The organism is Anaerostipes sp. MSJ-23 (assembly GCF_018918155.1).
Taxonomy (GTDB): Bacteria; Bacillota; Clostridia; order Lachnospirales; family Lachnospiraceae; genus Anaerostipes.
Genome location: NZ_JAHLPY010000022.1, coordinates 1 through 40,928 on the forward strand (window position 1 = coordinate 1; position 40,928 = coordinate 40,928).

At 35.5% G+C, this 40,928-nt stretch carries 40 protein-coding genes and 2 pseudogenes; 4 read left to right on the forward strand and 38 right to left on the reverse strand.

Annotated elements, in window-relative coordinates:
• The first annotated feature begins 635 nt into the window (after positions 1-635).
• Positions 636-1,484, forward strand: a complete 849-nt coding sequence (locus KQI71_RS11320; protein WP_253288069.1) for an Ig-like domain-containing protein — start codon at positions 636-638, stop codon at positions 1,482-1,484.
• A gap of 46 nt (positions 1,485-1,530) precedes the next feature.
• On the opposite strand, the gene KQI71_RS11325 is transcribed toward KQI71_RS11320, so the two are convergent.
• The 13 genes and pseudogenes from KQI71_RS11325 to KQI71_RS11380 form a co-directional block, all read right to left on the reverse strand.
• A complete protein-coding gene (locus tag KQI71_RS11325) occupies positions 1,531-2,709 on the reverse strand; it encodes a YkvI family membrane protein (RefSeq protein WP_216436242.1) in 1,179 nt (392 codons plus the stop codon).
• Positions 2,710-2,727: 18 nt separating this feature from the next.
• The gene (locus KQI71_RS11330; RefSeq protein ID WP_216436243.1) at positions 2,728-4,149 is read right to left on the reverse strand and encodes an FAD-binding oxidoreductase; all 1,422 of its coding nucleotides are present in this window, start codon (positions 4,147-4,149) and stop codon (positions 2,728-2,730) included.
• Entirely contained in the window at positions 4,133-5,341 is a 1,209-nt protein-coding gene (locus tag KQI71_RS11335) for an electron transfer flavoprotein subunit alpha (protein ID WP_216436244.1), read from the reverse strand. The genes KQI71_RS11330 and KQI71_RS11335 overlap by 17 nt, the downstream gene beginning before the upstream one ends.
• A gap of 9 nt (positions 5,342-5,350) precedes the next feature.
• On the reverse strand, positions 5,351-6,139 hold the full coding sequence (locus tag KQI71_RS11340; RefSeq protein WP_216436245.1) for an electron transfer flavoprotein subunit beta/FixA family protein: 789 nt from the start codon (positions 6,137-6,139) through the stop codon (positions 5,351-5,353).
• A 188-nt stretch (positions 6,140-6,327) separates the two neighbouring features.
• On the reverse strand, positions 6,328-8,976 hold the full coding sequence (locus KQI71_RS12915; protein WP_216436246.1) for a bifunctional amino acid transporter/iron-containing alcohol dehydrogenase: 2,649 nt from the start codon (positions 8,974-8,976) through the stop codon (positions 6,328-6,330).
• Between the two features lie 146 nt (positions 8,977-9,122).
• Positions 9,123-9,719 carry a cytidylate kinase-like family protein gene (locus KQI71_RS11350; RefSeq protein ID WP_216436247.1) on the reverse strand — a complete coding sequence of 199 codons (597 nt, stop codon included), beginning with the start codon at positions 9,717-9,719 and terminating at the stop codon, positions 9,123-9,125.
• Between the two features lie 22 nt (positions 9,720-9,741).
• The gene (locus KQI71_RS11355) at positions 9,742-10,953 is read right to left on the reverse strand and encodes an aspartate aminotransferase family protein (RefSeq protein WP_216436248.1); all 1,212 of its coding nucleotides are present in this window, start codon (positions 10,951-10,953) and stop codon (positions 9,742-9,744) included.
• Positions 10,954-11,719: 766 nt separating this feature from the next.
• On the reverse strand, positions 11,720-12,376 hold the full coding sequence (locus tag KQI71_RS13100; protein ID WP_442859897.1) for an alpha-amylase family glycosyl hydrolase: 657 nt from the start codon (positions 12,374-12,376) through the stop codon (positions 11,720-11,722).
• A 151-nt stretch (positions 12,377-12,527) separates the two neighbouring features.
• A pseudogene (locus tag KQI71_RS13105) lies at positions 12,528-12,710 on the reverse strand (alpha-amylase family glycosyl hydrolase); the annotation flags it as partial.
• A 264-nt stretch (positions 12,711-12,974) separates the two neighbouring features.
• The gene (locus KQI71_RS11365) at positions 12,975-13,769 is read right to left on the reverse strand and encodes an AIM24 family protein (protein WP_216436249.1); all 795 of its coding nucleotides are present in this window, start codon (positions 13,767-13,769) and stop codon (positions 12,975-12,977) included.
• 312 nt (positions 13,770-14,081) lie between these two features.
• A complete protein-coding gene (locus KQI71_RS11370; protein WP_216436250.1) occupies positions 14,082-14,636 on the reverse strand; it encodes a helix-turn-helix domain-containing protein in 555 nt (184 codons plus the stop codon).
• Positions 14,617-15,015, reverse strand: coding sequence for a hypothetical protein (locus tag KQI71_RS11375; protein WP_253288071.1), 399 nt, complete (start codon positions 15,013-15,015; stop codon positions 14,617-14,619). Before KQI71_RS11375 ends, KQI71_RS11370 begins: the two co-directional genes overlap by 20 nt.
• Entirely contained in the window at positions 15,012-15,296 is a 285-nt protein-coding gene (locus KQI71_RS11380; RefSeq protein WP_216436251.1) for a hypothetical protein, read from the reverse strand. The genes KQI71_RS11375 and KQI71_RS11380 overlap by 4 nt, the downstream gene beginning before the upstream one ends.
• Positions 15,297-15,602: 306 nt before the next feature.
• Between KQI71_RS11380 and KQI71_RS11385 the strand changes: the two genes are divergently transcribed.
• Positions 15,603-16,295 (forward strand): iron-sulfur cluster assembly scaffold protein, encoded by a 693-nt coding sequence (locus KQI71_RS11385; protein WP_216436252.1) that lies wholly within the window; start codon positions 15,603-15,605, stop codon positions 16,293-16,295.
• Positions 16,296-16,308: 13 nt separating this feature from the next.
• Positions 16,309-17,319 carry a GGGtGRT protein gene (locus KQI71_RS11390; RefSeq protein ID WP_216436253.1) on the forward strand — a complete coding sequence of 337 codons (1,011 nt, stop codon included), beginning with the start codon at positions 16,309-16,311 and terminating at the stop codon, positions 17,317-17,319.
• Between the two features lie 335 nt (positions 17,320-17,654).
• On the opposite strand, the gene KQI71_RS11395 is transcribed toward KQI71_RS11390, so the two are convergent.
• The 3 genes from KQI71_RS11395 to KQI71_RS11405 all read right to left on the reverse strand — a co-directional run bounded on the left by KQI71_RS11395 (position 17,655) and on the right by KQI71_RS11405 (position 20,873).
• Positions 17,655-18,425 (reverse strand): alpha/beta fold hydrolase, encoded by a 771-nt coding sequence (locus KQI71_RS11395; protein ID WP_216436254.1) that lies wholly within the window; start codon positions 18,423-18,425, stop codon positions 17,655-17,657.
• Positions 18,406-20,112 carry a bifunctional lysylphosphatidylglycerol flippase/synthetase MprF gene (locus KQI71_RS11400; protein WP_253288073.1) on the reverse strand — a complete coding sequence of 569 codons (1,707 nt, stop codon included), beginning with the start codon at positions 20,110-20,112 and terminating at the stop codon, positions 18,406-18,408. Before KQI71_RS11400 ends, KQI71_RS11395 begins: the two co-directional genes overlap by 20 nt.
• An 89-nt stretch (positions 20,113-20,201) precedes the next feature.
• Positions 20,202-20,873, reverse strand: coding sequence for an HAD family hydrolase (locus KQI71_RS11405; protein ID WP_216436256.1), 672 nt, complete (start codon positions 20,871-20,873; stop codon positions 20,202-20,204).
• Positions 20,874-20,997: 124 nt separating this feature from the next.
• Between KQI71_RS11405 and KQI71_RS11410 the strand changes: the two genes are divergently transcribed.
• On the forward strand, positions 20,998-21,900 hold the full coding sequence (locus KQI71_RS11410; RefSeq protein WP_216436257.1) for a helix-turn-helix domain-containing protein: 903 nt from the start codon (positions 20,998-21,000) through the stop codon (positions 21,898-21,900).
• A 13-nt stretch (positions 21,901-21,913) separates the two neighbouring features.
• Here KQI71_RS11410 and KQI71_RS11415 read toward each other — a convergent pair whose 3' ends face one another.
• From KQI71_RS11415 to KQI71_RS11520, 22 genes and pseudogenes are all read right to left on the reverse strand, one after another.
• Positions 21,914-22,849, reverse strand: coding sequence for an AEC family transporter (locus KQI71_RS11415; RefSeq protein WP_216436258.1), 936 nt, complete (start codon positions 22,847-22,849; stop codon positions 21,914-21,916).
• Between the two features lie 137 nt (positions 22,850-22,986).
• Positions 22,987-24,207: a SpoIVB peptidase gene (gene spoIVB / locus KQI71_RS11420; RefSeq protein ID WP_216436259.1), complete on the reverse strand. Its 1,221-nt coding sequence runs from the start codon at positions 24,205-24,207 to the stop codon at positions 22,987-22,989.
• A 78-nt stretch (positions 24,208-24,285) separates the two neighbouring features.
• A complete protein-coding gene (recN, locus tag KQI71_RS11425; protein ID WP_216436260.1) occupies positions 24,286-25,968 on the reverse strand; it encodes a DNA repair protein RecN in 1,683 nt (560 codons plus the stop codon).
• A gap of 15 nt (positions 25,969-25,983) precedes the next feature.
• Positions 25,984-26,442 (reverse strand): arginine repressor, encoded by a 459-nt coding sequence (gene argR, locus KQI71_RS11430; RefSeq protein WP_216436261.1) that lies wholly within the window; start codon positions 26,440-26,442, stop codon positions 25,984-25,986.
• Positions 26,429-27,184, reverse strand: a complete 756-nt coding sequence (locus tag KQI71_RS11435) for an NAD(+)/NADH kinase (RefSeq protein WP_253288075.1) — start codon at positions 27,182-27,184, stop codon at positions 26,429-26,431. Before KQI71_RS11435 ends, argR begins: the two co-directional genes overlap by 14 nt.
• A gap of 106 nt (positions 27,185-27,290) precedes the next feature.
• Positions 27,291-28,112, reverse strand: coding sequence for a TlyA family RNA methyltransferase (locus KQI71_RS11440; RefSeq protein WP_216436263.1), 822 nt, complete (start codon positions 28,110-28,112; stop codon positions 27,291-27,293).
• Positions 28,113-29,987 (reverse strand): 1-deoxy-D-xylulose-5-phosphate synthase, encoded by a 1,875-nt coding sequence (gene dxs, locus KQI71_RS11445; protein ID WP_216436264.1) that lies wholly within the window; start codon positions 29,985-29,987, stop codon positions 28,113-28,115.
• A 31-nt stretch (positions 29,988-30,018) separates the two neighbouring features.
• Positions 30,019-30,915 (reverse strand): polyprenyl synthetase family protein, encoded by an 897-nt coding sequence (locus KQI71_RS11450; protein WP_216436265.1) that lies wholly within the window; start codon positions 30,913-30,915, stop codon positions 30,019-30,021.
• Positions 30,905-31,114: an exodeoxyribonuclease VII small subunit gene (xseB, locus tag KQI71_RS11455; RefSeq protein ID WP_216436266.1), complete on the reverse strand. Its 210-nt coding sequence runs from the start codon at positions 31,112-31,114 to the stop codon at positions 30,905-30,907. Before xseB ends, KQI71_RS11450 begins: the two co-directional genes overlap by 11 nt.
• A gap of 162 nt (positions 31,115-31,276) precedes the next feature.
• Complete coding sequence (xseA, locus tag KQI71_RS11460) at positions 31,277-32,497, reverse strand: exodeoxyribonuclease VII large subunit (RefSeq protein WP_216436267.1); 1,221 nt, start codon at positions 32,495-32,497, stop codon at positions 31,277-31,279.
• Complete coding sequence (gene nusB / locus KQI71_RS11465) at positions 32,487-32,900, reverse strand: transcription antitermination factor NusB (protein WP_216436268.1); 414 nt, start codon at positions 32,898-32,900, stop codon at positions 32,487-32,489. The genes xseA and nusB overlap by 11 nt, the downstream gene beginning before the upstream one ends.
• Before the next feature lie 113 nt (positions 32,901-33,013).
• The gene (locus KQI71_RS11470) at positions 33,014-33,388 is read right to left on the reverse strand and encodes an Asp23/Gls24 family envelope stress response protein (protein ID WP_216436269.1); all 375 of its coding nucleotides are present in this window, start codon (positions 33,386-33,388) and stop codon (positions 33,014-33,016) included.
• A 90-nt stretch (positions 33,389-33,478) separates the two neighbouring features.
• Positions 33,479-34,048, reverse strand: a complete 570-nt coding sequence (locus KQI71_RS11475) for a SpoIIIAH-like family protein (protein ID WP_216436270.1) — start codon at positions 34,046-34,048, stop codon at positions 33,479-33,481.
• Positions 34,045-34,587, reverse strand: a complete 543-nt coding sequence (locus tag KQI71_RS11480; RefSeq protein ID WP_216436271.1) for a stage III sporulation protein AG — start codon at positions 34,585-34,587, stop codon at positions 34,045-34,047. The genes KQI71_RS11475 and KQI71_RS11480 overlap by 4 nt, the downstream gene beginning before the upstream one ends.
• Positions 34,588-34,594: 7 nt before the next feature.
• Positions 34,595-35,041: a stage III sporulation protein AF gene (locus KQI71_RS11485; RefSeq protein WP_216436272.1), complete on the reverse strand. Its 447-nt coding sequence runs from the start codon at positions 35,039-35,041 to the stop codon at positions 34,595-34,597.
• A 4-nt stretch (positions 35,042-35,045) separates the two neighbouring features.
• Positions 35,046-36,164 (reverse strand): stage III sporulation protein AE, encoded by a 1,119-nt coding sequence (locus KQI71_RS11490; RefSeq protein ID WP_216436273.1) that lies wholly within the window; start codon positions 36,162-36,164, stop codon positions 35,046-35,048.
• Entirely contained in the window at positions 36,161-36,550 is a 390-nt protein-coding gene (locus KQI71_RS11495) for a SpoIIIAC/SpoIIIAD family protein (RefSeq protein WP_216436274.1), read from the reverse strand. Before KQI71_RS11495 ends, KQI71_RS11490 begins: the two co-directional genes overlap by 4 nt.
• Positions 36,551-36,569: 19 nt before the next feature.
• Positions 36,570-36,767 carry a stage III sporulation protein AC gene (gene spoIIIAC, locus KQI71_RS11500; RefSeq protein WP_216436275.1) on the reverse strand — a complete coding sequence of 66 codons (198 nt, stop codon included), beginning with the start codon at positions 36,765-36,767 and terminating at the stop codon, positions 36,570-36,572.
• 12 nt (positions 36,768-36,779) lie between these two features.
• Positions 36,780-37,298, reverse strand: coding sequence for a stage III sporulation protein AB (locus KQI71_RS11505; protein WP_216436276.1), 519 nt, complete (start codon positions 37,296-37,298; stop codon positions 36,780-36,782).
• Positions 37,291-38,223: a stage III sporulation protein AA gene (gene spoIIIAA, locus KQI71_RS11510; RefSeq protein WP_216436277.1), complete on the reverse strand. Its 933-nt coding sequence runs from the start codon at positions 38,221-38,223 to the stop codon at positions 37,291-37,293. Before spoIIIAA ends, KQI71_RS11505 begins: the two co-directional genes overlap by 8 nt.
• A gap of 61 nt (positions 38,224-38,284) precedes the next feature.
• Positions 38,285-40,273, reverse strand: coding sequence for a DNA topoisomerase (locus KQI71_RS11515; RefSeq protein ID WP_216436278.1), 1,989 nt, complete (start codon positions 40,271-40,273; stop codon positions 38,285-38,287).
• Positions 40,274-40,550: 277 nt separating this feature from the next.
• Positions 40,551-40,928: pseudogene (locus KQI71_RS11520) on the reverse strand (hypothetical protein); the annotation flags it as partial.

A 40,928-nucleotide genomic window follows, 5' to 3' on the forward strand; every position in this document is an offset into this window, starting at 1 on the left:
CGTCCCTCTTCAAGATGAAGACGTACAATCTTCTTTTTGAATTCTGGTTCATAGTGTTTACTCATTTGTAACATACCTCGTTTCCTCCTAAGATTATATCTTATTAGGTCGAGGTGTTACAACTATGTTATATCACAACAATAGATCGGTATTTTCTAGTCATTGTCTGCCACTTCATCAAGTAGTCTTGTAAAATTTCACTTGTCTTTTTTTATCGAGTTGATCGCGGCATTCATAATGATACTTACATCTAATTGTCCTAACAGTTCCTGCACATCTTTGGGTTCTGCTCCATTTGGTAAAAGGTTGTTCGTGTCAGTGTTCCTCAATTGGTAAAAATGAAAGCCTTGAATAGAGTCTTAAATGTCCACCATGTCATGAAAAATTAACAGTATCCGTGAACTCTCTAAAAAACATAATCTCATCATTTGATTCAAATTCTATAAAAAATTGGCGAAAAGTACAATAATATTGCTAACAATTCTTAAATTCCTTGAAATAGAAATCGGATGTAAAATATCAGAAATTTGTCTACAGTCTAAAACTCTGTTTATTTTTTCATTTTCTTTTATTTTTCGTTCTCATATGCTATAGTTAGTCTTAGACATTTTAAATTTATGAGGAGGATTTTATTTATGAAAAAAAGTATCCTTTGTTTTCTACTTGCATTTGCAATGATTTTTTCTTCATTGCCAGTATCTGCAACAGAAAACTGCACACATGAATGGAGTGAATGGAGCGTTGATGAAGAACCCACCTGTATTGATGGCTCTGAAAGCCGCTTTTGTTATTTATGTGATGAAACGCAAACAAGGGTTCTGAAAGCCACCGGAGAACATGACTGGAGCGAATGGGATGTTGATGAAGAACCTACCTGTATTGATGGTTCTGAAAGTCGCTTTTGCTATTCATGTGATAAAACAGAAACAAGGGTTCTGAAAGCTACCGGAGAACACGATTGGGATGACTGGGAAGTAGAAAGAGCTGCTACAATTTCCAAAGAAGGGATCAAAGAACGTTTCTGTTTTCAATGTGATGCTATTCAAACAAAAAAAATCGCAAAATTAAAACCATATGCAAAAATTTCAAAAAAATCTTTAACACTTTACGCAGGATCTAGCTATAAATTAAAGGTTTCTTATACCAAAGGAGATTCTGTAAAAAAATGGACTTCCAGTAAATCCAATGTTGCTTCTGTATCTTCTAATGGAACAGTAAAAGCCAAAAGAGCAGGATCTACAACGATCACTGTCTCCTTAAAGTCCGGAAAAAAAGCTTCCTGCAAAGTTTCCGTGATTACCAGAAAAAAGAAGAAAAAACATCACAAACAACATAAGGCCCATGCAAGTACCGTCTATTGGACTCCTGGTGGATCCGTTTACCATAGCACACCAAACTGTCCAACGCTAAGCCGTTCTCGTACGATTTATCACGGAAGTATTTCAAGTTGTCCAAAAGGAAGAGCTTGCAAAGTTTGCTTTTAAATAAGAAAAAGGGATTGGAACATAAAATTTCCAATCCTTTTTCTTATTAGATTTCTTTTCCTCTCGTTACGATTGCATGAACAATAAATGGTACAAACAGTGTAATAAATGCTGCATATCCCAAATATGCATATCCCTGTTTTACAACTGCAAGCAATCCAAACTGTGCAATAGCAAATGCGATAAAAGTAAAAATTAGTGTTGCAATAGCGTTTCTTACAAGATGTCCATTCTGTTTTTCTTTTTCAGAACTTTTCCTTCGTTCCACTGCATTCACACATCTTGCAACAATTCCAGAGATCATATTAACTGCTGTAGAAATTGATCCAAGAATAATCAATATAGAAATAATCGGTGTTAAAAATCCAGATTGAACTCCATTTTGTACTAAGACAAGCATTGGCACCGTCGCATCTACAAGACTTCCTGCATAAGCTACTGCAAGAAGACCAACGATGGATAATTCCATCGCAAAGAAATTAAAAACAAAAATTTCAATTGCTGCTTTATTGATCTGCTTTTTACTTGTAACCGGCTCCATATGCTGATACATAACAGATACAGAAGCAAGCTGAAAGAAAAAGTAAAGAACTGCAGAATATAAAGCAGGTCCAAAAGCCCCACTTTCTGTAGAAATCACTGGCATTTTTCCAGCAGCCAATTTTCCAACTGCTGTGCAGATCGCATCCCACTGTACAATAATATTCGGTACAAGAACAAGAACAAGGCCAATTAAGATTAAAACACTTAATGTAGATGCACACTTACGAACAACACTTGTTCCAAATAAAGCAATTGCAAAAATAAACACTCCAATAATTAAAGTACATAACCAATATGGAATTCCAAATAACATCTGAATCGTAGAACCACCAGTTGCAAAAGCTGCTGCTGAGGCTGTTCCAATCATGATTAGATAACATATTTCATATAAATTTGACATGACCGGTCGTGTTTTTCCATAAATTCTATCAGAAAAACTTCGATAATCATACGTTTTATGTTTGTATGCATAACGCATGCCGTACCAGAAAAACAAGGCATATAATCCCTGAGTAATTAATGGCATGACCAAACACCAAATACCATAATTAATAAAATACTGATAAATCTGTGCACCAGATGCAAATCCACCACCAAATTGTGTGGTAAATGCAACAAAGGCAATTCCCATGGCAAGTGGCATTTTACTTTTATCAATGAAAAGACTTCTTTCTTTGCTCATTTTCATATCCTCTCTCTTTTAATTTTCATCAATTTTAATCATTTTCCCAGGATTTAGAATTAATTTATCATCAAAAGCTCGTTTGATGGATTTATATAACTGAATCATTCGCTCTCCTGCAAATTCTTCAAGGAAATCCAATCGCCCATTTCCAATTCCATGTTCTCCAGATAATTGCCCTCCGAGTTTTTTAGATAGTGCATATAACTGCGTCAAAGATTCATGCGTTGCCTTTTTCCATTCTTCGTCACTCATTTCCGGTCCACGTAATAATTCTGTATGAATATTTCCATCTCCACAATGACCGCAAGGTTCTACACGAATTCCATGAGAAGAAGCAATCTTCTTTGCCTGTTTTACATATTCAGCAATTTCAGACCTTGGAACAACAACGTCACATTCTTCCTGGGCAACAGAGTCTGCTTTCATTCCCTCAAGAATGGCACCTCGTACTTCCCATACAGAAGCAGCTCTTTCTGGAGTTCCTGCAATATTACAATCAAGAGCTCCATTTTCCAAAGCTGCTTCTGCCGCAGCTTCAACAGCACGCTTTAATTCTTCTTTACTTGAAGCATCATACATAACAATCAAAACAGCTTCTCCATGTTTTACTGGAAACTGCTTATTTAAGCTCCGTTCCACAATTTCGATTAGCTCCCTCTCTAAAAATTCAATCGCTGTTGGAATAAATGGGAGTTCCAAAACTTTCGGTACCATATCCGCACATTCCTCAAGGCTTCGAAATGGCATAACAAGTGTACTTGTACAAGTTGGCGCCGGAAGAAGTTTTAATGTAACCTCTGTTAAAATACATAAAATTCCTTCGGAACCGATCACAAGATCTTTTACATCAAATCCTGTTGTATTTTTTACTACATTAGAAGAAAAATTCATAATCGATCCATCCGGCATTACAACTTCCATACAACGGACAAAATCTCTTGTAAGTCCATAACGAACCGCTTTCATTCCACCTGCATTCGTAATAACATTTCCACCAATCGATGCTGTTTTTTCTCCTGGATCCGGTGGATAAAATAATCCTTCTTCCTTTGCTGCCGCCTGAATATCAATGAGCAAAGCTCCCGGTTGCGCTGTAATGGTCTGATTTTTATGATCAACTGGAAAAATTTTATTCATACGCATAATAGATAACATAATTCCACCATATTTACAGGTTGCTCCACCAGCAAGCCCTGTTCCAGCCCCACGACAAACAACTGGAATATTGTTTTCATATGCATATTTCATAATTGTTGAAATTTCTTCTTTATTTAAAACTTCTACATATAATTCTGGAGGAAAAACTCCATATTCCGGCATCTCATCTTTATAATATTCTTTCGCAATTTCATCTCCTACGAAGACACGATCTGGCGCTGTAAACGAACGAATTTGATCAAAATCTTCCTGGGTCATTTTTTTATAAGGATACGGCATGATTTTTCTCCTTTCGTGCCTTTACAAGTTCTGTCAGTTTTGGTACTACCTGATAAAGATCATCCACAATACAATAATTTGCTACATTAAAAATCTGTGCCTGTGGATCATTGTTAATTGCAACAATATATTCTGAACCAGTCATACAGGAAGTGAACTGAATTGCCCCTGATACCCCACAGGTAATGATCAACTTAGGTCGTACAGTCCTTCCAGAGAGCCCAATCTGATGAGCCACATCACCAAAGCCATTTTCAATCATTGGACGAGTAAATGCAAGTTGTCCTCCAAGAGCTGCCGCAAGATCTCTACACATTTCTACATCCTTTTCATTGCGGACACCACGTCCTGCAACAACCAAAATTTCTTCATCTTCCAGATTTCGTTTTTGCTCAATAACCTGTGATTTTAAAATTTCAATCGGCGAATCTGTCATTTCCTTTGTCACTGGACAGACAATTACCTCTCCTTTTGGCTTTTCAATTGTTTCAGCTCGGTCCATAACTCGATAACGAACAGTTGCAAACTGTGGCCTTGATTTTGTGATCGAAATCTGTGCCATAATATTTCCACCAAAAGCAGGACGAATCTGCACCATATCAGTATTCGATTTAATATCAAGCGTTGTACAATCTGCTGTCAATCCGGTATGAAAACGTGTAGACAGACGCGGCGCCAAAGAACGTCCAAGTGCCGTTGCCCCAATTAATACAGAGCTTGGCTTTTGTGCTGCAATACACTCTGCCACAACATCGGTATAACAGTCTGCACGGAACCCTTCAAGCCCCTTATCTTCATAAGCAAACACCTGATCAACTCCATATGGAAGCAACTTTTTTGCGTTTTCAATCGTTCCTTCTCCACCGACAATTACACACTTGATCTTAAAATTTACTTTTGGGGCCATTTTTCTAGCTTCCCCAATGAGTTCATAGACCACTGGATGAATATCTCCACGCTCCTGTTCCACAAAAATCAGGAAATCTTTCCACTCATTTTTATCAAAAGAACCGGCTCTTTGTTCAAAACTAATTGCTTTTTCTGGACATTGCCTTACACACATCCCACACATTCTGCATGTATCTCCAACTACAATTCCATGGTCTTCAAAGCTTAACGCCCCAAACGGACATTTTTCTATACATTTTCCGCATAAACTGCAACGCTTTGCATCAAATTTTATTAATCCCATCTACTTCACCTAAATCACTTTCTTTTTCACTAGTACGTTAAATAAATCTTCTGTTTTTTTCTGTGCATCTCCTTCAAAATAAACTTGTTTTTCAATTTCTGGAGGTGCAAACATTCTCTCAACAGCCGTCGGAGACCCAACCAATCCGTACCTGCTTAAGTTGTGATCTAACATATCATCAAATGTCATAATTTTGACTGGACGATCTTGTGATTCCTTCTGTAAAATATAGGAAGGAAGTCTTGGAACACACATATCTTTATCAACGGTAATCAAACATGGATATGGGATTTTCGATGTCTGAGATACGCTGACAAGATCTTGCCTTACCTGAATAGAATCCTGATCTGCATCTACAATTTCCGCTACCCAAGCTGCATGCGGAATTCCAAGATGTTCTGCAATTGCCGGTCCAACCTGCGCCGTATCTCCGTCCGTTGTCTGTTTTCCACAAATAATGAGATCTGCTCCTCCAGCCGCTTGAATTCCTTGTGATAAAGCATAGGAAGTTGCAAGGACATCTGCTCCTGCAAATTTACGATCTGATAAAATAATTGCATCATCTGCCCCCATCGTATAAGCATCTTTCATCATTTCTTCTGCTTGTGGCGGCCCCATTGTAAGAACTGTAACACTTCCCCCAAGCTTTTCTCTTAACTGAAGTGCCGCTTCTAAGGCAAACAAATCATATGGATTTGTTCTTGTTTCTCCAGATAAACGTTTCATCGATCCTGTTTCCGGATCAATGTCAACCTTTGTACCTGCTGGCACCTGTTTCATACATACAATAATCTTCATTTTTTAGCTTCTTTCGTGCTTTTTTACTTTAAAGTGACAAACTAATTATATAGTATACAAAGATCTTTGTCTAGAAAGTGTGCATTTTATGCGAAAGCAAAGAGTTATGACTTCCTAGAAAATAAAAAAAGAATCTCTGTTCCTTTGTTTTCTATTCAAAGGAGCAAAGACTCTTTTTTGTTGATCTATTACATTGCTTTTCTATAAATTTCTGCAATTTCATCTTGTGTAAAGGTCACTGGATGATTTGCTACACTGGCTGCAGATACTTTCATACAATTTTCTGCCATCCACGGAATATCTGCCTCTGATAATCCAAGACTTGATAAAGTACAAGAAAGATCCAGATCATTTAAAAGCGTTCTTAACTTTGGTGCCAAGTCCTCTGCTGTAACACCACCAAAAATACGAGCAATTTTTGCAAATTTAAAATGATCTCCTTTATGAGAAGCTTCCACAATAACTGGTGTTAAGGCTGCTAATCCCTGTCCATGAACAATATCTTTCAGCCCACTTGCAGGATGTTCCATTCCATGTGCTAAAGTAACACCAGCTGTATTAATTACCATTCCACCAATCGTTGAAGCAAGTGTAATTTTTTCCCATGCACTTGCATCTCCTTCTCCTTTGTATACTTTTACAAGATTCCCTGCAATCAGTTTCATCGCATAAAGACTTAATGCATCTGTAAATGGCTGTGCAATTTTTGATGTGTAAGCTTCCATACAATGACAAAGAGCATCAAATCCAACCGAAGCAAGCACATGTTTTGGCATCGTCATCATACATTCTGGATCAACAATGGATACTTTCGCAACGATCGCATTACAACGTAAGGATTTCTTATCTCCATTTTCTGGATTTGTAAGAACCGCAAATCCATTTCCTTCGGATCCTGTTCCGCAAGTTGTAGGAATCAAAACTAATGGTAACGCTTTATCGCTTTGTAACTTGTTATAAATGTAATCGTTGATATTCCCATCATTGACACATAAGAAGGCGATTGCTTTTGCACAGTCCATGATACTTCCACCACCGATGGCTACGACAACATCACATCCATTTGCTTTGGCAAATCCGGCACCTTCCATGGCGGTTGTTGTTAATGGATTTTGTGCGACTTTATCAAATAATACATGATCAATTCCTACATCTTTTAAACTTTTTGCTACTTTATCATATAAACCAGATTTTTTGGCACTGCTTCTTCCTGTTACAATTAACGCTTTCTTACCATATGGTTTTGTAAGTACACCAGTTTCTAAAACTTTTCCGCTTCCAAATGCAATATTTACTGGAAGAAAGTAATTGAAACTGAGGGCTGGTATTGTTTTCTCCTCTTTTTCTTCTGTTTGCACTGCTCCAAGAGCTCTCTCAAACATAGGATCTTCTTCTTCGCTAATTGCTTCGTTATCAATGGCAACATCCACGTGAGAAGCAAATTTTTCTTTATATTTTACTTTACAGATAATAAAGAAAAGCAATCCTAGGACAGCCCATCCACCAGCCATTGCCCATTCCTGCGGAACAAGATTTGATCCAGAACCAGGAATAATGTACATTGCAACCATAAATCCTGACATTAAAACAGCCAATACCCCAACAATTTTATAATGTTTTACTTTATATGGACGAGCCATATCAGGTGCTGTCTTTCTTAAAATAATAAAAGATAACGAAACCATACAATATGCCATACAACATCCAAAGTTTCCTGCATCAACGATCCATACTAACATTTTACGACCAAACAATGGAGCCAAAATAGATAAAGCTCCTATTAGATATAATGCATTTACCGGAGTTTTATGTTTTGGATGTAATTTACTAAAAGCTCTTGGAATCATATAAGATTCTGCCATTGAATACATCGCACGACTTCCGCCAATTAAAAAAGAATTCCAGCTGGTAACAATTCCACACATACCACCAACAATTAGTACTTTCGACATAATACTACTATGAAATGCTTTTGCCATGGCATCTGCCGTTACAAGTCCAGAACCTGCCTGAGAAGATTTGATATCTGCTGCGCTCATAACATAACCAACACCAAGAATAATCAATGCATAAAAGGCAACCGCAAGAACAATCGATAAAATCATAATTTTCCCGATTTTCTTTAACGGCACATTGATTTCTTCTGCTGCCTGAGGAATGACATCAAATCCAATAAAGAAAAATGGCGTTACCACCGCAACACTTAAAATCGTTTTAAAAATACTTCCCGTACTATCTCCTGCAAATACCTGCGGTGCCAAATTGTGCACATTTCCGCTAAATACAGATGCTACAATTAAAAGAATCCCAACACCACCAATAATAACCGTTAATACTGTTTGTAAAATGGCTGCTGTCTTTGCACCTTTGATATTAATAAAAGTAATGAAAAATGCAACAAGCATTGCCACTGCAAGCCAAGATGCATAAATGTCAAATCCTGCGACTGTATATAAATATCCTTTTAAAAATCCAGGATAAATATAAGTAATAATTGTTGGAAGTGCACATGCCTCAAAGCATACAACACTGACATATCCAAGAACGATTGCCCATGTACAGATAAACGATCCAATGGGTCCTAACGCTTTATAACTAAAAACATGTTCTCCACCACACTGTGGCATTGCCGCTGTTAATTCTGCATAAGTAAGTCCAACAAAAAATACCATAATTCCGCCGAGAGCAAAACCAATAGCAGCACCAACAACTCCGCCTCGCTCAATCCAATCTCCAGAGGATACTACCCATCCCCATCCAATCATAGCACCAAAGGCAATGACAAGAATGTCCCATGCACTAAATACTTTGTCAAATTCTGATTTTTTCTTTTCCATTTTCTATCATCCCTTTCCTGTCCAACATTCATTCTTTCCCGAAACTTTTTCTGTTGGACCATATGTCAAACAGAAAAAAGGCATTAAAAGATTTTCCAATCTCTTAACGCCTTTGTCAGAATGTAAATGTTTTTATAAATAAAATTTTAATTTTCAAATCGAAGATCGATCAGCTGCAAAATATATTTTGCGGTTTTTTCAAGTCCAAGAATACTGGAATCAATCATCATATGTCTTGTATGACAATCTCTCATGCTAGAATTTGTCATATATTCATATCTTGATTTCAACATTCTATCGTTATATTTTACAAGTTTCTCTGCTTCTTTTTTCGAAATTCCTTTTTGTTCCATAATATGCTGCACTTTATATTCTTCCGGTGCATATACAAAAATATTTAAGCAATCATCTCTATCTTTTAAAATGTAATTGCTACATCTCCCAATGATTACACAAGAAGACTTTGCCGCCAATTTGTGAATTACTTCAAACTGTGTATAAATAACACGGTTGGTAAGATTGGCATATCGTGGTCCAAAACTTGTATCAAATTCATATTTTACATTATCATCTCCGGAATCTGCTTTTTCTACCAATTTTCGGTCTACACCAAGCCGATCTACCACCTGATCTACCAAGTCACGATCATAATATTGAATTCCAAGAGAATCTGCAACTAATTTTCCTATATCAGGTCCACCACTCCCATATTCACAGCCGATATTTACAATAAAATGTTTCATTTACATTCCTCCCTTTTTTCTATCATAAAGCCTCCACAGCCTCTTTTAAGATTTCATAAGCTTTATCACATTCCTCTTCGGTTACAATTAATGGTGGAATTGTACGGATCACATGATTTCCAATCGCAGTTACTAGAAGTTTACGGTCAAAGCATCCATGCTTAACATCTAAAGCATTAATACTGTCATCAAATTCAATTCCCGTTAATAATCCCTGGTATCTAACTTCTTTTACATGAGGAAGTGTTTTTAGCTTCTCTGCAAAATAATCTCCCACTTTCTTTGCATTTCCAGCAAGATCACGATCAATTAGTTCATTTACTTCCGCAAGTGCAGCTGCGCAGCTTACCGGATGTCCTCCAAAGGTTGTTCCGTGAGATCCAGGAGTAAATGCTTTGGAAACTTCTTCCGTTGCACAAATCGCACCTATCGGCATTCCTCCTCCTAAACCTTTTGCCATAGAAACAATATCTGGTTTGACTCCATAATTCATATAAGACATCACTGCACCAGTCCTGCACCATCCTGTCTGTACTTCATCAATTAAGAGCAACATATCATTTTCATCACAGAATTCTCGAAGACCTTTCATAAATTCCATTGTTGCAGGATGTACACCACCTTCCCCTTGGACTGGTTCAATCATAATTGCAATGGTATTTTCTGTACAGGCATCTTTAAAAGCCTGAAGATTATTATATGGAGCATAAGAAAACCCATAAGTCATTGGTCCAAATCCAACCTGGCATCCATTTGCTGGCTGTCCTGTCGCAGACATTGCCCCAAAAGTTCTTCCATGAAATCCCATCTTAGCAGTTACAATATGGTAATGATTTGGTCCATATTTTTCAATTCCATATTTACGTGCCATTTTAATCATAGCTTCATTTGCTTCTGTACCAGAATTCTGATAGAAAATTTTATCCATTCCAATCGTCTCACAAACTTTTTCTGCAAGCAAAGCTTGTGGAATTGTATATGGATAATTAAACGTATGCATAATATCACCGACTTGGTCTTTCACAGCCGCAACTACTTTTTCATTACAGCTGCCTGCATTGTTTACTGCAATTCCTGCATAAAAGTCAAGATAAGCTTCTCCATTTTCATCATACATATACATATCTTTTGCTTTCTCTGCGAGAAAATCAAAACGTTCATAAGTTTCAATCATATATTTATTTACTTTATCTTTAATATCCTGTGCACTTAATCCTGTATCTTTTAATCTCATAACTTTTTCCTCCTAATTGTAATAGCAATGACTGGTTTATTATTATGGTAAAAAGAAAAAGAGCAAAGATACATTATCATCTCTGACAAGCACCTTCGCTCTCACTTTTTATCTTTTATATTGGACAAATATACAATACCATCTCATCTTCTTAATGTCAATATATTTTTTAAAAAAGTTTAATTCTGGTCTTTTTTTACAAAATATTCAATTTTTATTTTTTTATTTATTATTTTTATATCCTTTTTAATATACTCTTTGTTTTCTGTAAATTGCACAATATGTATTATATCATTATAATTTGTCCAATATATTAGACACTCATTTCTTAAAAATCAGCATTTCAAATCATTGTAATAGAACTTCTTTTAATACTTCATAGTATTATTTATAATTTCCTGAGAGAAAATAAAAAAGCAAATATCAAAACAGATTTGATGTACTGTCCTGATATCCTTTGCCTCATACAATATTCTATTAATCTTCTACCAAATTGTGCATTGGTACATTGAAATTCGCGATCAGAGTAAAATAACAGATACTCATCAGGCTCCAACAGTTTTATCAAAATATGCACTTCAATTTCACTATAGTATTTAAATTTCAAAACATCTATGATCCACTTTGCATTAGATTTCTCCGTTAAGATACCATTCAACTATTTTCACTTTTTCTGAACATAAAAATATCCCCATATAGGACTTTTATATTTCCTTGTCCTATATGGGAATAGCATATCATTTTTATAAATACCTGTTTATTATAATTATTTTTCTAAAACTAATGTTTCAAATGGTCTTAATATAATTTTGTTTTCCACAATCTTCTCTGCATCATAATTTTCTAACAGTTTATGATAAGCAACCCATTCTTCTATTTCTACTTCTTTTTCTTTCTCCATCATATTATTCAATACGATCAAACATTCCTCTTTATAAACTCTTTTATATGCCAAAATATCAAGATCTTCTTTTTCAAAACAATGGTTCCTTCTGAAATCACTTTCTTTTCTCAGATCAATTAATTTTTTATAGAAATAATAAATGGAATCTTTATCTTCTAATTCTTTTTTTACATTGGTTTGTTTGTAATGATCCGGAACGGAAATCCATGGTGTTACACTAGAAAATCCTGCATTTTCTTCGTCTGACCACTGCATTGGAGTTCTACTATTATCTCTGGAACATTCTGACAAAGTTTTTAATGCTTCTTCTTTTGTTTTTCCATCCTTTAGAAGAATCTGATAATAATTGAGACTTTCTACATCTCTGTATTTAGAAATATCATTAAAATGTGCATTCAGCATTCCTATTTCTTCTCCCTGATAGATATAAGGAGTCCCCCTCATCATATGTACAGTGGCTGCAAGCATCTTTGCAGACTGTTTCCAATATTTCCCTTCATCACCAATTCTTGAAACGATTCGCGGCTGATCATGATTACACCAGAATAAAGAATTCCATCCATTTGCATTCTACATTCCAATCTGCCACTCTTCAAACAATTTTTTTAATTGTTTATAGTCTAGTCTGGTTTCATCAGCTCCTATTTCTTTCCGTCTTTATAATCTACCTTCAGATTCGGAATCCTTTAACACCCTTTTCCTTCCAGAAGCGAATGACTTTTTTAAGTTCTTCTCTTACTTTTGAATTTTCCCAGTTTAAATCTGCCTGTGTAACATCATATAAACAAAGGTACCATTTTTTTAAAGATGGAACATATTTCCATGCCGGTCCTCCAAATTTAGACTCCCAGTTTGTTGGAAGTTTGTCTTCTGCTCCATCTTTAAAAACGTAATAGTCCTGATATTCTTTATCACCACTTAATTAAATAAGTATGTCTCAGTTTAAAAACTTAAGCAGAATTTTTAATGCATCAAAAATCCGTCAAAAGCGGTATACAGATTTTTAGTAAATAAACATTAAATCAAAGTGTTACAAAAATGCCTGAACACAACAAATATTATAAATCATAAAAAAGAAAACACCGGCCAATCAATAATGACCGATGTTTTCTTTCTTTTAAATTTCATGCATATTAGCACACTTCATAGCATCTGATCCAACTGGTGCTAAAAGTACTTTCCCAGTTCCACGATAAACGTTAACAAGTCCTTCTCCACTTGCCGCTGAACCAAGTAAAGACTTTCCAGAACGTTCTACTGAAAAATCAAGACTTCCGCTCCATAAAATTGCAAAATTTCCATCTACTTTCAGAACATCATTTCTAAGCTCAACTTCAACAAGTTCTTCCCTCGGACATTCTGATTCCAAACAAACAACACCTTCTCCTTGGATTCCAAGATTAAACAGCCCTTCTCCACCAGCTACAGCAGATGAGAAATTTGTTCTAGCTACTGTTTTATGTTTTAATCTGGCATCACAGGCAAGGAACAATCCATCATCTAATACAACGGAATTTCCCCATTCTGAAAGATCTAATAAAAGAATATGCTTATATGTTGGTTCCAGTACTAATGTTCCATCTCCTTTATACTCTGGCTTAATTGCAGATTCTCCTGTTACTTTTCCTCTCATTGCTTTCGATAAAAGATCTCCGGCTCCTTTAATTCCGGTTGTCGCATTCACATCACCAGCCATCCACTGCATAGCACCTGCTTGCAATGTAATATTACCTTTGGAAAGATCACATACAACCTGTCTTTTTCTTATATTCATCTCTTGACAAAAATAAGCAAGCTGAGCATTAAATGGAGCCACACTTAAATCTCTTTGATACTCAATAACCTGAAAAGGCCCCATTTCATCAATCACTTTAATATCATCATTATCATAAAAATTTCTAATTTGATACATAAAATCCTACCTCCAATATTCATTTTTATGTTTATGCGCTGATCCGAAAAATTTAAAATAACACCGGATACTTTTATTATAAAAAAATACTATAAACTTGTAAACACCTCTCATACTGTTTAGTAACTTCTATCGGTAAATTACCCATCCCATGCAGTACAGTAGTTCTTATGAAACAGTACTCTGCTTAACATTGATAAAAATAAAAGAAGAAAAACAAGTTTCTCAACGAGTTTTCCTTCTGTTTCTGACTGAACCCAGGGGCAAGCCTCTAGGTTTTCGCCCTTGTGTTTTATAACTAAGAGTCTACTATTAACGATAATCCACAAAAAAGCACATAAAGCTTGCTCTTTTATCTGTCTGATTTCTATAGATATGTGTTTGATCTGTTTCAAATCTATAAACCTGTTTTTTATTAACTTGTTGTATATTCCCATGACATTCCACAGTGATCTCTCCCTCCGAGACAGCAAGATATTCTCTTGTTTTTTCTCCATGGCTTCCACTTATATATTCTCCACCCGGTTCTATATCAATGCGATAGATTTCCACCTGATGATTATCTTCATACGGAAAACAGGTCCATACTTTATACTTGCCTGAAATCTCTTTTGTAGGAATCATCTCTTCTGGCGTGACCAAACAAGATTCCATGGGTGGAGCTTCGATCAATTCTTGGAATTCAATTCGAAGACCACTGATAATCTTTCCAAGAACACCAAGTGATGGGTTTGCTTTTCCTTTTTCAATCTGTGCCAGCATACTCTTACTGACTCCTGTCTGTTCTGCTACAACATCAAGACTCATTCCTTTAGAAGTTCTAATCCTTTTCAGATTGACTGCAACATTATGAGATAAATAATCCATTCTTTTCTCCCTGCGCTTCGATATATAGAAAAATCTTTTGCAATAATGCGTCACATTTTTCTATAACTATGTTTATCTGTTCCGGTGTAATTCCATCAATGTGGATCCCACAAGAACATACGACAATACCATTTGTTTTCTTTGCAGTTTCCTCTGCAATCCACTTAGCAATCTGATCATCTTTATGCCCTGTCACAGTAAGAATCGATGATGATACACCAATACCATTTCCTATAAGACTCGGCCGGGCAATCGACATAACAACTGCGCCAACATGTGGAGTATCTCCTCCATATATAGCAATCGTATAATCTTTTCCCATTTGTATCATATCACAATTTAAATCATACTGATCAAATAATACTTCCTGAATTATCATTGTACTTCATCTAAAAAAGCAGGATGCGAATCTCTAATTTCCTTTAATTCCTGCTCAATTGGCTGAATTCTATCCTTATAATACTCACAAGATGCCTGACAGTAATCTCTTTCCAAAAGAATAATTCCCTGACAGTCTACATGCGGAAGATTAAAACCATTTGGAATATTTGCTATTTCAGGGCACATTGTTTTTAGCAATTCTTCTCTGCGATTTTTTAAATCCATCCACCGCTTTTTCAACGGTCTGTCATAATTAGTTTGATTTTCTGCTGTGTCCATACTAAAATCCTCCTTACACATTATTTTATTATAACGTATAAGAAAAAAAAAGACTTTTCTTAAACAAAAAGAAATTATTATTTTTTTATTAATTTTTCAGATTATTATTTTAAATTTTTGTTTAAAACCGATTTTTTTCTAAATTTTTGCAAAAAAATAATTTATTCGATCAAAATCTGCTTTTTATCAAACATACTTACAAATTCTTTGCAAAAGTTAACGAAGATATTAAGAATATTTGTTGTTTTATTTTTAACAATGTGCTAAAATGAAGGTGTTATTTTTAATACTGAAAGGAGTTTCAACATGATTTATTCACATGAAGTAGAACAAATGTGTACAGTAGCTCAGGGTGTAAACCATGGAGCTGCGCCAATTCCTGAAGAAGCAAAATGGGTAAAAGCAAAAGATGTCACAGACATTTCAGGATTAACACATGGTATTGGTTGGTGTGCACCTCAGCAGGGAGGATGTAAATTAACTCTTAACGTTAAAGAAGGGATTATTCAGGAAGCATTAGTAGAAACCATCGGATGTTCAGGAATGACACATTCCGCTGCTATGGCATCTGAAATCTTACCAGGAAGAACAATCTTAGAAGCATTAAATACAGACTTAGTTTGTGATGCTATTAATACAGCAATGAGAGAATTATTCTTACAAATCGTATATGGAAGAACTCAGAGTGCTTTCTCTGAAGAAGGGCTTCCAATCGGTGCTGGTCTTGAAGATTTAGGTAAAGGATTAAGATCTCAGGTTGGTACAATGTACGGAACACTCAAAAAAGGTCCTCGTTATCTTGAAATGGCTGAAGGATATGTTACAGGTATCGCTCTCGACGCTGATGATGAAATTATCGGATACCAGTTTGTTAACTTTGGTAGAATGATGGACTTCATCAAAGCCGGAGACGACGCTCAGACTGCACTGGACAAGGCCAAAGGTCAATACGGACGCGTTGATGACGCTGTTAAAATTGTTGACCCAAGAAAGGAATAGGAGGTAACGAATAATGGCTTTATTTGAATCATATGAAAGAAGAGAAAAACAGATTCTTGCTGTTTTAAAAGAGTATGGAATCAATTCTATCGAAGAAGCTGCTGAAGTTACAAAAGCTGCAGGATTAGACGTTTATGCTCAGGTTGAAGCAATTCAGCCAATTTGCTTCGAAAATGCAAAATGGGCTTACACAGTAGGTGCTGCCATCGCAATCAAAAAGGGTTGCAAGAGAGCTGCAGATGCTGCTGCTGCTATTGGTGAAGGACTTCAGGCATTCTGTATTCCTGGATCTGTTGCAGACCAGCGTAAAGTAGGTCTTGGACATGGTAACTTAGGAAAAATGCTTCTGGAAGAAGAAACAGAATGTTTCGCATTCTTAGCAGGACATGAATCTTTCGCTGCTGCTGAAGGTGCGATCGGAATCGCTGAAAAAGCAAACAAAGTTCGTCAGAAACCTTTAAGAGTTATCTTAAATGGTTTAGGAAAAGATGCTGCACAGATCATTTCCAGAATCAATGGATTTACATATGTTGAAACTGAAATGGATTACTACACAGGTGAAGTAAAAGAAGTCTTCAGAAAATCTTATTCTGAAGGATTAAGAGCTAAGGTTAACTGCTATGGTGCAAACGATGTACGCGAAGGTGTTGCAATCATGCACAAAGAAGGTGTAGATGTTTCTATCACAGGTAACTCTACAAACCCAACTCGTTTCCAGCACCCAGTTGCAGGTACATACAAAAAAGAATGTATTGAACAGGGTAAAAAATACTTCTCTGTAGCTTCCGGTGGTGGTACAGGACGTACACTTCATCCAGATAACATGGCTGCAGGACCAGCTTCTTATGGTATGACAGATACTATGGGACGTATGCATAGTGATGCACAGTTTGCTGGATCTTCTTCTGTACCAGCCCATGTAGAAATGATGGGATTAATCGGAATGGGTAACAACCCAATGGTAGGAGCTACTGTTGCAGTTGCAGTATCCATTGAAGAAGCTGCAAAAGCAGGTAAATTCTAAAGAACCGCAAAAATACGTGTTTTTTGTTCATGTAGAGAGTCAATAAAATTGACTCTCTTTTTTAATTCTACAAACAAAAAAGGTCATGATCTCATCCACGGACTTCTCCGTTTCTTGATCATAACCTCCGGTTTTCCAGTCAGTTATTTTTATATTTCATACTTTTCATACTTGCTTTATATGTTTTATGTCTATGTGTCGTATTATGCCATGTGAAGACATAAGTGTCAACTGATTTTTACAGAAAAGAATATTGCTTTTCCCAATAACCAGTTATAAAAAAATAAAAAAGGAAACAAACATTCTAAATTTTTAACGTCTGTTTCCTTTTTCTATCAATCAGCAACATTAAGAAATTTCCAAATACAAGGCAAATATTCTTGTTTTCTACGATAAAAAGAAAGATGTGTCGCTCCTTGCATCCGAATTACATGGCTGTTTTTCAAATTTTTTGCAATCCAATGAATATGTTCTTTTTTTATGATATCCCATGTCCCTGTAAAAATTAATACCGGACATTTAACACATCTTAACTGATTTTGTGTCAAATTCGGTGAATCAAGCAAAAGATTCATATATAATTGTTGTTTTTGTATTTCTTTTTCTGCTTTTGCATGATGTTTAACGAATCGATGAATTCCGCCAAGCAAATCATGATTAAACTTTGCCCAGATACGTATCGGAAGAACCAATCCTTTGGGATTTGCATTTGGACTAACTGCGATAACTCCTTTTGTCCTTTGTGGATAAGATGCAGCAAATTGCAAAGCTGTATTGGCACCATCACTGAATCCAAGAAAAACTGCCTGATGAATTCCTATAACGTCCATCAAAACTTTCACATCTTCTGCCATATCCTGCGCTGTTGTTTTTTTCTTTAATGCAGACATTTTGATAGTAGAACGTCCATGTGCCCGGCTGTCCATTAAAATTACTCTGCAGTGTTTTTCCAGTTCTTTTCCATATTCCTTCAATACCGAAAGATTTTCTCCATTTCCGTGAAGTAGAATTATCGGAATTCCTTTCCCATAACTCTCATAATAAATTATTCCATCTGGTATTTTAATAAAACCATTTTGTTCTAATTTATCCTTTGTTTGCTCCATATTTTTTGCCATCTCTTTTCCAGTTTTTCATAAACGATTTTACATAATCCATCATTCCTTGTGGATTTTGAATTCGAACAATCGCATAAAACATATCTGGTGTTGGAATCGATGGAAGGTATACATAATAAGATGGCACCCATTCATTCGGACTATATTTTTTCTTTGCTCGATGAAGATCACGGAATCCATAGCATTCATTCAAATGATTATATACAAAGCAAAGCAATCGTTCTACTGGATTGGAACTTTTTTCATCCAGTCCAGCTAATGGTGCTACACCTAAACTTCCATACTTTACACCTTCACTCTTAAAGACCTGAAAAGCCTCATAATTAATATATTCCATCACACCACCCGGTGCATCATTTCCATGCCTTGTGACATCTGCCATATATCCATTTAACCCCATAAACGGTACATATACAATAAAAGCAACAATCTTTCCCTGGACATTTTTTGCATAGAAATATCGTTTATCCATCGGATTTTCAAGTCCTACAGAACCTAACACAAATTGAAGCAAAGAACCCTTTTTCCCTTCCAACCATTCTTTGGAGATCCGATCAAATTCTTGTTCTATCTGAGGGTCTCGTTTTGTTTTAATATGATATTCTTCTACTGTAACACCTGCTTTTTTCGCATGGTTAATATTCATGCGCATTTTTTGTCCTTTTTTACCACTAATTTCATATTCATCTAAACAAAAACGTGCCTCTTCCCCACATTTCACATAACCAAAACCTTGCTTTTTGTATTCTTCAAGAAAATGATCCGTTGCATTCAAAATAAATAATTTATGTGCACTCCTCTTACAAAAATTCTTTAATTCTGATAAAAGCTGAGGAAAATCTTCATCCGCACAAACTGGATCTCCATTAACAACAATAGTATCATTGACTACCCCATATGGGATAACACCATCTACTTTTTCTCCAAAAAATAACATTTTATCTTCTTCTAATGTAAGATACGCTGCTGGATTTTGACTATAAAGATTTAATAAGGTTCGCGCATGTTGTACATCGGATGCTTTTCTTTGTTTTTGTGCAAGCCACGGTCGTACTGCATAAAGTACTGCTGCAAAAATGCAAGCCCAACTAAAGAAAAATACAAGACTTTCAAAATAATGAATCCCACGTCCTCCTGGAAGCAACACTCGCATTCCAAAAATCATTCCCATACCATTTTTCAAACTTTCAAAAAAAGATACTGGTTGATTGATCAAACCAATTCTCATATAATGATAACTAAGTCCTGCATTGATAAGCACCCCAATAAAAGAAAGTAAGAAAAATAAAATTGCTTTCTTTTTGGAGGTTTTGGAAGAAGGACAACAAAAATCTTTTCTAAAAAAGAGAAAAGAAAGGAAAAAGAACGCACTTCCTACTGCAATTCCAATCCGAATTCCATATCGATATCCTATCATTCCACGTATCATATTGATCATAAGAATTATAATAACAATGCTCCATGCCGTATGCTTTCGCTTCATCAATTGTCCGCAAAGGATTAGCATAATAAAGGAAAATGCACGCTCCACCGTTCTTCCCATCTCTACATAGGTTTGAATTTTATTCAGCCATACGCTATATGGAAAAAAGCTAATGATAAAGATCGCTGCAGATAATAATGCTAACAAAAGAATTATTATATTTTCGAGTTGCGTTTGTCGTTCTTGATTCATCATTAACACCTCTTCTGCTTTAGAACTTTTTGTCATGTACATCATAGCACAAACAATTGGTCCGTCAAGTCAGAATTTGGTGCTTTTCCCTATTCTTTTATAATTTTTAAAACTTCTTTTTGATCTGTATAATCACAGATAATATCTGTTGCGCCTGAATTTTTTAAGCTTTCTTGTCTACTCATGGATGCAACTCCTACAATTCTTTTTGCTTGTGCTCTTTTGGCAGCTTCAATTCCTGAAACGGAATCTTCAAAAATAATACAATCATGAATATCTTTCTCCAATACTTTTGCTGCATTTAAAAATAAATCTGGTGCAGGTTTGCCTGCAACTTTTCCATCATTATAAATCACTTGATGAATATCAAACCAACGATCTAAATGAAGATATTGAAAGAAAAATTGAACATTCTTCCAGCCAGATGCCGTAGCAATTGTCATCGGCATCTTAAATTCTTTCAATTTATCCAGCAATTCTTCAAGTCCTGGTGCAAGATGAAAGTCTTTACTTGCCAGACAAAGTTTTCTGTAAACGACTTCTTTTTCCTCGGCCATCTGTTCTATATCTTCTTTTGAAAGCGGATATCCCAAAAAATATTCAAACGTTTCCGATGCGTTTCTTCCATGAATATATGTCTGAAATTCTTCATCCGTAATTGCTCGATTTATTTTCTTTTCCATAAACTCTTTCCATGAGATTTCCTGGAATTTTTCATCAAAAAACATAGTTCCATTAAAATCAAATATTATTGCCGTCATCTTATCTCTCCTTTTCTCCCGTTAATCTTCTTTGATTTTATTTTAATTTTATAAATCATTTGATGCTTTATTAAAAGCGATGTATACTATAATAAAAACGACAAATCAAAAAAAGGAACGGTTTATGATTCAAAGCAAAAATAATATAAAAACAGATTCTAAAGGAAAAGAATTAAAAGAATATAACCAACTTTTTAACTTTATTGCTAATGAGGCAGATGTCCATCAATATCTTACAGACTGTATTTCTCCACATTGGCATAAAGAACTTGAAATCTTTATTTTACTAGAAGGACATGTAAAAATTGGCATCGAAGATCAACGTTATACACTTTCTTCTGGAGAAGGATGTTTTATTAATTCCAATATTCTCCATTCCTTTTCCTGTGAAAATTCCAAACCCTGTTTATTCCGCTCATTTATTTTTGACTCCAATATCGTTGGCGGAACTCCAGGCAGTATTTTTGATATTTCCTATGTCCGCCCAATTTTAAAAAATGCACCAGCTTTCTATCCTTTTTATAAAACAACACAGGACGATTCACCATTTTTTTCATTATTTCATCAGGCATTTTATGCTTGTAAGAAGGAATATTGCGGATATGAATTAGATATCCGATATGCATTATCAAAAATGTTATTTCTTATTTGCAGAAAATTTTCCGCTCAAAAGACCTCTTTGCACTTTTCTGATACACAAGAAAAGCGCATCAAACAAATGCTAACATGGATCGATACGCATCTACGAGAACCTATATCTGTTTTTGATATTGCAGAAAGTGCTAATATTTGCACAAGGGAATGCCAACGAATTTTTAAACGTTACCTGCACTACAGCCCAATGTCCTATGTAAAAAAGAAACGTATCTTATATGCAGCAGATCAACTTTCAAAAACAGATCTTCCTATTACAGACATTGCTATGGAATGTGGATTTGCAAGCCCAAGCCATTTTTCTAAACAATTTCACGAAATCATTGGCAGTACACCAAGAGACTATCGAAACACCGTCCGAACAAAAGAATAATATTTTCTTTTATTTATGCAAAAATCCACTGAAAGATTCCAATAAAAACTGGCATTGTAATGATCGACAAAATCGTTGATAAGACATAGACCTCTCCTGCTTGTGCTACATGTTTATCATAAAGCTGAGCAAGTGATGTTAGTGTTGCACAAGTTGGTGTAATTGCTGCCAGATATACAATCATCAAGAGAGATTTTCCATTACTAACCCATCCTGACGCTCCTATCACTCTTAAAACAATAAGTGTAATAACTGGTAATATGACCAAACGTAAAAGAACCGATAGATAATTGCGTGCTGTACAAAATAATTTTTTCAAAGAGCTATCTGCAATGACCATACCTGCCAACATCATACCAATTGGTCCAATCATAGATCCTGTTGTATTTAATGTACTATCAATGACATCCGGAAGAGAAACATGAAGTAAAAATAAAACAGCTCCGACAATGATTGCAATCAGGTTATTATTTTTTATAATTTGTTTTAATGCAAACTGTCTTTTTCCGCTAATTAAACTTGTGCCATGCGTCCAAATCAATACAAGTTGTATAACAAGGAACGCACAAGAATAAACAACATATTCCGAACCAAGCAAAGCTTTAACAAGCGGAATAACAAGAATTCCTGCATTGCTGTAAATAATACTTGTTTGTTCAATTGCATTCATACGAAATATTTTTGCAAAAATCTGATTACATAAAAGAAAAATAATATGTACAATAACAGATAGGATGACAGCGTAAATCAATCCTTTCTGAACCCGGCTAGTTGCATGGATTTGAAAAGAATGAATAATGACACACGGCATCACAAGGTAAACCATAACGACAGATAGGATCTTGCTGTCTGACGATTTTAATAAACCACATTTAACGATAGCCATTCCCATTAACATAATAAAAAATAATTCTATAATCTGTTTTAATAAGATCAAACTTATTTCCACTTATCTCACTCTCTTTCTTTATTCTCAATTTTGTATTCATTGTACACCCTTCTTTCAAAAAGTGCAAAAAATTCCAAAAAGACAGAAGACATTTTCTTTCCTGTTTCTATCTTTTTGGAAGAATACACAAAAATATTTTATTCTTTTTCCATTTGCTGAAGCATCGTTTCTGCGAGAATCGCATATCCTCTAGAAGGTTGGTTTACAAAAACATGAGTAATTGCCCCAATAAATTTGCCATTTTGTATGATTGGTGTTCCTGACATTCCTTGAACAATCCCATTGGTGAGTTTTAATAATCTTTTATCTGTAATTTCAATTTCCATTCCTTTTGTGCTTTCGGTATGATCAGAATTAACTTTCCGTATTTGAATTTCATATGATTTCATTTCACCGCTAATATCCGACAAGATCATTGCTTTTGTGTTTTTTATATCTTGTCGATATCCAATCTCACATTCTTTTTCGTTAGAAGCATTTGTTATACCAAAAATCCCGACATTACTATTTTTTTCAATCGTCCCAAGTAAATTTTCTTCCTTATAGTAAATACTTCCTACAATTTCTCCAGGAGTACCTGATTTTCCTTTTGCAACCGAATCAATTCTGGCATTCATTAGGTATCCTCCACGAATTTCCATTAGCTGTCCAGTATCCATATCGCAGATTCCATGTCCAAGTCCTCCAAAAGCATTTCCTCTTGTATAAGTAATCGTTCCAATTCCCTGTGTATTATCTCGCACCCAAACGCCAATTTTATACTGATGATCTGTAGCTGATAATTCCGGTTTAACTTTTACTGATATTTTCTTTGATTTTCGCTTTACTGCCAGTAATACCTCTTCTCCTTTACTTTCATTGATCATTTTCATAAAATCCGCCTTCGATGGAATAGCATTTCCATTGACAGATAAAATATAATCTCCTTTTTGAAGTTTCTGCCCGGCAGGTGCATGATTTGCCCCGTCAATTCCAGTAAAGGTATCCGTTTCTAATACTAAAAGTCCATTCGTTTCTACATAAATACCAACCACTTTTCCACTTGGAACTACTTTTTGTTTTTTTACTACCGTTACCTTCATGTTCTTTAGTGGAATTTTCCCGAACAATTTTAATTTCATCTCATATTGTCCGGTTTGTTTCTCTTCAATAATAAACGGCTGGTTTAAACGGATGGTTTGTTTATGAATTGTCGCCGTCACTGGTACATCATATTGCAGGCATGTTTTTTCGCCTTGATTGATGTGAATGGAAGATGGAACCTGATCTTTACAATATCGTACATATAAAAAACCAAATGCCAAAATTTGAAAAAACAATATAACCAATAGAACTCTTCGATAATAGACTTTTCGCATAGTTTACCTCCTAAAAAAAGGACGTATCTTCTTTTGTGATACATCCTTCTTATTATGTGCCTATTCATCGAAATAAACTCAGTATAATTTTGCGTCATTTGCTAAAGATTTCATTTCTTTTGCATTCTCTATCGAAGTTTCTGTTCTTTCATTTCCACTAATCATTCTGGAAATTTCTTCCAATGACTCTTGTTCCTTAAGCTCTCTTATTTGTGTAGTCGTTTTTTGATCTTTTGTCTGTTTTTCAATCGAATAATGAGCATCTGCCATAGCTGCAATCTGTGGAAGATGAGTGATGGCTATGACTTGATGCTTTCTGGAAATCCATGCCATTTTTTTTGCCACACGATTTGCCGTTTCACCACTAATCCCAGTATCAATCTCATCAAAAATCAAGGATCCCACATGATCAACATCAGCAAGAACCGATTTTAAAGCCAACATAATACGAGAAAGCTCCCCTCCCGATGCTACATCTTGAATTGGCCGAATCGGAAGCCCTGGATTCGTAGAAATCATAAAACAAACACGATCTTCTCCATCTGGTGTCATTTGTTTCTCTTTTGCTATGTCGATTTTAAATACAACAGAAAGAAAATTTAAATCCTCTAAAGCCTTTGTAATTTGTTTCTCCAGTTTCACTGCAATTTTCTTTCTCGATACTGAAAGACTACAAGCTACTTTCCTATATTCTCCTTCTATAAATTTTTGTTCTTCTTCTAAATGTTTTGCCTCATTTTCAGCATTTTTTAAGACATCCAGCCGCTGCTTCGATTCTTCCTGATAGGAAATGATTTTTTCTATTGTATTCCCATATTTTCCTTTTAATCCATTGATAAGGTTAAGCCGTTCTTCTATTTCCGTAAACATCTGTGGATTAAATTCTATTTCTTCCATATAATTTGAAATTTCCTGATGCAAACTTCCAAGAAGATCTTCTATCTCAAGCAATTGATCATAAAATTCTTGAACCGTCGAATCGAGATGACTGACTTCCTGAAGCCTATGCATACTTTCTGTCAGCTGATTTCCTATCGCCGTATCCTCCTCATATCCAGTAAGTCTATCTACAATACTACAAGATGCTGCAATCTCCTTGCTGTGAAGCATTTTACGATAATCTTTTTCCAGCTGTTCATCTTCTCCCAATCGAAGAGCAGCTTCTTTAATTTCATGAATCTCATGTTCTAAAAATCCAATTTCTCTTAAACGTTGCCTATCATCCATCATAAGAGAATCTATTTTGACTCCAATGTCTCTATAACGACGTTCATATAAACGGCATTGTTTTAAAAGTTCCTGGTCTTGTTCTGACAGAAAATGATCTAACATTTTCAGATGATTTTTCTCCTTTAATAGCGTTTGATGCTCCTGCTGCCCATGAAGATCAAACAGTCGGCTGGACACTTCTCTTAACGTGTGAAGAGTTACCATACAATCATTAATCTTATTAACACTTCTTTTTTCGGTAATAACACGACGAATAAAAACCTGTCCTTCCTCCACCGTAAGATCAAACTGCTCAATTTCTTTGATCACATTCGGATCATCGATCCAAAACAATAATTCAATAACCGCTTCTTTAGCTCCCGGACGAATCATATCTTTCGATACTTTTTTTCCAAGAGCACTTTCAATAGATCCAATCAAAATAGATTTTCCAGCCCCTGTTTCTCCTGTCAGAATATTTAAATGTTCATGAAATGTAATTTCTACTTCATCAATCAACGCAAGATTTTTCACATGTAAGTTTTGTAGCATAAATTCCTCCGCTGTCTATTTTTCTATATTTTTTATCAACTGTTTGATTTCTGCAATGGCTGTTTTTCCAACACTACGGTCCTTCATAACACACATAATTGTGTCATCTCCTGCGATAGTACCAACCATTCCAGTAATTTCAATTGCATCCAGTGCTGCTGCAGAAGCCATAGCCATTCCAGAAATCGTCTTAATGACCAACATATTTTCTGCTAACTCCATCGAAAGAATTGCTTCCGACAAAATTCTCTGGTATTTTTTCCCAGCCTTATTTTCTCGATCCAAAAGACTATACGTCTGCTTTCCATCCGATGTTGGAACTTTCGTAAGCTCTAGTTCTCTAATATCTCTGGAAATTGTTGCCTGAGTTGTTTGAAATCCCAATTTATGAAGTCTTGAAAGCAACTCTTCTTGTGTTTCAATGGGATATTTTTGAATCAGCTCAATGATCGCTTCCTGTCTATTTTTCTTCATATTTTCCACCAACCTTGATTCTCAGTGTCTTATAAAAGCTATCACCATTCACTTTAATAACTTTCGCAAATTTTGATGAATTTTTAATTTTTAAAATATCTCCAGGCTGAAGTTTTTGCGCAACTTGACCATCAAAAGTAATATAGGCTTCCTCCAGCTGATTATCACGAACTGGTTCAATTCGAATTTCAATTTCATCTTCTGCAGAAAGCACCATACTTTTTGCCTGCATAGAATGTGGACAAATCGGTGTTACCAAAATAACATTAGCCTTTGGATTTACAATTGGTCCTCCAGCGGAAAGATTATAACCAGTTGAACCCGTTGGCGTTGAAACGATAACGCCATCTGCGGCATAATCATCTAAAAACTTCCCATTAACTAAAATTTTAAAAGAAATGATTCTTGAAAATCCACTCCTTGTAATAACAATATCATTTAAAGCATTCAAATGATATGTGCCTTTTTTATTATGGAATACCCTTCCATCTAGCATCATTCGTTCTTCTATATGGAATTGATCATTTAAAAGACAATCAAGGCCCTCAAAGAGTTTTGGAATTTCAATTTCTGTTAAAAATCCAAGAGTTCCAAGATTCACTCCTACCATTGGAATATCATATGGAACAACCAATCTGGCAGCATGAAGCATACTCCCATCTCCACCAAGAACAATGACACATTCCGTATCTTTTGTAATACATCCAATATTTTCTTGAATATCTCTTGTAAAATCACACATTCGGTAACTGGTTCCTCCTGATTTCTCTATATACTCTTGTATATGTTTTGAAATCTTTAGTCCTGGATCCTTTTTTTTATTCGTTAAAATTAGAAAATTTTTCATATTATTCCTTTGTATTCTTTGCTAAGTCCTGATGTGAGTCATTGACAACTTTTGGAATTTCCTGTTCCAGATCATGGTCATTTTCCATCTGCTGTGTTTTCTGCATGTGTAAAAGATATTCAATATTTCCTTCCGGTCCCTTAATTGGAGAATAATCCAGATGTAACAATTTAAAACCATTGGAAGCAGCAAAATCACAAATTTTTAGAATTACTTCTTCATGAACCTTATGATCTCTTACAACGCCTTTTTTCCCCACCTTTTCTCTTCCTGCCTCAAACTGTGGTTTAATTAGAGCAACAACTTCTCCTCCATCCACAAGAATTCGATAAACCGCTGGAAGAATTTTTGTCAATGAAATAAAAGAAACATCAATTGACACAAACTGTGCCGGTTCTTCAATATCTTCTTCTGTTACATAACGCATATTGGTCCGTTCCATACAAACCACTCTTTCATCATTACGCAACTTCCAGTCTAACTGACCATGCCCAACATCTACGGAATATACTTTTACTGCTCCATTTTGCAGCATACAGTCTGTAAAACCTCCAGTAGAAGCCCCAACATCCATACAAACTTTTCCTTTTAAAGAAAGCCCAAAATTTTTCATTGCCTTTTCTAGCTTCAAACCACCACGGCTAACATATGGAAGTGTCTTTCCTTTTACAATAATTTCTTGTTTTTCGTCAAAAGTAGATCCAGCTTTGTCTTCTCTTTGTCCATCCACAAAGACAATGCCAGACATAATGATTGCTTTTGCTTTTTCTCTGGAAGCTGCCAATCCTTTTTCTACTAGTAATATATCTAATCGTTTTTTCAATTATTTTTCCTCCATCCACTTTTGTACAGACCGTGCAATATTCTCTCCATCGATCTTGAGCATCTTTCGAAGTTCAGGGATCGATCCATGTTCTACAAACTGATCTTCGATTCCGATATTTCTTATTTTCCCACGATATCCTTTTGAATACAGATACTGCATAACCATAGAACCAAAACCGCCATTTAAGATTCCTTCTTCTACTGTTACAATGCATGAATATTTTTTTGCCAGTCGATCTAATAATTTGTCATCTAACGGTTTTACGAAGCGTGGATTCACTAATCCTGCATCATAACCTTTTTCTTTTAACATCTGAATGGCTTTTACTGACTCTGAAAGCATATTTCCAACACTTAAAAGTACAACATCTTTTCCTTCTTTTAATACTTGTCCTTTTCCAAAAGAAATTTCTTCAAAAGACTCCTCATAGAGACTTTCTGCAGTTCCTCTAGAATATTTAATTGCTGTTGGTCCTTTCGCATGATGTAAAGCAAATAGAAGCATCTCTCTTAATTCTTTTCCATTCACCGGTGCCATCACCGTCACATTTGGAATCATAGATAAATACGGAATATCAAAAATTCCCTGATGCGTCTCTCCATCCGCTCCAACTAAACCAGAACGATCTAAACCAAAAATCACTGGATAATTTCCAATTGCTACATCATGTAAAACCTGATCAAAACCTCTTTGTAAAAAAGTAGAATACACAGCAAAAACGGGTTTTAATCCGTTAGCTGCCATCCCAGCACAAAAAGTTACTGCATGCTCTTCTGCAATTCCAACATCATAAAAGCGCTCTGGATATACCTCACCAAATTTCTGAAGCCCCGTTCCATCTGGCATTGCAGCTGTAACTGCCATGATCTTTGGATCATCCGTCGCTGCCTGCAGCAAAGTCTCAGAAAAGATTTTTGTATTCGATGGGCGATTACTTTTACCAATCACTTCACCATTTTTCAAAGAAAAAGGACCAATTCCATGAAATTTTGCCGGATTCTTTTCTGCCGGAATATAACCTTTTCCTTTTTTTGTAACAACATGAATAATGATTGGCTCCTGTAATTGTTTGGCACGTTTTAAAATACTTACCATATTAGGAATATCATGCCCATCAATCGGGCCAACATAGGTAAGTCCCATATCCTCAAACATCATCCCTGGTACAAACAACTGTTTAATTGAATCCTTAGATTTTTTTAAAACACGGATCAATCCATCTCCAATACCCGGAATTTTTGACAAAGACTGTTCCACATTTCCCTTAAATTCCACATATTCTTTTTGCGTTCTTACTCTATTTAAATATGCAGACATTCCACCAACGTTTTCCGCAATTGACATTTTATTATCGTTGAGAATGATGATCAAATTTTTTCTTTCCTGTCTTAAACGACTCATGTTATTTAAGGCTTCAAATGCCATACCGCCAGACAAAGCTCCATCCCCAATGACTGCAACAATTGTCTCATCCGTTTTATTAATATCTCTGGCTGCTGCCATTCCAAGAGCTGTGGAAAGTGACATGGAACTATGTCCGCTATGGAAAGCATCACAGTCACTTTCTTTCCGTTTTGGGAATCCACTCATTCCATGAAATTGTCTTAAATTTTTAAACCCCTCTTTTCTTCCAGTTAAAATCTTGTGAACATAAGACTGATGTCCCACATCAAAAATCAAACGATCTTTTGGAAAATCCATCACAAGATGCAATGCCATCGTAAGTTCCACAATTCCAAGATTCGAGGCTAAATGTCCACCCGTCTTGCTAACATTTTGCAATAAAAATCGTCGGATATCTTTAGCCAAAATTCTATAGTCTTCTGGCCTGATGTTTTTAATATCATTTGGCTGATTGATCTTCTCTAACATACTTATAAACTCCTCTCAAACCTGATTATTTCTAACATGTTCGATGTATCAGAAATTTTGTCAGGTTTGTCAGATATCCATTTTCTTTATCGTACTGTTTTAGTATCTCAATTGCTTTCATAGAAATAGCTGCAACATCTTCTTTCGATTGTTCAAGTCCCTTTAATGTTACATAAGTCACTTTATGATTCTTCTCATCACTTCCTACTGGCTTGCCAATCGTCTTTTCATCACCAATCAAGTCAAGAATATCATCCTGGATTTGGAAGGCAAGTCCAATATATTCTCCACATTGTTCCATCTGATGAATATCTTCTTTTGTGGCTCCTGCTAAAATTGCACCGATCATCATACATGCCTCAATCATTGCAGATGTTTTATGTTTATGGATGAAAAGAATTTGTTCCATTGTAAGTGGTTGTCCCTCTAGTTCCACATCTGCGACCTGTCCACCGATCATTCCATAAATTCCAGGTTTCTGTGCCAGTACTTTCATCGCTTCAACGGTACGATGAAAATTTTCTTCTCCCTGTGCCATATCAAATGCTTTTGCCGCAACTTCATATGCATAGTTAAGAAGTGCATCTCCCGCTAGGATCGCCATGTCTTCTCCATAAACAATATGACAAGTTTTTTGTCCTCTTCGATAATCATCATTGTCCAGCGCTGGAAGATCATCATGAATCAACGAATACGTATGAATCATCTCTATTGCAGCCATAAAAGGCTCAACGATTTTATTTGTTCCGCCAAACATATGATATACTTCTTGCATCAGCATTGGACGCAGTCTCTTTCCACCGGCTTTTACCGTGGTATTCATCGCTGTCAGAACTGTCTTCTGAAGCCCTTCCGGTTCTGGAAGATATTGATCTAGAATCTGTTCGATCTGACTGGTTTTTTCTTTCATTTCATCTTTAAAATTCATATTCTTCCCCATTTTCATCCAAAATTATCAATTCTTTTTCTACTTTATCTAAAGAATCTTTGCATTTTTTCACTACTTCAACACCCTCTGTGTATAACTTTACTGCGTCAGAAAGTCTAATATCATCACTTTCCAGTTTTTCAAGAATCTGATCTAATTTATCAAATCCTTGATCAATCTGAAATTCTTTTTTTGTCATCTATAAGTCTCCTTCGCTTCTATATTAAACCTAGTATAATAATACTTTAAATGCTGTTTTTTTTCAAGGAGACAAAACACTCATGCATTTTAAGAGTTTCATTTTCTCTTTTTCTTTTTAATAATGAAAGAAAAAGAGAGAACACCAGGTTCTCTCCCCTCTTTAAGGTTCAAAATTTCTTTTCGTTCTCAAATTTTGAATCACTGCATCCATAACCCCATCGGAAATTGTAATGGAAATCTTGTCTCCTTTTTTTACCTTTTCAACACTTGTCAGTGGTCTCCCATGGGACTCTTCCAAATATCCAAATCCATTGATTAATTTTGCCGTTGGCGATAATCCATCCAGTTTCTCAACATATAATTCTAGCTGATGATGATATGTCATCATCAACCGCTTCATTCGCTCAGATAACTGTTTTTGTGTATCGGAAAGACGCATTTTCTTTTCCTGTAGATCCATCTTTGGATCTTTTTGATGAATTCTTAACTGATATCGCTGAAGTCTCAACTGATAACGTTTTAAAATTTGTCTTAATAATACATGCAATGTATAAGAACGATTTTCAATTCCTTCGATAATTTCCTTGATATCCGGAACTGCCAGTTCGCTAGCCGCTGTCGGTGTCGCAGCCCTTACATCCGCTGCATAATCAGCGATGGTCGTATCAATCTCGTGTCCGGTTCCTGAAATCACAGGTGTCTGTGCCGCATCAATGGCTCTTGCAACAATTTCTTCATTAAAAGCCCATAAATCTTCTATCGATCCACCACCACGTCCGATAATGATAATATCCACTCCATAAGCATCCAACATCTGAATTCCACGAACAATGGTCTGTGCAGCACCATCTCCCTGCACTTTTGCAGGATATAAAATTAACTGGACAAACGGATTTCTCCTTTTTGCAGTACTGACAATATCATGGATTGCTGCTCCAGTTCTTGCCGTAACAATTCCTATTTTTTTTGGATTTTTCGGAATTCCTTTTTTCTTTTCGTGGTCAAACAACCCTTCTTCGTACAATTTCTGTTTTAACTGTTCATAGGCAATATAAAGTTCTCCGATCCCATCTAAACGGATCTCATCAGCATAAAGCTGATAGCTTCCATTTCTTTCGTAAACACTAATATTGCCACTGACAATCACTTCCTGTCCATCTTCCATCTCAAACATCAGACCTTTTTGTCTGGCATTTGCAAACATCACACAAGACATCTGTCCTTCCTCATCTTTCAAAGAAAAATAAATATGCCCAGAAGAGTGATATTTACAGTTTGACACCTGCCCTTTGATAGAAATTTTACGAAGTGCATAATCACTTTGAAACATCCGTTTAATATAAGAATTTATCTGTGTTACAGAAAAAACTTTATTTCTCATCCTCATCGGTTCCAATCTTACTTAAAATACCATTAATAAACGGCGCTGCCTTTTCATTACAGTATTTCTTTGCAAGTTCTACTGCTTCATTGATGGCAACTTTTCTTGGTACTTTTTCATCAAATAAAATTTCATATACTGCGACTCTTAAAATAGAAAGTTCCGCTTTTCCAAGTCTAGTTAGATTCCATGCTTTTGTGTGAGCTTCGATCTGCTCATCAATTTGATCAAGATGTTCGATTAAATCCGTCACTTTCTCAAAAATTTCTTTTTTTTGTTTTGTTCTGATTTTTTCATGTCCTTGGAAATATAATTCCACCTGATCTTTAAATTCGTCTTTTTCACAAAACTCCACACAAAATAAAATTCTGAAAATATGTTCTCTTACTTCACTTCTTGTCATTTGATTTCCTTTCTACGATACAAAGACGGAACTTTTAAGTTCCGTCCGCTTTTATTCTTCAGGCACAGAGATAAAATTTATGCCTTGCTTTTCTATTGAACGATTACCCTCCGTTATTCTTCCTCGAGTGCAACACCTGCAACGCGTACATTGACTTCATGAACTTTCAATCCAGTCATATTTTCAATCGCTGATTTTACACGATCCTGAACTTTAGAAGACACTTCCGGAATACTGATCCCATATTCAAGCTCCAATGCAAGGTCTACTGTAACATAATCCTTTTCTACATTTACTCTGACCCCTTTGGATAATTTATTCATTCCAAGCTTGCTGACCAGTTCATTTGTAATATTTCCACACATTCTGGCAACACCGCTTACTTCGGTTGCAGCCAGGCCCGCAATAATTGCAATCACATCATCTGCAATCTTGACTTCTCCAAGCAATCCCTTTTCCTTTATCTTATAACTACTTTTATTTTCCATAAAAAGCCTCCTGTACTTCTGCAATCTTCTATTGATAATTATACCAAATCAACAGATGCTTTACCACTATTATTTACGACTACACAAAGATTAATCCTGTGTTTTAATCGACGTGATCACAATATCATCTAATTTACACCCTGTTTTTCTTATCACAATATCCTCAATCTGACTTCTTTCTACTTTTGATAAATCTTTTTTATTAACAAGTACATCGACTTTTTGATTCGTGATTGTTACAATAGAATTCAAAAATCCTTTCGCTCCAAGAAGGTTCTCTGCAGCAGTTTCCATTTCCATTTGCTCGGAAAGAGAAGAAAGTTTATCAATTGCATCTTGTTTGACACTATCTTTCACTGTTTTATCCTTAATCACTTCTTCTAATGTATCTTTTGCCTTACTATGCGTTTGTTCCCGCTCAAGTTTTGCCTTTGCCACATAATTACTCACCTGTGCATTGGTAAGAACTGCCTCACCTACATCTGTAATGTCATCTTTTACCTGACCAGCTGTTTCTTTCGCTGTATTTGCTACCGTTTTTGTCTTTGTTTTCGAAGATGATTTATTATATTTTCCACTATAATTTACATATCCGGCAACTGCAATGATCACGGCCAGGGTCGTAATAATCATCTGATTCTTCTTAAAGATTTTTTTCATTTCAAATCCTCCATTTTTAAGACTTTTACTTTGTAGGATGAAATATGAAATAAAACAGAAACCGCCTCTACGATATTTCTGCTAACAACATCATTTCCACCTCCCTGTGCAACTACAACAACACCTTCCACCTCCGGTTCTATTTTTTTTATCACATAAGGAACCTTTTTCCCATCTTCCTCCACTAAAATAGTCTCTTCCCCCTCTTTTACTGTTTTTTCTTTTTCATTCGTACTTTCTTCATAAGGACTGTCTTTATTTATGACAGATTCCGTAGAGGATTTCACAGTAATCATCACCTTTACTTTACCGACACCTTCCACCTGTTTTAATGCTCGAACTAGTCGTTGTTCTTGTTTTTTCACATAAACGTCCGTTGAATCTTCCTGACTTATCGTTGTTTCTTTCTGCTTTTTCTGCGTTTTGGATGCAGATGGAAAACTAAAAAGAATCAAAAAAATTCCAAGAGCCAACATTAGTATGATTTTCTTGATTCCGATTGTTTCAATGATATTTTTCAGTTTGTCTCTTTCTATCATAACTCCTCTACTCACTTACATTTATATTAGAATCTTTCAGATTATAGAATCCTAAAAGTATCGTTTTTATTTTCTTTTCCCTTCTACTCTTTTTATCTGTTTGTATGTTAATAGACTTCATTTCTCCATTGTCATTCATTTCTACTTCTACACGAAAAACTTTGATCTTATATTCTTTTAATATTTTTTGAATTTGTGTTTCCATTTGCTGCTTTTTAGCTTCCTTTGCACTTTCTCGAAAAGAAAATGTAGGAATTTCCTTCGTCATAGATGAAAGCGTTTCTTGTATGATTTCCTCTTTTCCTGTCAATGATAAAACTGGTTGTAACATTAAAGAAATCAGCATAAACCCAATGACAAGACTGATATACGGTTTATATTTTGTTCCATCCACCAGCTGTCCAACAAGTGTGGAAAGAATTAAAAAAAAGATAATCGATCTGATCCATGTCATCTTCTCACCCCGCATAATAATTTACATTGGTTGAAAAAGCAATCATTGCAATAGAAAGGATAAATAGAGCCGTAATCGTAAGAATCGTACTTAACATCATCTTTCCACTTTGAATCACAGCATCCATCGCTCCTGTTACCCTGCGATCAGAAACTGGCTGTAAAAGAATTCCCGTACCAACATAAGAAAGAACAACCACTCCTATTTGTAAAAGCGGTGGTACAATCAAAAAAATTAAAATCAAAATTCCAGCTGCTCCAATACTATTTTTTATGACAACTGCCCCTCCAAGCATTGTTGTCATAACAGAATTCATTCCACCTCCCAGCCCTGGAATGGATGAAATTCCTTTCTGAAATGCTGTATTCTTTAAAGAATCCATTGCCGGCAAAAGCATAGATTGAATCATTTGTATTCCAAGAATGATGGATAAAAAACCTTTTAACGACAGTTTTACGATTTTTTGAATACTCTTACATAGTCTGGAAAAATGTTCTTCTTCTGAAATATGATTGACCATTTTTAAAACAAAAAAAACCTTAATCATTGGAAAGATCAGATGTTTTGTTAACATAGACATTGCATAGATAAGCATTAAATAAAATTCATAAACGGCTGTCGATGTTGATACTCCAGCTGTTGACACAATTGCAATCGAATAAGCTGTAATCATTCCTTTCATATAATCTGAGATCGTCTGCATCAAATTTTGTGTCGTTTCATTAAAAAAATAAAAAGAGTCCGCCATAAATCCAATCAAAAGTACATAAGTAACATAAAACGCTGTATTTCCAGCATTCCCTGGAAAAAAAGAATCTGAAAGAGTTTTAAACACCGCCGCAACCAAAGATGCAATGATCATTTGTCTTAAAAATTTCTGATTAATGATCAAAGAATGAAACAATTCCTCTGATATTTTCTGCCATAAATATTTCATTGCGCCCAAAAGATTTCCAGATGCTAGCTTTTCTACCACTTTTATCAAAGAAACATCACTTTTTTGATTGGAAAGAACGGTCTGTGCCTGCTGCAAAGAAGTTTGATCTATCTTATCAACGGATGCCAACACCACCTGACAAGATATAAAAAAGGGAATTATAAGACAAACCATCCATTTTTTCATAAACTACTCCCGATCAATTTTTGTATTGTTTCTAACAGCCCTTGAAAAATAGGAATACTTACAACAAGAATTGAGAGTTTCCCAATAAACTCCATCTGTTTTCCAATCGTAGCCTGTCCTGCATCTTTACATAGATTGGATGTAAATTCACAAAGAAAAGAAATCCCTATCAATTTTAATAAAATTTTAAAATAACTTTTGGGAATTCCAGAATATGTTTCAATTGTTTCAAAGATTTCAAGAATCTTTTTCATCTCCTTTAAGCCATACAAAGCAAGTACGATACTAGAAATTATTCCAAGAGCCAGTCCGATTTCCGGTCGAATGGTTTTGATCTTCATTGCCGCAAGGCTTGCAATCATTCCAAACAGTGCTGCCTGTATCATAATACTATCACCCCCATTGTCATGAAATCGTAAAAAGCGTTTGAACACTCTCAAACAAATCATAAATATATGGGATTACCCATGTCAAAACAAGAATTAGCCCTGCTAATGTTAAAAGGAATGCCTGCTCATCTCTTCCAGAATGCTTTAATACCTGAACAAGAATTGTTACAAGGATTCCAACAGCTGCAATACGAAAAATAATATTTACACTCAAAAAACCACCTCTTTAAATCAAAAGAATAATCAGCAGTAAACTAAACGAAAGTCCAAGGGAACGATACATTTTACAATTTTTAATGACACCATCTTTCATTTGAAAAATTTGTTCTTCTAGTTGTTCAATGGCGAATCCAATCGTTTTCTCCTGCATTTCTTTATCAAGATAACCCATCGTTTCCCCCATAGAATATAGATCCTTTAAAAATTTAGGCTCCAAAATTACACCCTTTAAATGTGTCTGTAAAGCATGACTCCATACAGATGAAAAAGATTCCTCTGTTCTGGAAGAAAGTTGTGTAGATACCTGAACAAGAAATGGCTTCCACTCATCTGACGTTTTATCTGCTATCGAGGCGATGGCTTCCGGAAGCGGTGTAAATCCATAACGTATCTCGCTTTGTAATAAATAAAGCATTCGTTTTAAATCAATGCCCTGCTCAAGTTTTTTTTGTTCTCTAGCAGCCTTGGAAAATCCAAGACATATTCCAGAAAAAATAACAATGAGAACTCCTATAATTTTAATCATGTATTTCCACCCCGTTTTCATCTAAGATTTTTTTTACGATTCCCGGACGTTTCCCACACTCTAATAATACATATCTTTGAAACATTTTTTGATTTACTACCTCTTTCATATAAGGATTTTTTAAAAGTGCATCTCTACTTTTTCCGTGTGCCGTCGCAAGTAGTGTACATCCACGAAAAGCACAAAACATCAAGGCATCTACATCTTCCTTACTACCAATTTCATCAACAGCAATCACATCCGGTGCCATAGAACGTATCATCATATTCATTGCAATATCTTTTTTACATCCATCAATGATATCTGTTCGAATCCCGAGATCATTTTGAGCAACCCCCTGATAAGACGCTGCAATCTCACTTCGTTCATCCACAACAGAAACCGTTTCTCCTGCATTGGAAACAAAACGAATCAGATCTCTCAAAATAGTTGTTTTTCCACACCCAGGTGGTGATAACAACAACGTCGGTAAGAGTTTTCCATTTCTTTGACATTTTTCATAAACTTTCTGTGCACATCCAAAAATTTGATGTGCTACTCGAATATTTAAACAAGAAATATGCTTTAATGTCCGGACTGATTCACCATCCATAACAGCCGTCCCAGAGAGTCCAATTCTATGTCCTCCACGAATCGTTAAAAATCCTTGACGAATTTCTTTTTCGTATGCATACAAGGAATAACTACTGATATATTCCAACGTCTGACGGATTTCTTCCCTTGAAAGTTTCAAAAGGTCTTCCTTTTTCTTTGTCAAAAAGCCATCTTTTGTTAAAAAATATTCCCCTTCCATACAATCTATCATGATTGGAAGCCCACTTCTTAGGCGTATTTCTTGAATATTTTGTATCTCTGTCCCATTTTTTTCAAGCAATGACCTTATTTTTAATGGCAGTATTCCAAAAATCTCATTTTCCTTTCCCATATATCCTCCCTTTTTTCTGTATAATCAAATATATGGAAAAAGGCAAAAAAAAAGACTCCTGTTAAGGAATCTTTTTATTTTTTTCATAATAAGGAGCAATCAGATCAAACGATTTTTTCAATTGATATTGCATATTGGTTTCTTTTACTCCATTTGTCTTTTGTGCTACAAAAGTACTTAATTTTTGCATATATTCTTCTTCACTAACGCTTCCTTCTGCCACATAAGTAAGTCCTTTCTCCCAACTAGCTGTCAATGTTGGATTTAACAAGGATGCTATCGATGCATTCACAACATTCACAATCATCTCTCCTATCATGGTTGGCGTAACTACCTGTGTTTTTTTATTTAAGGCAACATATTTGTTTGCAATCAATTTTTTCACAATTTCTGCACGAGTTGCACTCGTCCCAATCCCACTTCCTTTGATCTGTTCTCTTAAATCCTCATTTTCAATTAGCTGCCCTGCATTTTCCATTGCAAGAATAAGAGATCCTGAATTATAACGTTTTGGAGCTGTTGTTGTTCCATCTTTTATCACATGTTCTTTTATTGGTAAAAGACTTCCTTTCTTTAAAGAAGTAAGCGCATCGATCTGCTCTTTGCTTAATGCATCCTCCTTTTGATTTTTCCCAGCTGGAAGAATCTTTAAATATCCCGGATCTGATAACATGCGAAAATTTGCCGTAAAAGTTTCTTCCACTGTTTTTGTTTCCAAACGAATTTTTGTATAAATTGCCGGTGGAAGAAAAATACTTAAGAATCTTCTTATAATCATATCATAGACTTGCTTCGAAGTTTGTGTAAGTGAAGCACAAACTTGCACTGCCTGTCCCGTTGGTATAATTGCATAATGATCCGTAATTTTCTTATCATCTACATATTTTGTCTTAGCAATTCCCATTTGCTTTTTTTCTTTCAAAATTTCTGACGCCATATCAGACAATGGGGTATATGCCATTAGTCCTTGAATATTTTTATGAATCTCTTTTGCAACAGCTGTCGACATTACTCTTGCATCCGTTCTTGGATAAGTAACCATCTTCTTTTCATATAATTCTTGTACAATCTTTAAAGTTTCATCCGGGCTTAATTTTAATACCTTAGAACATTGATTTTGAAGTTCTGCCAGGTTATAAAGTAATGGTGGATTTTTCCTTTCCTTACGTTTTGTACAAGACTCTACCTTTGTTTCTCCGTGACAATGTTCATCCAAATATTTCACGAATTCTTGTGCTTCTTTTTTATCTAAAAAACCATTATCTTTGTAAATTTTTGGTGACTGAAAGTATTTAGAACCTTTCACTGCCTTCCATTCTGCCTCTACTAAAAATCCCTGACAGTCAAAATGTCCCATGATGCGATAAAATGGTGTCGGAACAAAACTTCGTATTTCTCGTTCTCTTTTTACAATCATTCCAAGAACGCAGGTCATAACTCTTCCAACTGCTACAACAAGACTCCGTTTTTGATTCAAATAATTTCCAAGAGTCCATCCATATTTTAAAGTTAATGCTCTGGAAAAGTTAATCCCCATTAAATAATCTTCTTTTGCCCTTAAGTAAGCAGCAGATGCTAAATGATCATATTCACTTAAATCTTTTGCTTCTCGTACTCCACGAATCACTTCTTCCTTTGTCTGTGAATCAATCCATACTCTTTTCTTTTTCTTATTTTTTCCAACATTTGCCTGCTGATCAACCAAACGGTAAATATATTCTCCCTCACGTCCAGAGTCTGTACATACATAAATCGTATCAATATCCTGACGATTTAAGAGAGAACTTACAATATCAAATTGCTTTTTCACACCCGGAATTATCTCATAGATAAATTGCTGCGGAATAAATGGAAGCGTATCAAAATCCCACTTTTTTAATGATGGATCATAAGCATCTGGATAAGACATTGTTACAAGATGTCCCACACACCATGTAACAACTGCATTTTCTCCTTCCAGATACCCATCCATACTTTTTGCATTTAATTCAAGTGCCTTGGCAAATTCTCTTGCCACACTTGGTTTTTCTGTAATAAATAGTGCTTTCAAACCATTACCTGCCTTTAAATAGTTTATCAAATATTATATCACACTCACTTTCAATATGATATAATAAAATTTAAACGAGACTGACTTCTCGTACTGTATGAAGAAAATTTTATACTTAATATTTTGATAGTGTCAAATGATCTATGAAAGATTGGGACAAAAAAATGGCTCAGATGAACCTTGAAAATCGCAGATATTTTTAGTCTGAGGAATAGGGACGCCACCCTTGACAGCACACAAAAGAACTGCTGTAAGTGGCCTACCGACGGCGAAGAACTCAAGAACAGTTAGAGCCTTCGGCTTGAAGCTTTTGAATCGTTTTTTGCCCAAGAAAGATGAGAAGCTGCCATTTACCCGGCATGTTATCAGCACCGTTTAGCATATCTACTTTGTTGAGTACCTGATAATGATTATGTTTATGGGGACGAAGAAAGTTGTAGTAGGCTACCCACAGTGCCAGATCATAACTGGCCCCGTCGTAGATGTTGAACTGAAAGTTATCCTTTTGCGGCATCCATGATGAACCAGATGTAAGCTTTGATACCACGGACTTTGATATAGGTTTCATCGGCGGTAAAGACACTGCCAGACTTATAGTCGTAATTATCAATAAAGGGCTTAATACAGACAGCGGCAGTTTTACAATAGTTAGCGA

What these genes read in the sequence shown, in the direction of transcription:
- KQI71_RS11370 (WP_216436250.1), bottom strand. Translation starts at nt 14,636, where the DNA reads ATGGATTATTTATCTCATAATGTTGCAGTCAATCTGAAAAGGATTAGA.
- KQI71_RS11480 (WP_216436271.1), bottom strand. Translation starts at nt 34,587, where the DNA reads ATGATAGAAAGAGACAAACTGAAAAATATCATTGAAACAATCGGAATC.
- KQI71_RS11505 (WP_216436276.1), bottom strand. Translation starts at nt 37,298, where the DNA reads ATGATTAAAATTATAGGAGTTCTCATTGTTATTTTTTCTGGAATATGT.
- xseB (WP_216436266.1), bottom strand. Translation starts at nt 31,114, where the DNA reads ATGACAAAAAAAGAATTTCAGATTGATCAAGGATTTGATAAATTAGAT.
- KQI71_RS11335 (WP_216436244.1), bottom strand. Translation starts at nt 5,341, where the DNA reads ATGGGATTAATAAAATTTGATGCAAAGCGTTGCAGTTTATGCGGAAAA.
- KQI71_RS12915 (WP_216436246.1), bottom strand. Translation starts at nt 8,976, where the DNA reads ATGGAAAAGAAAAAATCAGAATTTGACAAAGTATTTAGTGCATGGGAC.
- KQI71_RS11435 (WP_253288075.1), bottom strand. Translation starts at nt 27,184, where the DNA reads ATGTGTGATTTTACAAGAGATATTCAAGAAAATATTGGATGTATTACA.
- KQI71_RS11375 (WP_253288071.1), bottom strand. Translation starts at nt 15,015, where the DNA reads ATGATAATTCAGGAAGTATTATTTGATCAGTATGATTTAAATTGTGAT.
- KQI71_RS11340 (WP_216436245.1), bottom strand. Translation starts at nt 6,139, where the DNA reads ATGAAGATTATTGTATGTATGAAACAGGTGCCAGCAGGTACAAAGGTT.
- KQI71_RS11325 (WP_216436242.1), bottom strand. Translation starts at nt 2,709, where the DNA reads ATGAGCAAAGAAAGAAGTCTTTTCATTGATAAAAGTAAAATGCCACTT.
- spoIIIAA (WP_216436277.1), bottom strand. Translation starts at nt 38,223, where the DNA reads ATGGGAAAGGAAAATGAGATTTTTGGAATACTGCCATTAAAAATAAGG.
- KQI71_RS11475 (WP_216436270.1), bottom strand. Translation starts at nt 34,048, where the DNA reads ATGAAAAAAATCTTTAAGAAGAATCAGATGATTATTACGACCCTGGCC.
- KQI71_RS11410 (WP_216436257.1), top strand. Translation starts at nt 20,998, where the DNA reads ATGATTCAAAGCAAAAATAATATAAAAACAGATTCTAAAGGAAAAGAA.
- KQI71_RS11495 (WP_216436274.1), bottom strand. Translation starts at nt 36,550, where the DNA reads ATGATACAGGCAGCACTGTTTGGAATGATTGCAAGCCTTGCGGCAATG.
- KQI71_RS11450 (WP_216436265.1), bottom strand. Translation starts at nt 30,915, where the DNA reads ATGAATTTTAAAGATGAAATGAAAGAAAAAACCAGTCAGATCGAACAG.
- KQI71_RS11470 (WP_216436269.1), bottom strand. Translation starts at nt 33,388, where the DNA reads ATGGAAAATAAAAGTAGTTATAAGATAAAGGAAAAGGGATTGCTTGGA.
- KQI71_RS11405 (WP_216436256.1), bottom strand. Translation starts at nt 20,873, where the DNA reads ATGACGGCAATAATATTTGATTTTAATGGAACTATGTTTTTTGATGAA.
- spoIVB (WP_216436259.1), bottom strand. Translation starts at nt 24,207, where the DNA reads ATGCGAAAAGTCTATTATCGAAGAGTTCTATTGGTTATATTGTTTTTT.
- KQI71_RS11330 (WP_216436243.1), bottom strand. Translation starts at nt 4,149, where the DNA reads ATGCCGTATCCTTATAAAAAAATGACCCAGGAAGATTTTGATCAAATT.
- KQI71_RS11365 (WP_216436249.1), bottom strand. Translation starts at nt 13,769, where the DNA reads ATGTATCAAATTAGAAATTTTTATGATAATGATGATATTAAAGTGATT.
- recN (WP_216436260.1), bottom strand. Translation starts at nt 25,968, where the DNA reads ATGCTACAAAACTTACATGTGAAAAATCTTGCGTTGATTGATGAAGTA.
- KQI71_RS11490 (WP_216436273.1), bottom strand. Translation starts at nt 36,164, where the DNA reads ATGAAAAAATGGATGGTTTGTCTTATAATTCCCTTTTTTATATCTTGT.
- dxs (WP_216436264.1), bottom strand. Translation starts at nt 29,987, where the DNA reads ATGTTAGAGAAGATCAATCAGCCAAATGATATTAAAAACATCAGGCCA.
- KQI71_RS11400 (WP_253288073.1), bottom strand. Translation starts at nt 20,112, where the DNA reads ATGAATCAAGAACGACAAACGCAACTCGAAAATATAATAATTCTTTTG.
- KQI71_RS11395 (WP_216436254.1), bottom strand. Translation starts at nt 18,425, where the DNA reads ATGGAGCAAACAAAGGATAAATTAGAACAAAATGGTTTTATTAAAATA.
- KQI71_RS11355 (WP_216436248.1), bottom strand. Translation starts at nt 10,953, where the DNA reads ATGAGATTAAAAGATACAGGATTAAGTGCACAGGATATTAAAGATAAA.
- KQI71_RS11485 (WP_216436272.1), bottom strand. Translation starts at nt 35,041, where the DNA reads ATGACATGGATCAGATCGATTATCTTTTTTTTAATTCTTTCCACACTT.
- KQI71_RS11380 (WP_216436251.1), bottom strand. Translation starts at nt 15,296, where the DNA reads ATGGACACAGCAGAAAATCAAACTAATTATGACAGACCGTTGAAAAAG.
- xseA (WP_216436267.1), bottom strand. Translation starts at nt 32,497, where the DNA reads ATGAGAAATAAAGTTTTTTCTGTAACACAGATAAATTCTTATATTAAA.
- KQI71_RS11385 (WP_216436252.1), top strand. Translation starts at nt 15,603, where the DNA reads ATGATTTATTCACATGAAGTAGAACAAATGTGTACAGTAGCTCAGGGT.
- argR (WP_216436261.1), bottom strand. Translation starts at nt 26,442, where the DNA reads ATGAAGAAAAATAGACAGGAAGCGATCATTGAGCTGATTCAAAAATAT.
- KQI71_RS11390 (WP_216436253.1), top strand. Translation starts at nt 16,309, where the DNA reads ATGGCTTTATTTGAATCATATGAAAGAAGAGAAAAACAGATTCTTGCT.
- KQI71_RS11350 (WP_216436247.1), bottom strand. Translation starts at nt 9,719, where the DNA reads ATGAAACATTTTATTGTAAATATCGGCTGTGAATATGGGAGTGGTGGA.
- nusB (WP_216436268.1), bottom strand. Translation starts at nt 32,900, where the DNA reads ATGACAAGAAGTGAAGTAAGAGAACATATTTTCAGAATTTTATTTTGT.
- KQI71_RS11320 (WP_253288069.1), top strand. Translation starts at nt 636, where the DNA reads ATGAAAAAAAGTATCCTTTGTTTTCTACTTGCATTTGCAATGATTTTT.